Annotated in this window: 58 protein-coding genes (2 of these 58 running past the window's edge); 40 read left to right on the forward strand and 18 right to left on the reverse strand. The window is 59.4% G+C overall.

Going from position 1 to position 54,809, the window contains the following annotated elements; translation table 11 throughout:
- The 3 genes from acnA to WDZ78_RS16185 all read left to right on the forward strand — a co-directional run.
- Window positions 1-509: the 3' end of an aconitate hydratase AcnA gene (gene acnA, locus WDZ78_RS16175; protein WP_425673584.1), read on the forward strand. 2,185 nt of this gene lie to the left of the window's left edge; 509 of the gene's 2,694 nt are visible here — the last part of the coding sequence; the start codon falls outside the window, past its left edge; it ends in the stop codon at window positions 507-509.
- 189 nt (window positions 510-698) lie between these two features.
- Window positions 699-1,439 carry a DUF1223 domain-containing protein gene (locus WDZ78_RS16180; protein ID WP_020010841.1) on the forward strand — a complete coding sequence of 247 codons (741 nt, stop codon included), beginning with the start codon at window positions 699-701 and terminating at the stop codon, window positions 1,437-1,439.
- A gap of 400 nt (window positions 1,440-1,839) precedes the next feature.
- Entirely contained in the window at window positions 1,840-2,232 is a 393-nt protein-coding gene (locus tag WDZ78_RS16185; protein WP_003523170.1) for a DUF2794 domain-containing protein, read from the forward strand.
- 113 nt (window positions 2,233-2,345) lie between these two features.
- Here the strand turns inward: WDZ78_RS16185 and WDZ78_RS16190 are convergent, their stop codons facing one another.
- The 3 genes from WDZ78_RS16190 to WDZ78_RS16200 all read right to left on the reverse strand — a co-directional run bounded on the left by WDZ78_RS16190 (window position 2,346) and on the right by WDZ78_RS16200 (window position 6,615).
- Window positions 2,346-3,128: a Bax inhibitor-1/YccA family protein gene (locus WDZ78_RS16190; protein WP_020010842.1), complete on the reverse strand. Its 783-nt coding sequence runs from the start codon at window positions 3,126-3,128 to the stop codon at window positions 2,346-2,348.
- A gap of 218 nt (window positions 3,129-3,346) precedes the next feature.
- On the reverse strand, window positions 3,347-5,908 hold the full coding sequence (locus WDZ78_RS16195; protein WP_425673585.1) for an ABC transporter permease: 2,562 nt from the start codon (window positions 5,906-5,908) through the stop codon (window positions 3,347-3,349).
- Window positions 5,905-6,615 carry an ABC transporter ATP-binding protein gene (locus WDZ78_RS16200; protein ID WP_020010844.1) on the reverse strand — a complete coding sequence of 237 codons (711 nt, stop codon included), beginning with the start codon at window positions 6,613-6,615 and terminating at the stop codon, window positions 5,905-5,907. Before WDZ78_RS16200 ends, WDZ78_RS16195 begins: the two co-directional genes overlap by 4 nt.
- A 91-nt stretch (window positions 6,616-6,706) precedes the next feature.
- On the opposite strand from WDZ78_RS16200, the gene WDZ78_RS16205 reads away from it, so the two are divergent.
- Both WDZ78_RS16205 and thpR read left to right on the forward strand, forming a co-directional pair.
- Window positions 6,707-7,357, forward strand: coding sequence for an arylesterase (locus tag WDZ78_RS16205; protein WP_425673586.1), 651 nt, complete (start codon window positions 6,707-6,709; stop codon window positions 7,355-7,357).
- 68 nt (window positions 7,358-7,425) lie between these two features.
- A complete protein-coding gene (gene thpR, locus WDZ78_RS16210; protein ID WP_003505049.1) occupies window positions 7,426-8,019 on the forward strand; it encodes an RNA 2',3'-cyclic phosphodiesterase in 594 nt (197 codons plus the stop codon).
- Here thpR and WDZ78_RS16215 read toward each other — a convergent pair.
- On the reverse strand, window positions 7,953-8,432 hold the full coding sequence (locus WDZ78_RS16215; protein ID WP_425673587.1) for a low molecular weight protein-tyrosine-phosphatase: 480 nt from the start codon (window positions 8,430-8,432) through the stop codon (window positions 7,953-7,955). The two genes, thpR and WDZ78_RS16215, sit on opposite strands and share 67 nt — an antisense overlap.
- A gap of 58 nt (window positions 8,433-8,490) precedes the next feature.
- Between WDZ78_RS16215 and WDZ78_RS16220 the strand changes: the two genes are divergently transcribed.
- From WDZ78_RS16220 to WDZ78_RS16250, 7 genes are all read left to right on the forward strand, one after another.
- A complete protein-coding gene (locus WDZ78_RS16220; protein WP_003505045.1) occupies window positions 8,491-8,796 on the forward strand; it encodes a 4a-hydroxytetrahydrobiopterin dehydratase in 306 nt (101 codons plus the stop codon).
- A gap of 51 nt (window positions 8,797-8,847) precedes the next feature.
- The gene (locus tag WDZ78_RS16225; protein ID WP_003505043.1) at window positions 8,848-9,228 is read left to right on the forward strand and encodes a YkvA family protein; all 381 of its coding nucleotides are present in this window, start codon (window positions 8,848-8,850) and stop codon (window positions 9,226-9,228) included.
- Window positions 9,229-9,525: 297 nt separating this feature from the next.
- Window positions 9,526-10,029, forward strand: coding sequence for an invasion associated locus B family protein (locus tag WDZ78_RS16230; RefSeq protein ID WP_003523183.1), 504 nt, complete (start codon window positions 9,526-9,528; stop codon window positions 10,027-10,029).
- 266 nt (window positions 10,030-10,295) lie between these two features.
- On the forward strand, window positions 10,296-11,468 hold the full coding sequence (rlmN, locus tag WDZ78_RS16235; protein WP_425673660.1) for a 23S rRNA (adenine(2503)-C(2))-methyltransferase RlmN: 1,173 nt from the start codon (window positions 10,296-10,298) through the stop codon (window positions 11,466-11,468).
- Between the two features lie 108 nt (window positions 11,469-11,576).
- Complete coding sequence (locus tag WDZ78_RS16240) at window positions 11,577-12,530, forward strand: ABC transporter substrate-binding protein (RefSeq protein ID WP_020010848.1); 954 nt, start codon at window positions 11,577-11,579, stop codon at window positions 12,528-12,530.
- Between the two features lie 106 nt (window positions 12,531-12,636).
- The gene (locus WDZ78_RS16245) at window positions 12,637-13,518 is read left to right on the forward strand and encodes an ABC transporter permease (RefSeq protein ID WP_003505036.1); all 882 of its coding nucleotides are present in this window, start codon (window positions 12,637-12,639) and stop codon (window positions 13,516-13,518) included.
- Window positions 13,515-14,309 (forward strand): ABC transporter ATP-binding protein, encoded by a 795-nt coding sequence (locus tag WDZ78_RS16250; RefSeq protein WP_425673588.1) that lies wholly within the window; start codon window positions 13,515-13,517, stop codon window positions 14,307-14,309. The genes WDZ78_RS16245 and WDZ78_RS16250 overlap by 4 nt, the downstream gene beginning before the upstream one ends.
- A gap of 39 nt (window positions 14,310-14,348) precedes the next feature.
- On the opposite strand, the gene WDZ78_RS16255 is transcribed toward WDZ78_RS16250, so the two are convergent.
- On the reverse strand, window positions 14,349-14,996 hold the full coding sequence (locus WDZ78_RS16255) for a LysE family translocator (protein WP_003505033.1): 648 nt from the start codon (window positions 14,994-14,996) through the stop codon (window positions 14,349-14,351).
- A 130-nt stretch (window positions 14,997-15,126) separates the two neighbouring features.
- A complete protein-coding gene (locus WDZ78_RS16260) occupies window positions 15,127-15,981 on the reverse strand; it encodes an SDR family NAD(P)-dependent oxidoreductase (protein WP_060725388.1) in 855 nt (284 codons plus the stop codon).
- Between the two features lie 315 nt (window positions 15,982-16,296).
- On the opposite strand from WDZ78_RS16260, the gene WDZ78_RS16265 reads away from it, so the two are divergent.
- Window positions 16,297-17,520 carry an argininosuccinate synthase gene (locus WDZ78_RS16265; RefSeq protein WP_425673589.1) on the forward strand — a complete coding sequence of 408 codons (1,224 nt, stop codon included), beginning with the start codon at window positions 16,297-16,299 and terminating at the stop codon, window positions 17,518-17,520.
- Between the two features lie 55 nt (window positions 17,521-17,575).
- On the opposite strand, the gene WDZ78_RS16270 is transcribed toward WDZ78_RS16265, so the two are convergent.
- Together WDZ78_RS16270 and WDZ78_RS16275 are read right to left on the reverse strand one after the other, a co-directional pair.
- Complete coding sequence (locus WDZ78_RS16270) at window positions 17,576-18,772, reverse strand: multidrug effflux MFS transporter (protein ID WP_425673590.1); 1,197 nt, start codon at window positions 18,770-18,772, stop codon at window positions 17,576-17,578.
- Window positions 18,773-18,777: 5 nt separating this feature from the next.
- Entirely contained in the window at window positions 18,778-19,236 is a 459-nt protein-coding gene (locus WDZ78_RS16275; protein WP_425673591.1) for a MarR family winged helix-turn-helix transcriptional regulator, read from the reverse strand.
- Between the two features lie 263 nt (window positions 19,237-19,499).
- Here WDZ78_RS16275 and WDZ78_RS16280 point away from each other — a divergent pair, with 263 nt between their 5' ends.
- From WDZ78_RS16280 to ppa, 4 genes are all read left to right on the forward strand, one after another.
- Window positions 19,500-21,560 (forward strand): M3 family metallopeptidase, encoded by a 2,061-nt coding sequence (locus tag WDZ78_RS16280; protein ID WP_425673592.1) that lies wholly within the window; start codon window positions 19,500-19,502, stop codon window positions 21,558-21,560.
- Window positions 21,561-21,723: 163 nt separating this feature from the next.
- The gene (typA, locus tag WDZ78_RS16285) at window positions 21,724-23,544 is read left to right on the forward strand and encodes a translational GTPase TypA (RefSeq protein WP_003492424.1); all 1,821 of its coding nucleotides are present in this window, start codon (window positions 21,724-21,726) and stop codon (window positions 23,542-23,544) included.
- 213 nt (window positions 23,545-23,757) lie between these two features.
- Window positions 23,758-24,264: a GNAT family N-acetyltransferase gene (locus WDZ78_RS16290; RefSeq protein WP_020010856.1), complete on the forward strand. Its 507-nt coding sequence runs from the start codon at window positions 23,758-23,760 to the stop codon at window positions 24,262-24,264.
- Between the two features lie 157 nt (window positions 24,265-24,421).
- A complete protein-coding gene (ppa, locus tag WDZ78_RS16295) occupies window positions 24,422-24,955 on the forward strand; it encodes an inorganic diphosphatase (protein WP_003505020.1) in 534 nt (177 codons plus the stop codon).
- 5 nt (window positions 24,956-24,960) lie between these two features.
- Here the strand turns inward: ppa and WDZ78_RS16300 are convergent, their stop codons facing one another.
- Window positions 24,961-25,272 (reverse strand): DUF167 domain-containing protein, encoded by a 312-nt coding sequence (locus tag WDZ78_RS16300; RefSeq protein WP_425673593.1) that lies wholly within the window; start codon window positions 25,270-25,272, stop codon window positions 24,961-24,963.
- Window positions 25,269-25,559, reverse strand: a complete 291-nt coding sequence (locus WDZ78_RS16305) for a YggT family protein (RefSeq protein WP_003492418.1) — start codon at window positions 25,557-25,559, stop codon at window positions 25,269-25,271. The genes WDZ78_RS16300 and WDZ78_RS16305 overlap by 4 nt, the downstream gene beginning before the upstream one ends.
- A gap of 226 nt (window positions 25,560-25,785) precedes the next feature.
- On the opposite strand from WDZ78_RS16305, the gene WDZ78_RS16310 reads away from it, so the two are divergent.
- Window positions 25,786-27,018 carry an MFS transporter gene (locus WDZ78_RS16310; RefSeq protein WP_425673594.1) on the forward strand — a complete coding sequence of 411 codons (1,233 nt, stop codon included), beginning with the start codon at window positions 25,786-25,788 and terminating at the stop codon, window positions 27,016-27,018.
- 12 nt (window positions 27,019-27,030) lie between these two features.
- Here the strand turns inward: WDZ78_RS16310 and WDZ78_RS16315 are convergent, their stop codons facing one another.
- The 6 genes from WDZ78_RS16315 to hemC form a co-directional block, all read right to left on the reverse strand.
- Window positions 27,031-27,762 (reverse strand): glutamine amidotransferase, encoded by a 732-nt coding sequence (locus WDZ78_RS16315; protein WP_003505016.1) that lies wholly within the window; start codon window positions 27,760-27,762, stop codon window positions 27,031-27,033.
- On the reverse strand, window positions 27,752-28,240 hold the full coding sequence (locus WDZ78_RS16320; RefSeq protein WP_003505013.1) for a TerB family tellurite resistance protein: 489 nt from the start codon (window positions 28,238-28,240) through the stop codon (window positions 27,752-27,754). The genes WDZ78_RS16315 and WDZ78_RS16320 overlap by 11 nt, the downstream gene beginning before the upstream one ends.
- 14 nt (window positions 28,241-28,254) lie before the next feature.
- Window positions 28,255-29,871, reverse strand: a complete 1,617-nt coding sequence (locus WDZ78_RS16325) for a heme biosynthesis protein HemY (protein WP_425673595.1) — start codon at window positions 29,869-29,871, stop codon at window positions 28,255-28,257.
- A 4-nt stretch (window positions 29,872-29,875) separates the two neighbouring features.
- Window positions 29,876-31,327 carry a COG4223 family protein gene (locus WDZ78_RS16330; RefSeq protein WP_425673596.1) on the reverse strand — a complete coding sequence of 484 codons (1,452 nt, stop codon included), beginning with the start codon at window positions 31,325-31,327 and terminating at the stop codon, window positions 29,876-29,878.
- A gap of 73 nt (window positions 31,328-31,400) precedes the next feature.
- Window positions 31,401-32,141, reverse strand: a complete 741-nt coding sequence (locus WDZ78_RS16335) for a uroporphyrinogen-III synthase (protein ID WP_425673597.1) — start codon at window positions 32,139-32,141, stop codon at window positions 31,401-31,403.
- Between the two features lie 4 nt (window positions 32,142-32,145).
- Window positions 32,146-33,075 carry a hydroxymethylbilane synthase gene (gene hemC, locus WDZ78_RS16340; RefSeq protein WP_425673598.1) on the reverse strand — a complete coding sequence of 310 codons (930 nt, stop codon included), beginning with the start codon at window positions 33,073-33,075 and terminating at the stop codon, window positions 32,146-32,148.
- A 73-nt stretch (window positions 33,076-33,148) separates the two neighbouring features.
- On the opposite strand from hemC, the gene tsaD reads away from it, so the two are divergent.
- The 5 genes from tsaD to WDZ78_RS16365 all read left to right on the forward strand — a co-directional run bounded on the left by tsaD (window position 33,149) and on the right by WDZ78_RS16365 (window position 36,714).
- Window positions 33,149-34,246 carry a tRNA (adenosine(37)-N6)-threonylcarbamoyltransferase complex transferase subunit TsaD gene (gene tsaD / locus WDZ78_RS16345; protein ID WP_425673599.1) on the forward strand — a complete coding sequence of 366 codons (1,098 nt, stop codon included), beginning with the start codon at window positions 33,149-33,151 and terminating at the stop codon, window positions 34,244-34,246.
- Window positions 34,246-35,229, forward strand: coding sequence for an NAD(P)H-dependent glycerol-3-phosphate dehydrogenase (locus tag WDZ78_RS16350; protein WP_425673600.1), 984 nt, complete (start codon window positions 34,246-34,248; stop codon window positions 35,227-35,229). Before tsaD ends, WDZ78_RS16350 begins: the two co-directional genes overlap by 1 nt.
- A gap of 89 nt (window positions 35,230-35,318) precedes the next feature.
- Window positions 35,319-35,612, forward strand: a complete 294-nt coding sequence (locus WDZ78_RS16355; protein WP_003504994.1) for a YciI-like protein — start codon at window positions 35,319-35,321, stop codon at window positions 35,610-35,612.
- A 6-nt stretch (window positions 35,613-35,618) separates the two neighbouring features.
- The gene (locus WDZ78_RS16360) at window positions 35,619-36,062 is read left to right on the forward strand and encodes an EVE domain-containing protein (RefSeq protein WP_003504993.1); all 444 of its coding nucleotides are present in this window, start codon (window positions 35,619-35,621) and stop codon (window positions 36,060-36,062) included.
- Between the two features lie 7 nt (window positions 36,063-36,069).
- Window positions 36,070-36,714 carry a class I SAM-dependent methyltransferase gene (locus tag WDZ78_RS16365; RefSeq protein ID WP_425673601.1) on the forward strand — a complete coding sequence of 215 codons (645 nt, stop codon included), beginning with the start codon at window positions 36,070-36,072 and terminating at the stop codon, window positions 36,712-36,714.
- 54 nt (window positions 36,715-36,768) lie between these two features.
- On the opposite strand, the gene WDZ78_RS16370 is transcribed toward WDZ78_RS16365, so the two are convergent.
- Window positions 36,769-37,149 (reverse strand): hypothetical protein, encoded by a 381-nt coding sequence (locus tag WDZ78_RS16370; RefSeq protein WP_425673602.1) that lies wholly within the window; start codon window positions 37,147-37,149, stop codon window positions 36,769-36,771.
- 306 nt (window positions 37,150-37,455) lie between these two features.
- Between WDZ78_RS16370 and sdhC the strand changes: the two genes are divergently transcribed.
- From sdhC to WDZ78_RS16455, 17 genes are all read left to right on the forward strand, one after another.
- Window positions 37,456-37,848 carry a succinate dehydrogenase, cytochrome b556 subunit gene (gene sdhC / locus WDZ78_RS16375; RefSeq protein WP_020010868.1) on the forward strand — a complete coding sequence of 131 codons (393 nt, stop codon included), beginning with the start codon at window positions 37,456-37,458 and terminating at the stop codon, window positions 37,846-37,848.
- 11 nt (window positions 37,849-37,859) lie between these two features.
- Window positions 37,860-38,240, forward strand: a complete 381-nt coding sequence (gene sdhD, locus WDZ78_RS16380; RefSeq protein ID WP_020010869.1) for a succinate dehydrogenase, hydrophobic membrane anchor protein — start codon at window positions 37,860-37,862, stop codon at window positions 38,238-38,240.
- 7 nt (window positions 38,241-38,247) lie between these two features.
- Window positions 38,248-40,089, forward strand: coding sequence for a succinate dehydrogenase flavoprotein subunit (gene sdhA, locus WDZ78_RS16385; protein ID WP_425673603.1), 1,842 nt, complete (start codon window positions 38,248-38,250; stop codon window positions 40,087-40,089).
- A gap of 2 nt (window positions 40,090-40,091) precedes the next feature.
- Window positions 40,092-40,427 (forward strand): succinate dehydrogenase, encoded by a 336-nt coding sequence (locus WDZ78_RS16390; RefSeq protein WP_080853028.1) that lies wholly within the window; start codon window positions 40,092-40,094, stop codon window positions 40,425-40,427.
- Window positions 40,428-40,436: 9 nt separating this feature from the next.
- Window positions 40,437-41,216, forward strand: a complete 780-nt coding sequence (locus tag WDZ78_RS16395; RefSeq protein ID WP_003523509.1) for a succinate dehydrogenase iron-sulfur subunit — start codon at window positions 40,437-40,439, stop codon at window positions 41,214-41,216.
- 205 nt (window positions 41,217-41,421) lie between these two features.
- Window positions 41,422-41,964: a protease inhibitor Inh/omp19 family protein gene (locus WDZ78_RS16400; protein ID WP_003504986.1), complete on the forward strand. Its 543-nt coding sequence runs from the start codon at window positions 41,422-41,424 to the stop codon at window positions 41,962-41,964.
- A 92-nt stretch (window positions 41,965-42,056) separates the two neighbouring features.
- Complete coding sequence (zapE, locus tag WDZ78_RS16405; protein WP_020010871.1) at window positions 42,057-43,220, forward strand: cell division protein ZapE; 1,164 nt, start codon at window positions 42,057-42,059, stop codon at window positions 43,218-43,220.
- A 178-nt stretch (window positions 43,221-43,398) separates the two neighbouring features.
- Complete coding sequence (mdh, locus tag WDZ78_RS16410; RefSeq protein WP_003504984.1) at window positions 43,399-44,361, forward strand: malate dehydrogenase; 963 nt, start codon at window positions 43,399-43,401, stop codon at window positions 44,359-44,361.
- Window positions 44,362-44,392: 31 nt separating this feature from the next.
- The gene (sucC, locus tag WDZ78_RS16415) at window positions 44,393-45,586 is read left to right on the forward strand and encodes an ADP-forming succinate--CoA ligase subunit beta (RefSeq protein WP_020010873.1); all 1,194 of its coding nucleotides are present in this window, start codon (window positions 44,393-44,395) and stop codon (window positions 45,584-45,586) included.
- Window positions 45,587-45,604: 18 nt separating this feature from the next.
- Window positions 45,605-46,507 carry a succinate--CoA ligase subunit alpha gene (sucD, locus tag WDZ78_RS16420; RefSeq protein ID WP_003504982.1) on the forward strand — a complete coding sequence of 301 codons (903 nt, stop codon included), beginning with the start codon at window positions 45,605-45,607 and terminating at the stop codon, window positions 46,505-46,507.
- A gap of 175 nt (window positions 46,508-46,682) precedes the next feature.
- A complete protein-coding gene (locus WDZ78_RS16425) occupies window positions 46,683-49,679 on the forward strand; it encodes a 2-oxoglutarate dehydrogenase E1 component (protein WP_020010874.1) in 2,997 nt (998 codons plus the stop codon).
- Window positions 49,680-49,732: 53 nt separating this feature from the next.
- Window positions 49,733-50,965, forward strand: coding sequence for a 2-oxoglutarate dehydrogenase complex dihydrolipoyllysine-residue succinyltransferase (gene odhB, locus WDZ78_RS16430; RefSeq protein ID WP_425673604.1), 1,233 nt, complete (start codon window positions 49,733-49,735; stop codon window positions 50,963-50,965).
- A 69-nt stretch (window positions 50,966-51,034) separates the two neighbouring features.
- Entirely contained in the window at window positions 51,035-51,448 is a 414-nt protein-coding gene (locus WDZ78_RS16435; RefSeq protein WP_020010876.1) for an MAPEG family protein, read from the forward strand.
- Between the two features lie 14 nt (window positions 51,449-51,462).
- Entirely contained in the window at window positions 51,463-52,107 is a 645-nt protein-coding gene (locus tag WDZ78_RS16440) for a LysE family translocator (protein ID WP_020010877.1), read from the forward strand.
- 64 nt (window positions 52,108-52,171) lie between these two features.
- The gene (lpdA, locus tag WDZ78_RS16445) at window positions 52,172-53,578 is read left to right on the forward strand and encodes a dihydrolipoyl dehydrogenase (RefSeq protein WP_425673605.1); all 1,407 of its coding nucleotides are present in this window, start codon (window positions 52,172-52,174) and stop codon (window positions 53,576-53,578) included.
- Window positions 53,579-53,705: 127 nt separating this feature from the next.
- Window positions 53,706-54,206: a cytochrome b gene (locus WDZ78_RS16450; protein ID WP_425673606.1), complete on the forward strand. Its 501-nt coding sequence runs from the start codon at window positions 53,706-53,708 to the stop codon at window positions 54,204-54,206.
- Window positions 54,207-54,285: 79 nt separating this feature from the next.
- The gene (locus WDZ78_RS16455) at window positions 54,286-54,774 is read left to right on the forward strand and encodes a DUF2867 domain-containing protein (RefSeq protein WP_425673607.1); all 489 of its coding nucleotides are present in this window, start codon (window positions 54,286-54,288) and stop codon (window positions 54,772-54,774) included.
- Here the strand turns inward: WDZ78_RS16455 and WDZ78_RS16460 are convergent.
- A protein-coding gene (locus tag WDZ78_RS16460) for a TraB/GumN family protein (RefSeq protein ID WP_425673608.1) crosses the window boundary here: on the reverse strand, window positions 54,758-54,809 show its 3' end. Its footprint extends 1,049 nt past the window's final position; the window shows 52 of its 1,101 coding nt (coding positions 1,050-1,101); its start codon lies beyond the right edge, outside the window — the gene reads right to left on this strand; the stop codon is at window positions 54,758-54,760. The genes WDZ78_RS16455 and WDZ78_RS16460 overlap by 17 nt on opposite strands.

Consider the following 54,809-nt stretch of genomic DNA (forward strand, 5'->3'; position numbering starts at 1 on the left):
TCCGCAACCACATGCTCGGCCCGAACGGCAAGGAAGGTGGTTACACCATCCACTATCCGTCCAAGGAAGAGATGTCGATCTATGACGCCGCGATGAAATACAAGGCGGAAGGCGTTCCGCTCGTTATCTTCGCCGGTGTCGAATATGGTAACGGCTCGTCCCGCGACTGGGCGGCGAAGGGGACCAACCTGCTCGGCGTCAAGGCTGTCATCGCGCAATCCTTCGAACGTATCCACCGTTCGAACCTCGTGGGTATGGGTGTCGTGCCCTTCGTCTTCGAGGAAGGCACGACCTGGGCGAGCCTCGATCTCAAGGGTGACGAAATCGTTGAGATCGATGGTCTCGAAGGTGAAATCAAGCCGCGTGAAAAGAAGATCGCCAAGATTACCTACAGCGACGGTACAGTGAAGGACGTTCCGCTTCTCTGCCGCATCGATACGCTTGATGAGGTGATCTACATGAATAATGGCGGCATTCTGCAGACCGTACTTCGCGATCTGGCCGCGTAAAGCTTTGACAATCGAAGGCGCCGGGAGGAATCCCGGCGTCTTTCCGTTTCAACTCTCTTTTTTTGTGATTGTCGCTCACCCCTTCGTGACTTTCTATTGAAGGGCAATAGACGTTATTTTCCGGTTTGCATCCCGGCAGGATTGATCGCATCAATTCGTCTGGATCTCTTCCGGACAAAGGTTTTTGTAATGCCGCTTAAATTCCCCCTGTCGATATGTCTTCTCGGCACGTTTCTCGTCACCTCCGCGCAGGCGCAGGAGGCCGTGAAGGGCGTCGTCGAATTGTTCACATCGCAGGGATGTGCCTCATGCCCGCCGGCGGATGAAGCTTTGCGCAAGATGATCCAGAAGGGTGATGTCGTCGGTCTTTCCTACCATGTCGATTACTGGAACTATCTGGGCTGGACGGATTCGCTGGCATCGAAGGAAAATACTGATCGGCAATATGGCTATATGCGCGCACTCGGTCGCAACGGGGTCTATACGCCGCAGGCCATTCTGAACGGCCGCGACCACGTCAAGGGAGCGGATGTGCGCGGTATCTATGACAGGCTTGATGCATTCAAGCGCGAGGGCAAAGGCCTGAATGTGCCGGTCTCGTCGAAATTTGCCGGTGACGAGGTGGAAATCGATATTGGCGCCGGCAGCGGCAAGGCCGACGTCGTCGTGGCGTATTTCACCCGCGAGCAGACCGTCGATGTGCAGAAGGGCGAAAACCAGGGGAAAAAAATGTCCTACTGGCACAGCGTCTATGATGTGCAGACCGTCGGCATGTGGGATGGGTCACCGATGACGGTGAAGCTTCCGGCGAGTGTGGTGGCAAAGGTGAAAAAGGGCGGCTGCGCTGTGCTTTTGCAGACGGCTAATGCCGGCGGTGATCCTGCGGCAATCGTGGGTGCAAGTATTCTGCTTGGAAATGAAACCCCCTGATCGCCTGTCGGGCGATGGAAGATCCGGTCCGGGCATTGGGGGCTGGGGGTAAAGGGTCAATGCACCGGACCGGGTCATCTTGGTGCCTAGGCATCAATTGACAATAGGACTATTCCATCCAATTCGGGCCATGGTTTGACCGAAATACGGCAGGCCATGTGAAAATGGCTGCCTAAATGGTTACCATTTTTAACCTCTGCTTTTGCCGTCGGCAGTCACTCCAGAGGGATGGATCGGGCGCCATTCCGTGCTGGAGCCTTCTGGATCGGCTGCAGTTCGAGGCCTGTGAAACCTTTCCCGGAATTGCCGGTCCTGTGCGTCACGATAGTGCAAAGACTTGCAATTTCGCCCCCTCAGGCTCACACTACATGGATGATTTGGGTGGAGTCGGAGGTATTGGATGACCGATCAACCGGATGTGCAGCAGGTGCAGACCGCTTCACGTGACAATTCCACCGTTATCGATCTCCGGGAATATAAGAAGAACAAGGACCCTTTGCCTGTCACCTTTCACCGGCGCGAGCTGGATGCGATCCTGCGCATCTATGGCCGCATGGTGGGAGAGGGCGAGTGGCGTGACTACGCCATTGATCACCTGAAGGAAAAGGCGGTGTTTTCCGTCTTCAAGCGGTCAGGTGAAATGCCGCTTTTCAGGATCGAGAAAAACCCTAAGCTGGCGGCCAAGCAGGGGGCCTATTGCGTGGTGAATACGGATGGCCGCATTCTGAAACGTGGCCATGAATTGCCGCAGGTTCTGAAGGTTTTCGACAAGGTTCTGAAACTCATCGAATGACCTTTCGCAGAAGCGGACTGCATGCCTCTGGCGGATAAGGGTGACAAATCTTTGCAAATAAAAAGGCGGCCGAAGGGCCGCCTTTCGCATGTCTGGCAATCGAATCCCTAACCTTAGTCGTTGCGATTTCCGAGGAACTGCAGGAGGAAGGTGAAGAGGTTGATGAAGTCGAGGTAGAGCGTCAGTGCGCCCATGATGGCCTTGCGGCCGGCGACGGCGACATCGTCAGCATCGAAATACATTTCCTTGATCTTCTGGGTGTCGTAGGCGGTGAGGCCTGCGAAGATCAGCACGCCGATCGCGGAGATCGCGAACTGCAGGGCGCCGGAACCAAGGAAGATATTGACGATGGAGGCAATGATCAGGCCGAACAGACCCATGATCAGGAATGAACCGAAACCGGAAAGATCCTTCTTCGTCGTATAACCGTAGAGCGAGAGCGCGCCGAACGAGGCGGCGGTCACGAAGAACGTCTGCACGATGCTTCCTTCAGTATATCGCAGGAAGATCGACGACAGCGACACGCCCATCAGAGCAGCGTAAACCCAGAAGGTCGTCTGAGCGGCGGAAACGCTCATGTTCTGAATACGGAAGCTAAGGAAGAAAACCAGTCCGAGCGGAGCCAGCATGACGACCCAGCGCAGCGGCGACGCATAAACAAGCGCGCCCAGCGAGGTCAGCATCTTGCCATTCGGCAGCGTTGCAACCGCTGCTGCGGGATCAGTCGTCGTGGCAAGCATTGCGAAGCCGAACGCTGCAACACCGGTGATGACCAGAGCCAGCGCCATAAGGTTGTAAACCTTGAGCATGTAGGCGCGAAGACCTTCATCGATCATCGCACCAGTCTGTGCACGGTTCTGCGCCATGCGGTTCTGGTAATTATTGAAGTCAGCCATTGTTTCCTCTTTTGAGCTCCGTAATTGCTACGGTGTCGGGATACCTCCCGGGCGCCGCTGCGGAGCTTCAGCAAGCCTGCCCAAGAATATGATGGCAGAACGTGTTCGATACAAGGCCTTTTCCAGTCGAAAAGACACCATATGCGCGAAAAGCACTCACGTTTTGGCGATCATTACAAAGAATTAATCGTTAAAGTTAAGCCGTACACAACCGACGATCATTCACCCGCCTGCCTGAGAACCGGAGCTGCCTTCTGCCCGAGAATCCGCCATGTGCCGATGAGCCCGATGCCGACAGTCATGACGAGGGCGACGACGAGGGTTCCGATCGCCACATCCGGCAGGAAGCTGGAGGGCAGCTTCATGATGCGGGCGATCACGAACCATGCGGAGACGCCGCCGGCGAAAAGCGCGAAGACGGCGGTGGCGAGACCGAGCATCATATATTCGTAGGAGAAGGCGCGGATGAGCAGATTTCGTGTACCGCCCAGCGTTTTCAGGATGACCGCATCGTGGGTTCGCGCGCGGTTGCCGGCCGCAAGAGCGCCGGCGAGAACGAGGACGGAGGCTATCAGGGCGACCGCGGCAGCGGCGCGAATGGCGGTGGCAAGCTGACCGACAAGGCGGTTGACGACGTCGAGCGCATCCTTCACGCGCACACTGGTGATCGTCGGATAGGCGTTGGTGACAGCGCGCAATATGCGGCCTTCATCGGCGGCGGAAGCGGAAGGGTCGGCAAGTGTTGCCAGCCACGCATGCGGTGCGCCGCGGAAGGTGTTTGGTGAAAACACCATGACGAAATTGATCGACAGCGATTCCCATTCGACATTGCGCAGATTGGCAATCCTGGCCGTTATGCTGCGTCCGAGCACGTTGACGGTGACCGTGTCGCCGATCTTGAGGCCCAGATCCCCCGCCTCTTTCGCTGCGAAGGAGACCAGCGGCTCGCCGCTATAATCCGGCCCCCACCATGTTCCCTCCGTCAGTGTCGCGTTTTCAGGCATTTCCTGGGAATAGGTGATGCCCCGGTCACCGCGCAGCACCCAGCGTCCGGAAGATGGCACGTCCATTTTTGTCACGTCCTCGCCGTTAAGCGCCAGAATGCGGCCGCGCAGCATCGGTACTTCGGTCAGGGCTCCGTCCGGTGCTTCCCGCTTCACAAGATCGCGGAAGCCCTGAACTTCGCTGCCCTGAATATCCACGAAGAAGAAATTCGGTGCCTTTTCCGGCAGGCTGTCCGTCAGTTCGCGACGCAGATTGCCGTCGATCAGCGTGAGCGTTACGAGGAGCGTCAGCCCGAGGCCAAGGGAAAGAACGACCGAGGGGGTGAGTGCGCCCGGCCGGTGAATATTGCCGATCGCCAGCCTCAGCGCCGCCGAATGAACGCGCGGGCTGCGCTTGGCGATGGCCTTTACGCCCGCAGCCACCAGTCGCAGCACCACGAAGGCAAAAGCGATGGCCGCAAGGAAGATCGAGGCGATGAAGCGGTCTTCCGCCGAAAAGATGGCGAGGGCGGCAAGCGCCGCCAGCAGCAGGCCGGTTGCTGCCAGATAGGGCCAGGATGGCCAGCTTCCTTCTTCGAAGCCCTGTTCGCGGAAAAGCGCGGTTGCCGGGACCTCACGCGCCTGACCAAGGGGAACGATGGCGAAGGCGAACGTGGTCAGGAGGCCGAACAGGGCGGCGAGACCGAGAGCGCCGGGGTAAAAGGCGAGCTCTTCCGGTACAGGCAATACGCCTTCCAGAAACCGCATGGCGATGAGTGGCGCGACGGCGCCGACCACAAGGCCGATGACGATGCCGACGGCGGCAATGAAGGCGATCTGGAAGAGATAGGTCATGGTGACCACGGAGGCCGGTGCGCCCAGGCATTTCAGCGAGGCGATCGTGGTGCGTTTGGAATCCAGAAACGCGCGGACGGCATTGGCGACGCCGACACCGCCGACGATGAGGGCGGTGAGGCCTACCAGCGTCAGGAATTGCGAGAAGCGGTTGACGTTTTCGGTGAGCGAGGGTGCCGCCCGGTCGCTGGTGCGGATGGACCAGCCGGCATCGGGAAAGGCCTTGTTGGCCGCGTCGTTCATCGTCGCCCGCGTCGAAGGATCGTTCAGCCTGATCTTGTAGGCGTGTTCGACCAGACTTCCGGTCTGAACGAGGCCGGAGGCAAAAAGGGCATCGCGACTGACCATCAGCCTTGGCGCAAAACCGAAGCCGTCAGACAGCGCATCCGGTTCGTCGACCACGGTGCCTGTCAGTTTCAGCTTCACATTGCCGAGCAGGATTTCATCGCCGACCTTAATGCCGAGCCGTTCCAGCAGAAGCGGTGCGGCGATGGCGCCATAGGTATCGCCGGCGCCAGCCAGAAGCTCGCTTAACGGCCGGTCGGGTTCGGCGACGAAGGCGCCAAAGAGCGGATAGGAGCCGTCTACGGCTTTCACCTCAGTCAACGTCTGTTCGGAGCCGTCGGCAAGGCGCGCCATGGAGCGCAGCCCGGTGGAAACCGCGACGGTGCCTAGCTCATCGAGATAGGACCGTTCTTCCTGCGTTGCTTCCCTGTTGCGCAGTTCAAAACGTACGTCACCTGCCAGTATGGACTGACCTTCCGTGGCAATGGCGCTGGTGACCGCCCGCGAGACGGAATTGACGGCGGCGATTGCGCCGGTTCCAAGCGCGATACAGGCAAGGAAAATGTAAAAACCTCGAAGGCCGCCGCGAATTTCGCGCCGTGCGAGCCTCGCTGCGTTTCTGATATTGGCAAAAGACGGGAGAATGGGTCCGGTCATGCGGATACCGCCCGCGCCATCTGGGAGGTGGCGCTGTCACCTTCTATCTCGCCGGAGCGCACCTTGATCTGCCGTGAGCAACGGGCGGCAAGCGACGGATCATGGGTGACGAGGATCATCGTCATGCCGCGCTCGGCCTGTTTGGCAAAAAGAAGATCGGCGATCTGCCTGCCGGTATCGGTATCCAGATTGCCCGTCGGTTCGTCAGCAATCAGTACGGCCGGTGAGGGGGCAAGTGCACGGGCGATGGCGACACGCTGCTGTTCGCCGCCCGATAACTGGCCGGGGTAGTGGTTGAGACGTTCCCCGAGGCCGACGGCGACGAGCTCGCGTCTGGCGATCTCGAAGGGGTTCGGGGTGTTTGCCAGTTCGAGTGGAACGGCGACATTTTCCAGCGCTGTCATGTTGGCGATGAGGTGGAAGGACTGGAAAACAATGCCGATATTCCGGCCGCGGAAATCCGCGAGTGCGTCCTCGCCGAGCTTGTGCAATTTCGTATCGGCGATGATGATTTCACCGCTATCGAGCCTCTCAAGACCGGCAAGCACCATCAGAAGCGTCGACTTTCCCGATCCGGAAGGGCCGACGATACCAACCGCCTCGCTCTGTCCAATTGAAAGATCGATGTTCTTGAGAACGTGAACGGAGGCGGCGGCATTGCCGAGCGTGAGGTCGGCTTTCTTCAGCTCTATGATGCTTTTCGTCACAATTCTCGTTCCTATATAGAGTGATGAAAACGGTCTGGCGGTCGATGCGGTCAGTATTTCAGACAATGGAAACCAAGTTAGGAAAGCCGTGATGAGATTTAAAGCTGCCCTGTTTCACTTCATCGTCATTTTCGCCACCGCCTTTTCCGCCACTGTTGTCACGGCTCAGGAGCGGACATTGCAACTGGTCGGCCTCGGCGACAGCCTGATGGCTGGCTATCAGCTGCCCCCCACCGACAGCTACACTGCACAGCTTGAGGCTGCATTAAAGAGCAAGGGCGTCAATGTCGCCATCGCCAATGCCGGTGTGTCCGGCGATACCTCCTCCGGTGGTCTGGCGCGGGCGGAATGGTCGGTTCCCGATGGTACTGATGGGGTCATTCTGGAACTTGGCGCCAATGACGCCTTGCGCGGAATTCCCCCGGAACAGACCGAAAAGAACCTCGACACCATCATTTCCGGTTTTCAGAAGCGCAACATAGCCGTGTTGCTGGTCGGCATTATGGCGCCGCCGAATATGGGCGATGACTATGCAAGGCGCTTCAATCCGATCTTTCCGAAGCTTGCCGAAAAATACAACCTGCCGCTTTATCCCTTCTTTCTGGATGGCGTGGTGACGGATGATGCGCTGAAGCTGGATGACAAGATGCACCCCAATACCAGGGGCGTGGCGATGATGGTTGAAAAATCTTTGCCGGCTGTTGAAAGCTTCATCAAGACAATCGGTGCGCAAAAAAAATAAGCACTTGCGCCCATCTGCATTGCGTGATTCGCTATGCTTGTTCTGCCAAGAGATTCGGGGAGCTCGCCATGCCGAGACTGTTTACCGCCCTCGAAATTCCGCGCAATGCGGCTATGAGCCTCTCATTGTTGCGCGGTGGTCTGCCGGGAGCCCGGTGGATCGATGTGGAGAATTATCACATAACCCTGCGTTTTATCGGTGACATCGACGGGCGGACCGCCGATGAGGTCGTGGACAGGCTGGACCGGATCGAAAGGCCGGAATTCCAGCTCAATCTCACCGGTATGGGGTCCTTCGGTTCCAAGAAACCGCATTCCATCTGGGCCGGGGTTTCTCCCTCTCCGGAAATGCATGCGCTGCAGGCGGAGGTCGAAAGAATCTGCCAGAGGATTGGTCTCCCGCCCGATCCGCGCAAGTTCATGCCGCATGTCACGCTGGCGCGGCTGCGCTCCTCGCGGCTGGACGATGTCGTTCATTATCTTTCCGGACGCGGCAACTTCCGCACCTCGCCCTTCACGGTCGGCCGTTTTGTGCTGATGTCGTCGAAGGAATCGGTGGGCGGCGGGCCCTATATCGTTGAAGAGGCGTTCCCGCTTCACGAGGCCCGGTCGAGCTCCATCTTTTCGAGCAACGATTTGCATCCTGCCAAGAGCATGTTGTAGACGCCAAGGAACCCGTCCTCGGCTCCGTAATAGGGATCGGGGACGTTCTCACGACGGCCAACGGCATAGTCCATGAAGAGATGGATTTTGTGCCGGTGTTCTTCCGGGCTCGATTGCAGCAGGTTCGCCAGATTGTTTTCGTCCATGGCGAATATCAGGTCGAAGGTTTCGAAATCCGTCCGGGTGACCTGCCTTGCCCGTTGCCGGGAAATATCGATGCCGTGCCGCTGCGCAATGGCGATGGACCGGGGATCGGGCGCATCACCCGCATGCCAGCCGCCGGTGCCGGCAGAGCCGATGCTGAGATGATTGGACATGGCCGCGTCATCGGCAAGATTTCTCAAAACGCCTTCGGCAAGTGGTGAACGGCAGATATTGCCCATGCAGACAAAAAGAATAGCTGTATGTTTCATGGAATATGCGTCGATCCCGTCGTTGAAGCGTTAAAGGGTCTCAAGCGGAGGCAAGTTCATGAAATATCCCAGACTCGAGCCGGACGCCATCCGGCAGGCTCTGTCGAAACTCGAGGGCTGGTCCCTGCGAGAAGACGGGGCGGCTATCGTCCGTTCCTTCAAGTTTTCGAGTTTTGCAGAGGCTTTTGGTTTCATGGCCGAATCCGCACTTGTTGCGGAAAGGCTCAATCATCACCCAGAATGGTCCAATGTCTATTCACGCGTCAAGGTTTGCCTCACCACGCATGATTCACAGGGTGTGACGGAGCGGGATTTTCTTCTGGCCGAAGCCATGCAGAAGGCGGCCGCGGGCCGAAGCAATTGAACCGCGGACCTTAAATCCCATATAATGGTCGTGACCGGAGGACCGTCGATCATGGATGATGTGAAAATCGGTGAAATTCTTCTGCCGGGTGAAACCGACAGGCAGCAGGAGCGTGAGAATGCGGTGCGGGCGAAATTCTGGCCCAAGCTGAAGCGTGTGATGTCAAAAGTGCCCTTCGCGCGCGATGCGGCGGCCGCGTATTATTGCGCGATCGACCGTGACACGCCGCTGCGCGCAAAGGGTATCATCCTGGCGGCGCTCGCCTATTTCATCATGCCGATGGATGCCGTGCCTGACGTGCTGGCCGTCATCGGTTTTACCGATGATATTGCCGTCATCACGGCAGCGCTTGCCATGATCCGTGCTCATATCAAGATGGAGCATTATGAGGCGGCTGACGCCATGCTGAAGCGACAGCAGGAAGCCGGGTAACGTCTCTGTGATGTGCCCGTCCGACAGAGCCCGGCGGGTGACAAATTCTTGCCTGAATTTATGTGTCTTACACACGAGGGAAGGGCGTGCCACGCCGTTCTCCTCAGGGCGTCGGGAAGTCGCCAATCTGTAACACCGCAAGACGTTTCCGGCATTTTATGCGTGTTGTTGACGGTTTGGTAACCGCTTTCCGACCACAATGAGAAAAGACGATCCGCACCTGAACGTGGCCGATCCAGAAACTGGGCTCGCCGCTGCTTCGGGCCAATGGAAGACAATAACCCGGCAGGAAATTCTATGTTTGTAAGAAGTGTAGCAACCGCAGCGGCCATTTTGCTGACCAGCGTCGGCGTAGCATCTGCACAGTCGCCCACGCGCATCCAGCAGTTCAATGCATGGGGTGCCTATTCGTACAAATCGGGCAACAGCACCGTCTGCTACGTTCTTTCCATTCCGACCGCCAAGGAACCGGCGAGCGTCGATCACGGCGATATTTTCTTCATCGTGTCGCAGCGCCCCGGCCAGAACATCTCCTACGAGCCGCAGGCCATGGTGGGTTATCCGCTGAAGCAGGGCTCGAAGGTCAATGTGACGATCGACAACAAGAACTTCGTCATGTTCACCAAGGACAAGGCTGCCTGGGTTGAGAACGCCGCTGAAGAACCGGCTCTCGTTGCTGCCATGAAGGGCGGCAAGTCGATGACCGTCAAGGCAGTCTCAGGCCGCGGCACCGCGACATCCTATTCCTATTCGCTGTCGGGTATTTCGGCAGCTCTCAAGCAGATCGAGAGCTGCAAGTAATCCTGGCGCTTCATCGCATCTGAAAATGGCCGGTCATTGACCGGCCATTTGCGTTTTTGCCAGTTTGATGCTAAAGGCGCGGCAACATTGACAGGCGGATGCGCGAAAAGTGCTCCGCCTTTGATTTTCTCGACATGCAGACGATTTTCCGCCTATCCGACAGGTCGGTCGTGCGATGCATGGAATGATGGGATAGCGTGATGTCCGTAATGCAAGCCCCTGCCGGCCTGGCAGTCAAAACCCCGCTGATCGCCAATAGCGATCTCATGTCCGGCAAGCCGTCGCTGATCGGCCTGACGAGTGAGGAAATGGGCGCGGCGCTGGCCGAGATCGGCGTGCCGCAGAAGCAGGTGAAGATGCGCGTCAGCCAGTTGTGGAACTGGCTTTATGTGCGCGGCGTCTCCGATTTCGACAATATGACCAATGTCGCCAAGGAGCTTCGCGAGAAGCTGAAGGCTGCCTTCACCATTGCCCGTCCGGAAATCGTCGAGGAGCAGATCTCCAATGACGGCACCCGCAAATGGCTGATGCGCTTTCCACCGCGTGGTGCGGGACGTCCTGTCGAGATCGAGACGGTCTATATTCCCGAAGAAGGGCGCGGCACGCTGTGCATCTCGAGCCAGGTCGGCTGTTCGCTGACCTGTTCCTTCTGTCACACCGGTACGCAGCGCCTGGTGCGCAACCTGACGGCTGAGGAAATTCTCGCCCAGCTGCTGCTGGCTCGTGATCGGCTTGGCGATTTTCCCGATGGTTCGACGCCGGTCGGCGCCTATGTGCCGAGCGAGGGCCGCAAGGTGTCCAACATCGTGATGATGGGCATGGGCGAGCCGCTCTATAATTTCGAGCATGTGAAGACCGCGCTCCTGATTGCGACCGATGGTGATGGCCTGTCGCTCTCCAAGCGCCGCGTCACGCTCTCCACCTCCGGCGTCGTGCCGGAAATTTTCCGCACCGGCGATGAGATCGGCGTCATGCTGGCGATTTCGCTGCATGCGGTGCGCGATGACCTGCGCGACATGCTGGTGCCGATCAACAAGAAATATCCGCTGAAAGAGCTGATCGAGGCCTGCCGTAATTATCCGGGTCTCTCCAACGCCCGCCGCATCACCTTCGAATATGTGATGCTGAAGGATGTGAACGACAGCCTGGAAGACGCCAAGATGCTGGTGCAGCTTCTGAAGGGCGTTCCGGCCAAGATCAACCTCATTCCGTTCAATCCATGGCCAGGTACGAATTACCAGTGCTCCGAATGGGCGCAGATCGAGAAGTTTGCCGATTTCATCAATCAGGCGGGTTATGCCTCGCCCATCCGCACGCCGCGCGGCCGCGATATCCTCGCCGCCTGCGGTCAGCTGAAGTCGGAATCCGAGCGCATGCGCAAGACCGAAAGGCTGGCTTTCGAGGCGATGATGATCGCAAACCACGGCGCGGATGACTGAATCAGCCGCAATTGCGCCATAAAGCTTGATTTGCTGCGGTTCTCTGATTGATTTCAGACTGTCTTGTTCCTAAGAAGACGAAAACAGGGAACCAACAGGAGGATATCCATGCGCGCATTCATTCTGGCTCTCGCTGCCGCGAGCGCCATCGTTCTGCCGGCCAAGGCTGAAAACGTCACCGTCGCCGTCACCGCCATCGTCGAACATCCGGCGCTTGATGCCGCCCGCGATGGTGTGAAGGCCGCCCTTGCCGAAGCCGGTTACAAGGAAGGCGAGAACCTCAAGTTCCTGTACGAGTCCGCGCAGGGCAACCCCGGTACCGCAGCGCAGATCGCGCGCCAGTTCGTGGGCGACGCCCCCAATGTCATCGTGCCGATCTCCACGCCGTCCGCCCAGGCCGTCGTTGCCGCCACGCGCGACATTCCGGTCGTCTTCACCGCGGTTTCCGATCCGGTCGGCGCGCAGCTCATCAAGAGCATGGAAAAGCCCGGCCGCAACGTGACCGGCCTTTCCGACATGCTGCCGGTTGGTGAACATCTGGCGCTCATCAAGGAAATCTCGCCGAACGCCAAGTCCATCGGTTTCATCTACAACTCGGCCGAAGCCAACTCCGCCTCGACGCTCGCTTTGCTGAAGGCCGAAGCTGAAAAGGCCGGCCTCAAGATCGTCGAATCCGTCGCCACCAAGTCCGCCGAAGTGCAGGGCGCAACGCGCGCGCTGGTCGGCAAGGCCGACGTGATCTATGTTCCGACCGACAACACCATCGTTTCCGCTTTCGAGGCGGCAGCCGGCGTTGCTTCCGAAGCCAAGATTCCGCTCTACGCCGCCGATACGGATTCCGTCGCCCGCGGTGCGGTTGCTGCCCTCGGCTTCAACTATTTCGATGTTGGCAAGCAGACAGGCGCAGTCGTCGTCCGCATCCTCAAGGGTGAAAAGCCGGGCGATATTCCGGCAACCGTTGCTGTCGGTACAGATCTGGTGATCAACAAGAAGGCCGCTGAAAAAGCCGGCGTCACCTTCCCCGAAAGCGTCACGAAGCGCGCCACCAAGGTCATCGACTGAACCGAAACCAGACTGAATTGCGGGCGGCGGCATTTCGCCGCCCGTTTTACGTGGCACGAGACGGTGCCCGTATCCGCCTGATGGCGGCAATAACAAGGACATTACCGTGAGCCAAATCGCCTTCTGGGGTGCCGTGGAGCTGGGACTGGTCTTCGCTTTCGTGGCGATCGGCGTCTACCTCGCTTTCCGCGTGCTTGATTTTCCTGACCTGACCGTAGACGGTTCTTTTCCGCTTGGCGCCGCTGTGGCTGCCGTGCTGATTATCGCCGGTCTGAATGCCTGGGTCGCGACGGCGATTGCAATGGTTGCCGGTGCTGCCGCCGGGATCGTGACCGCAACGCTTAACGTCCGTTTCAAGATTCTCAACCTGCTTGCCTCGATCCTGACGATGATCGCCCTGTTTTCCGTCAATCTGCGGGTGATGGGAAAGCCGAATGTGGCGCTGCTCAATCAGGACACGATGATCTCACCGTTTTACGGCCTCGGCCTGTCGGAATATCTGGTGCGGCCGCTCTTCGTCGGCGCGCTGGTGCTGATCGCGGTCATTCTCGTCTGGCGTTTTCTTGAAAGCGATGCCGGCCTCGCCATGCGGGCCACCGGTGCAAATGCGCGGATGGCGCGGGCGCAGGGCGTGAAGACCGGTAACCAGATCTATCTCGGCATGGCTCTTTCGAATGCGCTGGTCGCCCTTGGCGGCGCACTCTTTGCGCAGACCAACGGTTTTGCTGATGTGACCTCGGGTGTCGGCACCATCGTTGTCGGGCTTGCCGCCGTCATCATCGGCGAGACGCTGTTCGGTGCGCGCGGCATTCTGATTGCCCTTATCGGGTGCGTCTTCGGCTCCATCGCCTATCGTCTCGCCATCCAGCTCGCTTTGTCGAGCGATGTGCTGGGTCTCAAGGCGTCCGATCTCAATTTCGTAACGGCGGTATTGGTGGCCATCGCGTTGATCTTGCCCCGACTGCGCCGTGGGGGAGCAACATCGTGATTTCCCTTTCCGATATCCAGGTCGTTTTCGGGCGCGGCACGCCGCTGCAGAAGCAGGCGTTGTCCAAGATCGACCTCACCATCGAGAATGGTTCCTTCGTCACCGTCATTGGCTCCAACGGCGCAGGTAAATCAACCTTGCTCGGTGTCTTGGCCGGCGATGTCCTCCCGACGGCGGGCAAGGTTGTGATCGGCGGCGCCGATGTTACCCGCAAGTCGACCGCCAGCCGGGCGGGACGGGTGGCGCGCGTATTTCAGGACCCGCTGGCGGGCAGCTGCGGTGCGCTCACCATCGAGGAAAATCTGGCGCTTGCGGCATCGCGTGGTGAACGCCGCGGCCTTCTGCCGGCGCTTGGGCGCGGCCGGCGGGATTTTTTCAAGGAGCGTATCGCCTCGCTCAATCTTGGCTTGGAAAACCGCCTGAAGGACCGCATGGATCTTCTGTCGGGCGGCCAGAGGCAGGCCGTCTCGCTTGTCATGGCGACGCTATCCGGCTCGGACGTGTTGCTGCTCGATGAACACACGGCCGCACTTGATCCCGGCATGGCGGAATTCGTGATGGAGCTGACCCGCAAGGTGGTGTCGGAGCGCAAGCTGACGACGCTGATGGTCACCCATTCCATGCGTCAGGCGCTGGATTATGGCACCCGCACGATCATGCTGCATGCCGGTGAAATCGTGCTCGACGTCTCCGGTGACAGCCGCAAGGATCTCGAGGTCGAAGACCTGATCGACATGTTCCGCAAGATACGCGGCCAGAAGCTTGATGATGACGAGTTGCTCATCGGTTGATCGCAAAAAGGCGCCTTCCGGCGCCTTTTTTGTTTGCCCTCAGCGCGTTTGCGTGAAGAAAATCTTGACCGCGAAAATCGAGAAGACGCCGGCGATCGTGTAATCCAATCCACGCAGAACCTTCCGGTTGCGTTGCAGCCAGGCGGAGAGAACATCGGCGGCGACAACGATGCCGATGCCGATCGGCAGTGCGACGATGATCGACCAGATGCCGAGGAAGATCAGCTTGCCGGTCACATGCGGATCGGAGGCGCTGACGAATTGCGGCAGGAAGGTCATGAAAAAGATGATGACCTTGGGGTTGAGCAGATTGACCCAGATGCCGTTCAGCAAGGCCGATTTCAGGGAGGCCTGCGCCCTTTCGCCGGTGCTTTTCACCATCACGAAATCCGAACCCTTGCGGATCGCCTGAATGGCGAGCCAGACCAGATAGGCGGCGCCCCCTGTTTTCAGGATCATGAAGGCGGTCGGTGAGGCGACGATGAGGGCGGCGACGCCAAAAGCGACCAGCATCGTATGCACGGTGATGCCGATGTTTGTTCCCACCAGCGTCATGAAGCCCGCCGCCCGGCCTTCGCGCAGGGAGCGGCTGATCCAGAGCGTCATATCAGGACCCGGCGTCACCGCCAGAAGCAGAATGGCGATGGTGAAGGCGATCAGTGTTGGCAGGCTTGGAACGAAATCCATCGCGGCACCCGTAAATTCTGGAGATTGCCGTTGCTTAACGCGGTTTCGTGCTTCTGCCAATGTTTTTGAGTGGCGATGCGCCTGCGGGAGAGAATAGCCGCCGCACCTTTCAGGCACGGCGGCTGAAAGTTCAGTTTTTCAAAAAGCTGGTGAAGGCGGCGGAATATTCCGTGTGCCAGCGCGACAGCGGCGGGCGGTTCTGGACGATGTCATAGGCCGCCCAGAGAATGCGCTTTTCATCCGTCGGGCGGTCCACCTCGCCATCCGGGCAGAGAATGTAGAAATCGCCCCTGCCAATGCTTTCGACCATGAAATCGACGGTCTGTTCACCGGTCCATGCGCCTTCAGGCTTTTCCGTCCTGCCATGGGCGGTGAGGCCGGTGAAGACGAAACCGGGGATCAGAAGATGGGCGGAAACCGCGCCGTTCGGAACATTGCGCAATTCGTGCTGAAGCGCCTCCGTGAAGGTTTTGACGCCGGACTTCGAGACATTATAGGCGGGATCACCGGGAGGCGTGGTGATGCCCTGTTTCGAGCCGGTATTGATGATGAGCGCCGGCTCGCCGTGGGCGATCATGCCCTGGCCGAAAACGCGGCTACCGTTCACGACGCCCATCAGATTGACGCCGATAATTTTTTCCCAGTTGGACTGCGGTCCGAAGATGGCGCTGCCCGGCTGGATTCCGGCATTGTTCATGAGGACGTGGACACGCCCGAAACGCTGGATAACGGCGCGTTCGAGCGCCTCCAGCTCATCGAGTTTCGATACGTCGGTCGGGATGGCGACGATCTGCGCTTCACCGTCCTTGGCGACGGTCAGAATATCCGCATGGGCTGCGGCGAGCTTTTCGCCATCGAGATCGACGAGCACGACGCTCATGCCAAAGGTGGCGAATTTGCGGGCGGCGGCAAGTCCGATGCCGGATGCCGCACCTGTTATGACAGCGACATTATCTTCCTTGAATGCGGGGTGGATGGTCGTCATAGGTTTCTCCTTCGCGTCGTTTCTGCTGTTTCCAGCGGTTTGCAACGTTGCCTGAACCTGAGTGGCTTCATTCACGGTCTTCAAGTCGATCGCGCCGCTTTATGATAAAGCGCGAATTTTCTAAATGCATGTGACAATTGCTTCGTTCCCGTCGGCGCGGCCGGTCATCGCCCATCGTCATACGCGCCCATCAATTGTTTTGTCGCTTATCTCACGGAAAAGCGCTTCACACATTTCGGGTTGCACTGTAAAAGTGCCGAAATCCCGAGGAAATGGCGGTGTCCTGATGCCGTCATCATGCAGATGGACATCACTATGGCACTCCCGAAAGACGTTAAGAAAGTCGTTCTCGCCTATTCCGGCGGTCTCGACACCTCGATCATCCTGAAATGGCTTCAGACGGAACTCGGCGCTGAAGTCGTGACCTTCACTGCCGATCTCGGTCAGGGCGAGGAGCTTGAGCCGGCGCGCAAGAAGGCCGAGATGCTGGGCATCAAGGAAATCTTCGTTGAGGACGTCCGCGAAGAGTTCGTGCGTGATTTCGTGTTCCCGATGTTCCGCGCCAACGCCGTCTACGAAGGCGTCTATCTGCTCGGCACTTCGATTGCCCGTCCGCTGATTTCCAAGCATCTGATCGAAATCGCCAAGAAGACCGGCGCCGACGCCATTGCCCATGGCGCCACCGGCAAGGGCAACGACCAGGTTCGTTTCGAGCTTTCGGCCTATGCGCTGAACCCTGACATCAAGATCATCGCGCCCTGGCGTGACTGGACGTTCAAGAGCCGTACCGACCTCCTGAACTTCGCCGAACAGCACCAGATTCCGGTCGCCAAGGACAAGAAGGGCGAAGCGCCTTTCTCCGTCGATGCCAACCTCCTGCATTCCTCTTCCGAAGGCAAGGTTCTGGAAGACCCGGCACAGGAAGCGCCTGAGTACGTGCATATGCGCACCATTTCTCCGGAAGCCGCTCCTAACAAGGCAACCGTCATCAAGGTCGGTTTCCGCAAGGGCGATGCCTGCTCCATCAACGGCGTTGAAATGTCGCCGGCGACGCTTCTCGCAACGCTTAACAATTACGGCCGTGAAAACGGAATCGGCCGCCTCGATCTGGTTGAGAACCGTTTCGTCGGCATGAAGTCGCGCGGCGTTTATGAGACGCCCGGCGGCACCATCCTGCTGGCTGCACACCGCGCCATCGAATCCATCACGCTCGACCGGGGCGCGGCCCACCTCAAGGACGAGCTGATGCCGCGTTACGCCGAGCTGATCTATTACGGCTTCTGGTTCTCGCCGGAGCGCGAAATGCTGCAGGCCCTGATCGACAAGAGCCAGGAACATGTGGAAGGCGAAGTGACGCTGAAGCTCTACAAGGGCAATGTCATGGTAACCGGCCGCGAGAGTGCCAAGTCGCTTTATTCCGACGCGCTGGTGACCTTCGAGGATGACCATGGCGCTTACGATCAGAAGGATGCCGCTGGCTTCATCAAGCTCAACGCGCTTCGCCTGCGCACGCTTGCCAAGCGTAATCTCAGCAAATAATTCTGCTGAAGTGCAAAACAGCAAACCCGCTGGCGGCGACGCTGGCGGGTTTTTTTCATGTCTCTCTTCTGGAGACGATGCGGAAGCCGATATAGCTGGCAACGGCCGTGAATTCCATCACCGGAATGATGATGCCGAAGCCGGTCAAAGGCGAACCGATAAGCGAGGCTGCAACACCGCCCGCAAAACCCGATCCCATCTGAATGAAGCCCATCATTGCCGAGGCCGAGCCGGCAATATGCGGGAATGGAGCGAGAGCCGCCGTCACCATGGATGGCGTCAGCAAGGCGATGCCGACCGTCGCGACCGCCACGGGTCCCATGATCGAGAGAAAGGATGGCGGTATCAGGAACACCGACAGCAGGATAAGGAGACCGCCTGTTCCTGAAAAACAGAGGCCGAGGATGACCGAACGACGGTCACCCAGTCGCGGTGCGATATAACGCAGGGCAATGGAGCCGAAGAAATAAGCGCCGGTCTGCATCAGCATGCCGACACCGAAAGCGGTTGGCGTCATGCCGACCTCGTTTATGAGGATGAAGGTCAGCATGGTGGCCTGCGCATAAAGCGCGCCGATGGACCCGCCAAGCACCAGTGCGGCCAGAAGAAAGCGCGGCGCGCTCAGCAAGGTCTGATAGGCCGACAAAAGGCGACGTGGGCGGATGAGGCTCTTGTCCGGGATCGTCGTCTCGCGCAGAAAAACCACGACGGAGAAGATGGCGATGGCCCCGAGGCCGGCCATGAGGAAAAACACCGATTGCCAGCCGAAAGCCGCGAGCGAAAGTCCGCCGATGGTCGGGCCCATGGCGGGGCCAACGGCCAGCATGATGCCGATGAGGTTCATGATGCTGGAAGCATCAGCCCCGGTGAACTGGTCGCGCACCACGGCGCGCGCCACTGTCATCCCGACGGAGGCCCCGATGCCCTGGATAAGCCGGGCAAAGAGCAGCACTTCGATTGTCGGTGCAAAAATGGCAAGCAATCCGCCGCCCAGAAAGATCGACAGGAAAACGAGACTCGCCTTGCGTCGTCCGAAGGCGTCGGAGGCTGGGCCGGCGAGCAGTTGCGCGATCGCGAAACCGGCAAAATAAAGCGAGAGGCTGAGTTTTACGGCGGATTCGGTTGTGGCGAAAACCCGCGTCAGCTCGGGCATGGCCGGTGTGTAGATGGCCATGGAAATTGGCGCCAGCGCCGTCAGCAGCGCACCGAGCATGGTCGTGCGCTTTCTGGACATGATCGTTTCTGGTGACATCGAGATCAGCAGCTCTGGCCGGGCTGTTCCGGTTGGAGGTTGTTGCGAAGCGTCTGCAGGAAGCTGCGGAAAAGCGCGACCTCTTCTTCGTTCAGACCCTGCGTGGCGTGACGGACGAGTTCATCGATCTCCTGTCGCACGGCCTCCAGCATCTCGGTGGAGTTCTTTGTCAGCACGATGCGCTTGGAGCGCCTGTCCTGTGGGTCCTGCTGGCGCTCGATGAGGTCGAGGGACTGCAGCTTGTCGAGATAGGCGCAGATCGTCATCGGCTCAATGCCTAACCGGGCGGCGATATCCGACTGCTTGCTGCCATCAACGACGGCAACCGTGATCAATGCGCGGGCTTCGCCGGGGGTCAAACCCAGTCCCGCTTCAGAAATTCGGCGCTCAAACGCACTGTTCAGCAGGCGTGCGCTGCTGTTCAGCAAGAATGCCAATGAATCTTTTTCGCGTTTCGTGCCCATGCCTCGCCTTTTCGTAAGTCAGCCTTACTAAATTCCGGGCGATAATCAATGGTACACAAATCATATTGTCTAAAATCGAGTAAAGTATGCGTCAGTTCGGTTGTCGAATGGCCCGCAATATAGTCGCCGATTGTTACGCTGAAGCAAAAAAAGATCGGACTCCCCGTTTTTTCACACGGCCTGTCATCTCCGCCGGGCATATTGAATTGGCGGTGGAGGCGTGCCCATATGGGCTTGAACCGGAATTATACAAGGAAGACGAAATGCCATCCAAGACGACGCTTTATCCCGCCCTCGTGACCTGGGATGGTCACAACGGTTTGCCCAAATTTGATGCGGTCAAGGATGAGGATTTTGCTCCGGCTTTCGAGGCAGCGCTTCTCTCCCATGAACAGGAAATCGATGGGATTGCGGGCAATGCTCAGGCGCCGAGCTTTGAAAACACCGTGACCGCGCTTGAAATCGCCGGCGATGAGCTTTCGCGCATTTCGGCGCTGTTCTGGAACAGGGCGGGCGCCAATACCAATGGCGTGATCCAGGCGCTGGAGCGGGAGATTGCGCCGAAAATGTCGCGGCACTATTCGAAGATTGGTATGAACGAAGCGCTGTTCAAGCGCATCGACACATTGTGGGAAAAGCGCGAGACGCTTGGGCTGACGGGCGAAGAAAGCCGTGTTCTCGAGCGACATTGGAAGGGTTTCGTACGCTCCGGCGCGAAGTTGCCGAAAGAGCGGCAGGAACGGCTGGCGGCGATCAATGAGGAGCTTGCCGGTCTCGGTGCCAAATTCGGGCAGAATGTGCTCGCGGATGAAAAGAACTGGAAGCTCCTGCTTTCCACCGAAGAGGAACTTGCCGGCATTCCCGGCTTTCTGCGCGACGCCATGGCGGGTGCGGCCCGCGAGCATGGCGAGGACGGCAAATTTGCCGTTACCCTTTCCCGTTCCATCATCGAGCCTTTCCTCACCTTTTCCGAACGCCGCGATCTGCGCGAGCAGGCCTTCAAGGCCTGGGTGGCGCGCGGTGAAAACGGTGGCGAGACCGACAATCGCGAGACCGTTCACCGCACGCTAGAACTGCGCGAGGAGAAGGCCAAGCTTCTCGGTTACGGGAATTTTGCCGCTTACAAGCTTGATGACACGATGGCGAAGACGCCGGATGCCGTGAACGGCCTTCTGGGTCAGGTCTGGGAAAAGGCCGTGCGCCGCGCGGGCGAGGAAGAGGCCGAACTTGCCGCCATCATCGCCGAAGAGGGCAGAAATCACGAGGTGCTGCCCTGGGACTGGCGGCACTATGCAGAAAAGTTGCGCGCGCGGAAATTCAGCTTCTCCGAGACGGAATTGAAGCCCTATCTGCAGCTCGAAAAGATTATTGAGGCCTGCTTCGATGTAGCGGAGCGGCTGTTTGGGATTCGTGCCGTCGAGGTGAAGGGCGTTGCCGCCTATCATCCGGATGTGCGGGTTTTCGAGATTCGCGACGACAGGGGCGATCTGAAGGCCATGTTCCTCGGTGATTATTTCGCTCGCCCCTCCAAGCGATCCGGCGCATGGATGAGTTCGTTCCAGTCGCAGCACAAGCTGCCGCTGAAGAGCGGAACGGTCGGTGAAATTCCGATCATCTACAATGTCTGCAATTTCGCGAAACCGGCTGAGGGTAAGCCCGCGCTGCTTTCGCTTGATGATGCGCGCACGCTGTTCCATGAATTTGGCCATGCGCTGCATGGCATGTTGTCCGATGTGACCTACCCTTCCGTTTCCGGGACGGGCGTCTCGCGCGATTTCGTCGAATTGCCGTCGCAGCTTTACGAACATTGGCTGACGGTGCCGGAAATTCTGGAAAAATACGCGCTCCACTACGAGACCGGCGCGCCGATGCCGAAAGCGCTACTGGACAAGGTTCTGGCCGCTCAGACTTTCAATGCCGGTTTCAGCACGGTGGAGTTCACCTCTTCGGCTATCGTCGACATGGCGTTCCACACCCGCGACAGCGTGAGCGATCCCATGGTCGTCCAAGACGAGGTGCTCTCCGCCCTCAACATGCCGAAGTCCATCGTCATGCGGCATGCGACGCCGCATTTCCAGCACGTCTTCTCGGGCGATGGCTATTCCGCCGGCTATTATTCCTACATGTGGTCGGAAGTGCTGGATGCCGATGCGTTTTCGGCGTTTGAGGAAACCGGCAATCCCTTCGATGGCGAGATGGCGCGCAGGCTGAAGGACAATATCTATTCTGTCGGCGGTTCCATCGATCCGGAGGAGGCCTATCTCGCATTTCGCGGCAAGATGCCGAGCCCGGACGCCATGCTGCTGAAGCGCGGCCTGGTGTAAGAGCACGTTATAAAAGACCGTCATATTTCTGAGCTAGAACCGGAGCGCAGGGGGCTTATGACAAGGCCCCCCCTTTCGCATTTGCAAAAAAAAGGTTATGAGCGCGCCAAACTAAATTGGCGCATCTCACGATAGTGGCGCCCAACCTCAGAGATTTTGAACAATGGCACTTCGCAACATCGCGATCATCGCGCACGTTGACCATGGAAAAACGACGCTCGTGGACGAGCTTCTGAAGCAGTCCGGCTCGTTCCGCGACAACCAGCGTGTCGCCGAGCGCGTCATGGATAGCAACGACCTCGAAAAGGAACGTGGCATCACCATTCTCGCCAAGGCGACCTCGGTGGAGTGGAAGGGTGTTCGCATCAACATCGTCGACACTCCCGGCCACGCCGACTTCGGCGGTGAAGTCGAGCGTATCCTGTCGATGGTGGATGGCGCGATCGTTCTGGTCGATAGTTCCGAAGGCCCGATGCCGCAGACGAAGTTCGTCGTCAGCAAGGCGCTGAAGGTTGGTCTTCGTCCGATCGTCGCGATCAACAAGATCGACCGTCCGGACGGCCGTCACGAAGAAGTCATCAACGAAGTTTTTGACCTCTTCGCGAACCTCGACGCTACCGATGAGCAGCTCGACTTCCCCATCCTCTACGGTTCTGGCCGTGACGGCTGGATGAACGTCAACCCGGAAGGTCCGAAGGATCAGGGTCTTGCGCCGCTGCTCGATCTGGTTCTCGAACATGTTCCGGAGCCCACGGTTGAAGAAGGCCCGTTCCGTCTGATCGGCACGATCCTTGAAGCCAACCCCTTCCTCGGCCGTATCATCACCGGCCGCATCGCCTCCGGTTCGATCAAGCCGAACCAGGCCGTGAAGGTGCTTGGCCAGGATGGCAAGACGATCGAGACCGGTCGTATTTCCAAGATCCTCGCCTTCCGCGGCATCGAGCGCACTGCGATTGACGAAGCCCATGCGGGCGACATCGTCGCCATCGCCGGTCTGTCCAAGGGCACTGTCGCCGATACCTTCTGTGACCCCTCGGTCACTGAGGCGATGACCGCACAGCCGATCGATCCGCCGACCGTCACCATGTCCTTCATCGTCAACGACAGCCCGCTCGCCGGCACCGAAGGCGACAAGGTAACGTCGCGCGTCATCCGCGACCGTTTGTTCAAGGAAGCCGAAGGCAACGTCGCGCTGAAGATCGAAGAGGCCGAAGGCAAGGATTCGTTCTTCGTTTCCGGCCGTGGCGAATTGCAGCTGGCGGTTCTGATCGAAACCATGCGTCGCGAAGGCTTCGAGCTTGCCGTTTCGCGTCCGCGCGTCGTCATGCACAAGGATGAGAACGGCACCCTCTTGGAGCCGATCGAAGAAGTTGTGATCGACGTCGATGAAGAACATTCCGGCGTCGTCGTCCAGAAGATGTCCGAGCGCAAGGCTGAAATGGCCGAGCTTCGTCCTTCCGGCGGCAATCGCGTTCGTCTGAAGTTCTATGCCCCGACCCGCGGCCTGATCGGCTACCAGTCGGAACTTTTGACCGACACGCGCGGCACGGCGATCATGAACCGTCTGTTCCACGACTATCAGCCCTTCAAGGGCCAGATCGCCGGTCGCGTCAACGGCGTTCTGCTGTCGAACGGTTCGGGCGAAGCCGTCGCCTACGCCATGTTCAACCTGGAAGATCGCGGCCCGATGATCATCGAGCCGGGTGAAAAGGTCTATGCGGGCATGATCATCGGCATTCACACGCGCGATAACGATCTCGAAGTGAACGTGCTGAAGGGCAAGCAGCTGACCAACATCCGCGCCGCCGGCAAGGATGAAGCCGTGAAGCTGACGCCGCCGATCCGCATGACGCTCGACCGCGCTCTTTCCTGGATCCAGGAAGACGAGCTGATGGAAGTGACGCCGAAGTCCATCCGCCTGCGCAAGATGTTCCTGGACGCCAACGACCGCAAGCGTTTCGAAAAGGCAAAGCTCGCTGTCTGATTGGCTCTACGCCACGAATTTCAAAGAACCCGGCCTCGCGCCGGGTTTTTTTATGCATTCGTTTTTATGTGTGCATGAGTCGAAAGGCGCTTTGCCAAAGGTTAAGGATGCGTTAATTTTTTCTGGTCGTCCACATGAATAGGCTGTGGGTAAGCTTGCCGGCGTTAACCTTTATGACTGGTAAGTTTCCGTGGCCGGGGCCAGAATCGCGTTATGAAAACGTTATCCATCGATGTTCGCCGTGCTGAACCGCATGATGCGCGCGCCATCTCAGAGGCGCACCGTCTGTCGTGGCAACAGGCCTATGCGGGGCTTATCCCGCACAGGCCGTTGACGCAGATGCTGGAGCGCCGTGGCGAAGTCTGGTGGAAAAAGGCGACCAAGGGCTCCGCAACCATGCTGGTGGTGGAAGTGGCCGGTGTGGTTGCCGGATATGCGACGCTGGGCTTAAGCCGGGCGCGTGGGCTGCCGCAGGACGGCGAGATTTACGAACTTTATCTGCGGCCGGAATATCAGGGTATCGGCCTCGGCTCGCTGCTGTTCACGGAAGCGCGCAGATTGCTGACCTCGCTTGGCTGTAACGGCATCGTTGTCTGGTGCCTGGAGGATAGCGACGTCGCCAATCGGTTTTTCCGCTCGCATGGCGGCCGGGATATTGCCGAAGGCGTGGAAGATTTCGACGGCAAGTCGCTTCGCAAGGTCGGTTTCGTCTGGAACTGATAGAGGAATTTCGCGCCGTTTTCATTTTGCGGCGGCGATGCTTCGTCGCGACGACCTCAAATCGCTCATTCTGCCTTATCCGCCCAAAGCCATGTTGCAATGCGGCGACTTTCCCAGTATCGAAAACCAAATCCAACCCGCCGAATGAGGGAAGCGAATGCGTATTGATGCAATTTCCATAGGCAAGAATCCGCCGGAAGACGTAAATGTTATCGTTGAAGTGCCGGTTGGCGGCCAGCCGATCAAGTACGAGATGGACAAGGACGCCGGTGCGTTGATCGTCGATCGCTTCCTCTACACGCCAATGACCTATCCGGGTAACTATGGCTTCGTGCCGCACACCCTGTCCGACGATGGCGACCCGATCGACGTTCTCATCTGCAACACCCGCCCGCTGGTTCCCGGCTGCGTGATCAACGTGCGCCCCATCGGCGTGATGATCATGGAAGATGATGGCGGCAAGGACGAGAAGATCCTCGCCGTGCCGGTTCCGAAGCTGACGCGCCGTTACGACAAGGTCCACAACTACACCGACTTGCCGGAAATCACGCTGAAGCAGATCGAGCACTTCTTCGAGCACTACAAGGATCTGGAGCCCGGCAAGTGGGTGAAGATGGGCGGCTGGCAGGATGTCGATGTCGCCAAGAAGCTGATCGTCGAAGCCATCGAGCGCTACAAGGCGCAGGGCTGATAGGCCTAACCCGCCAGCTTTTTAAAGAGCTTTTCGAAATCCTCCGGGTCGGTATCGATCCGGAGGATTTTTTTGCGCGCTGTTTCGCTTGAAATGAAGGTGATGGAGGATTTGGGCAGGCCGAGTTTTTTCGCCAGCAAAACAATCAGGGCCTTGTTCGCCTTGCCGCCTTCCGGCACGGCGCTGACGCGGGCCTTCAGATGCGCGTTTCCGTCCGCATCCTGCTCCACGCCGTCAATCGCATCCCGCCCGCCATTCGGTGTGAGGCGAACGGACAGGCGGACATGATCATCGTGCTTTTTCCAGAGACTGCTCAAACGGTCATCGGATAAAGCGTGTTCCACATGAAGGAGCGGATGAAGAAGATGATCAGCAGCAGGATGATCGGCGAAATGTCGATGCCGCCGAGATTGGGCAGAATGCGGCGGATGGGGCGCAGGGCCGGTTCCGTGACATTGACCAGGAAACTCCCGATGGCGTTCACGAACTGGTTGCGGGAATTGATGACGTTGAAGGCGTAAAGCCAGGAAAAAATGGCGCTGGCGATCAGCACCCACGTGTAGAGGTTCAAGGCCAGATCGATGGTCTGAAACAGGGCAAGCATCAATATCTCCGTATCTTGGTTGCAAGACATTTAGACATTGACGCGTGAACCGGCAAGTGTTGCGCCGGATCGTAATGATCTTTGGTCTGATCGGCTGCGGTCATCGCGGGATTTCAGACGAATACCGCTCACACTTTTCGCCGTCCCGCTGAAGAGGAGGGCTGGCGATTCCTGTGATATCGCTCTATTGCAGTCATCTCCATATTGTCTCGCGAGCACTCAGCCGATGTCCCTCCCTTCCGCCGAAAACCGTTTCGGTGCTTTCCGGCATAGTTCCTATCGCCGTTTTTTCAGCGCCCGGTTTTTCTCGGCCTTCGCCATTCAGATCGTCAGCGTCTCCGTGGGCTGGCAGATGTATGAGGTTACCGGCAACGCCTTTTATCTCGGCCTGATCGGTCTCTTCCAGTTTCTGCCGTCTCTGCTTTTGATCCTTGTTACGGGAACGGTCGCCGACCGGCATAATCGCCGGCGTATCATGGCCATATGTCTTCTGGTCGCGGCGCTGTGTGCTGTGGCTCTTCTGGGTCTTACGCTGACACACAGCTTTTCTCCCTGGCCGGTCTTTGCCATTCTCGTTGTCTTCGGCATAGAGCGGGCCTTCATGGGGCCGGCAGTCCAGTCGCTGGCGCCCAATCTCGTGCCAGTTGAGGATTTGCCGAACGCCATCGCCTGGAATTCCTCTTCCTGGCAGATGGCGTCCATTCTGGGGCCTGTTGCCGGCGGCCTGCTTTATGGTCTCGGCGCTTCCGTCGCCTATAGCGTGGCGCTCGTACTTTTCATCGTGTCCGCAGCGCTTGCGGTGACGATCCGCAAGCCGGAACAGCGCGGTCCGGCAAAAGCCGTCACCCTCGAAACAATGCTGGCCGGCTTCAAATTCATCTCCCAGGAAAAAATCGTTCTCGGCGCCATCTCGCTCGATCTTTTCGCGGTGCTGCTGGGCGGCGCCGTCGCTCTGATGCCGATTTTCGCGAAGGAGGTGCTGACCCTCGGGCCTTGGGGCCTCGGGCTCTTGCGCGCAGCACCCGGCATCGGTGCCATCACCGTTGCGGTCATTCTGGCGTTCAGACCCATCCGCCACCGTGCCGGTCTTCTGATGTTTATCGGCGTCGGTCTCTTCGGCGTTTCCACCGTGGTGTTCGGACTTTCGCAAACCGCGTGGCTGTCCATCGCCGCGCTGGTCGTCATGGGCGCATCGGACATGGTGTCGGTTTATGTGCGCGAGACCCTGATCGCGCTCTGGACACCGGATGAGGTGCGCGGGCGCGTGAATGCGGTGAATATGGTTTTCGTTGGAGCCTCCAACGAATTGGGTGAGTTCCGCGCCGGCACCATGGCCCATGTCGTGGGTGCCGTGCCAGCCGTTGTCATCGGCGGGGCGGGCACGCTTGCTGTCGCGGTCATCTGGGCGCTTGGTTTTTCCAAGCTGCGCAAGATCGACAATCTGGACGCGCCACGCTAACCGAGATGGGCCTCAGCGCTGTGCCTTGCCCTCGAAAACCAGATCGAGGAAATTGCTGAGCCATGCCCTGAGCGGCGTGTCGAACAACATGCGGCCTTCGAGGTGCTGGCTGCCGACCTGCGCATTCGGCATACCGAAACGCTGCGCGCCGCGCACCACCCAGCTGTGCATCATGGCGCGGGTCAGTTCGGCGTGAAACTGCAGGCCCCAGGCATTTTTTCCATAGCGGTAGGCCTGATTGGGATAGGTCTCGCCTGAGGCCAGAAGCTCGGCCCCCCGCGGCAGCTCGAAGCCTTCGCGGTGGAAATGATAGACCATCTTGGGCCAATGCGGCATCAGAAGCCGCCCGTGTTCGGTGGCGTGAAGCGGATACCAGCCGATTTCCACCTTGCCGTCCCTGTCCGCCTCGACCTTGCCGCCCAGATGTTTGGACAGCATCTGTGCGCCGAGACAGATGCCGAGAAAGGGCTTGTTTTCCTTCAGCGGCACCTTCAGCCAGTCGATTTCGGCTTTGACATAATCATGCGGATCATTGGCGCTCATCGGGCCGCCGAAGATGATGGCGCCCGCATGTTTTTCCAGCGTCTGCGGCAGGTCGTCGCCGAGCGCGGGCCGCCTTATATCGAGGCGATAACCCTTTTCCACCAGGATCTGGCCGACGCGGCCGGGCGTGGAACGTTCCTGATGCAGGACGATGAGCAGCGAAGGTTGTTGTTCCTGTTGCCTGGAAGGGTCAAACAGCATCGTCTTCGTTTTCGCTTTCTTCAGCGGGCCCGGACCTCGTGGCGGCCTGCTGACGTTGCAGAACCCTGTCGCGCACGGAAACACCGAGCAGATCGGCGACTCGCCAGATCACATGGTCTTCCATTTCGCTTCGTTCGCCGTCAGCGTAAACAATATCCCATAATATGCCAATAAGCTCCACGCGCTGATCCTCATCAAGGTGGCGGCGGATATCGGCGGTGAAGCGGTAATAATCGACGGCTTCCTTGCCGGCCTCCTGGCCGGCAGCAAGAAGGGCATCAAGCTTGCCACCGTCGAGATGGTAGTATTCGTGAAGAATCTGGCGCAGGCGATCACGCTCGCTTTTCGAGACGGTGCCATCCGCTTCCATCACCTGGAAACAGAGGGCGGCTACCGCCACCCTCAGATCATCAGGGCTGAAATCACCCGCCTGCGGGCCGACGAGGTTCTGAATAAACGACTGTATTTGCTGGAACATCGATAGCCTGCTGGTCAGAAGAGTTTGAGCCGGGTCTTGGGTTCGGCTTCCGCGCCTGGTTTCTTGACGCCCGGATCATCCGGGGCGCCGCCAAAAAAGGGCACGGCTTCCGCCTTGTCATCCGCCACTTCGCTTTCCACCGGCGCTTCGATTGTGACCGGCTTTTTCTCCTTCGGGGCTGAAACAGTCGGCTTTACCTCGATCGGCGCGGCAGGGGCGGGTTTTGGCTCCGCACGGGTCTCGGGCGCGGCTTCGACGACGATCGTCTTCGCAACCGGTTCGGCTCTTGCGGGTGCCGCGGCAATCGCATTTTCGATCGCCAGATCTTCAACAGGGCCTTCGAGCTGGCCGAAGGGCGCTTTCCATTCGAAGGCGTCGAGACGGCCGGTGACAGGGGAGACCGGAAGCCATTTTTCCGAAACGACACCATCCGCCACCCATGCCGGGTCACGCGGTGCGCGCAGCGCCTGCGCCATCCAGTAGCGCACACGGCCCTGATCGCCGGTTTCCGCTTCTTCGATGTCGGCCATCAGCAGGAAGATGCTTTCGCGCGGCTCAATGCGGGCGGCGGCTTCGGCCTTGGCCCGTGCCTTGGCGAACTCCTTGGCGTCGAGCGCTGCCTGCGCCACGGCAAACAGGGATTCGATGTTGTTGGGCTTCAGGCTCTCAAGTCGCTCTGCCCGTTTCAGCCGGTCGATGGCGGTGTCGCCGCTGCGGGCGCGGACATAAAGCTCGGCGATCTGCGGATGCGGATCGTTCTTCCAGACGGGTTCCAGAACCGTGGCGGCTTTGCGCAGATTGTCTTCGCGCAGATAGGACTTCGCCGCTATCAGTGCTGCCGGAACGAGGCCTTTTGCGAGCTTGAGAGCGTGCTTGGCATCCTCGCGCGCGCCGACCGGGTCGCTTTCCAGCTTCTCGCCGGCCTTGGCGGTGAGAAGCACGGCTTTCAGCCGCTCCGCCTCACCGCGTTCGATGACGCTGGCCGCCTTCTGCTGGTCGAGCAGCCGAATGGCATCGTCCCATTGTCCATTGCGGCAGCGGTTTTCCAGTGTCGCCTGTGCCGCCCATGGCAGATAAGGGGCTTTTTCCGCCGCGTCCTCGGCATATTGCTGGGCGGCTTCATAGGCGCCCTGCCGGCGTGCCTCGATATAAAGGCCGCGAAGGCCGAGTTCTCGGGTTTCAGGGTCACGGGCCATCGCCTCGAACTTGCGGCGCGCCTCATCATATTTGCCTTCGATGAGATCGGCCTGCGCATCGAGCAGATGGATCAGCGGTTCCTGGTCGGCGCTGAGCAGCCCCTGCGTGCGGGCCGTCATCTTGCGGGCGAGGATGGCGTTGCCAGCGCCGGCAGCGATGAGGCCGGTGGACAGCGCCTGATAACCTCGGTCGCGCTTGCGGGCGCGGAAATACCGGCGGGCGGCATTGGGCGAGGTCCAGATGGCGTTGACGACCCACCAGACCAGCATGACGGCGGCAACCAGCGCCGCAATGATGGAGGCAGCGACCATCAGGCTCATTTCGATCAACTGGCCCTGCCAGACGATGGAAAGCACGCCCGGCCTGTCGGCCAGCCAGGAGAAACCGAAACCGAGAGCCAGAACGATAACGGCGAAAGTCAGAATTCTGGTCATGCGCTCACCCCTGCCTGCCTGTGCTGGTGATGGCGCGGTTCAACGTGCCGCCCACCAGATTTTCGACCTCAATGCGCGCATCCAGAGATTTTTTATAATCAGCGGATACCGTCCTGGCGGCATCGGGAAGGCCGTTCCACTCCAGTGCTGCGCCCTGCAGATCGCCATTGCGTAGCTTGTTTTCCATGCGCGCGATCATGGCCTCGGGGGTCTCGCCCTCAATGTTGCCGACCGGGCGCACCTTCACCAGCGAAAAGGCGCTTTCGGTCAAGCGCTCCATGATGCCCTGATTGGGATCAGGCTGGTTGATGGCTGACAGCATCGCATTGGCGACATCCGGGAATTTCTGCATCAGTTCCGAACGCGATGGTACGCCGGTGGCGGCGAAGGATTGCAGCGATGCGATCGCCGGATCGTCTGATGTGACCCTGGAGAGCGTATCGAGTTCGGTGAGGAACGGCCCGCCGCGATCGATCGCTGCTTTCAGCGCGGCCGAGGCAATGGCGCGGGCGACTTCGATATCGTCGCGTGGCTCGTTGATCTTGGCTTCCGCATCCGCAAGACGGCGTGTCAGTTCGGCGGTCGCCGTGGCCTGTGCGGATCGCTCCGCCTGAAGGGCAGATTCCAGTGCGGTGATTTTTTCAGAAAGCCCATCCACCTGCGGGGCTTCACCCTTTGCGCCTTCGAGGGTTGCGATGCGCTGTTCCAGTGCCGAGGTGTCTGCCGCTGGAGCATTGGCAAGCTGCTGCCGAAGATTGCCCAGGTCGGTTTTCAGCGCGGCGATCTCCTCGCCTCCGGCCCTGCCTGCATTAACGGAGGGCAGGATACCGGCATATTGCATGCTGCCGGCGGCGGTGAGCGCCACAAGGCCGCCGACGATACCCGCCGCGATCAGGCCGGAGGTCGCCGCCTGTTTGCGTTCCGCCTGCTGTGGTGTGGATGGCCTGGATGGTCCTGAAGATGCGGTCGTGGCCGATGGTTTTGCAGCGGTTGCCCCGCCAGATGCGCTGGAGGACGTCGAGGAGCCAAAGGCCGGCTTTGCCGCAGCTGCGGCAGCCGCGGTGGCGCTCGTTCCGGAGGCGCCCATCATTGGTGTTTCATCGGCCTTGGGCGGAACAGGGGACGGCGAGACTGGGCCTTTCTGCTTGTCTTCTGGGCTCTCAGCCTTCGGAGCCGTAGCTACGGATTCCGTTTTGCCGACATTGGGTTCTGGCTCTATGGGGGTTTTCTTAGGCTGGTCCCAGACGGGGGCGGGGTTGCCCGTTGTGGCTGCTTCCGGCTTTGTTTCCGAAACACCCGGCGTTGCGGTGGCCGCAGGCGTTTTATCACCGGGCTTTTCGTCCGTCTTGGCAGCGTCCACGTCGGCGGAAATTGCTTTCACGTCTTTGGCGTCCAGGTCGATGGTGACCGGTTCGGCTTTGGACTTGGAGTGGCGTGGCGGCTTTCCCGATACCATGACAACCTCATTTCTGCCTGCAGTAATCTAAACCTAGTCAGTGACGGCGGCAAAGGAAAGAGGCGAGCTCGAATTAGGTTCCAGAGTTAGGGTGCAGAAGTTCGAACATCGCTGCCTCGCTCGGTTCTCTGGCGGCGATGGCGTCTGCTCGAAAGATTTCCGGAACCAGAGAAAGCACCTTTTGGCTGATGCAGATGAATTGTGTCCCAGCCAGCGCTGCCGCGTATCTATGCTTTGATGCATGGCTGAAAAAGGCCCGCGCCGCTTCCGAGGAGTAGAGCAGGACCACATCGGCAGTGTTTTCGACAAGCGCCGTCTGGAGCATGCTTTCGGAAATATTCGAGGGCAGCATCTCGTAGCAGTCGATCACCCTGAAGGGAATGCCTGCAATGGCAAGGCCCTCCTCGAAGACGGAGCCACGGGGCCTGCCGGCGAGATAGAGCAGGGGGTGTGCTTCGGAAAGGAGTGCGCGGTGCTCCGTTACCAGAGCAATCAGACCCAGGGCGTCTCCAGAGGCGATGAATATTTGCGTGAAGCCGGCTTTTTTTGCCGCTTCCGCCGTTGTTGCGCCGACGGCGAAAAGCGGTTTTGACAGATGAGGGGCCAGCCGGCCCCGTGATGTTTCCAGTGCCCGCAATGCCTCGGCACTGGTCACCGCAATCGCCGCCAGCGGGCCGGACAGCGCCGAGATGGCGCGCTCGCCATGATGGGCTGGATGAAACAGCGGCAGAAGCACCGGCTCGTGGCCGAGCGCTTCAAGTTTTGCGGCCGTCCTTTCGCCCGAACGTTGCGGCCGGGTGACGACGATCCGCATTGGCTCAGTTCCAGCCTTCGAAGAAATTGCTGCCCGCCTTGGCGCGCACCTCTTCGCCGGCCTGTCGGCCAAGCTTTGCCGCATCTTTGCGGTTGCCTGACATTTCTATGTTGTGGCTCGTCTGGCCATCCGGGGTGAGGATCAAGCCGGAAAAATAGAGTTCTTCGCCCTTGCAGGTGGCGTAACCGGCAATCGGCGTGCGACAGGAGCCGTCGAGTGCGGCCAGGAAGGCGCGCTCGCAGGTCACCGCATCATAAGTGGGCCTGTCGTTTATGGGGGCAAGCAGCTCGTCCATGCGGGTGTCACCGATGCGGCTCTCCACACCGATTGCGCCCTGCGCCGGAGCAGGGGGGAACTCCTTCGGGTCGAGAATCTCCGTCGGAACATTGTCCTTGCCGAGCCGCTTCAGGCCGGCAAAGGCAAGCAGCGTCGCATCCGCCTGGCCTTCTTCGAGCTTGCGCAGACGCGTATCGACCTGACCGCGAAAGATGATGACGCTCAAATCCGGTCGCAGGCGGCGGATCAGCGCCTGGCGGCGCAGGGATGCGGAGCCGACCACGGCGCCCTGCGGCAGCTCCAGCAGCTTCGGCGCGGTGCGGCCGATGAAGGCATCACGCACGTCTTCCCGCGGCAGGAAGGCGGACAGATAGAGGCCTTCGGGTAAAAGGGTCGGCATGTCCTTGGAGGAATGCACGGCCATATCGAGTTCGCCGGACAGAAGCTGGCTTTCCAGCTCCTCGGTAAACAGGCCCTTACCGCCGATTTCCGACAAAGCGCGATCAGTTATCCGGTCGCCCTTGGTGGATAGCACGACGATTTCGAACATGTCTTCCGGCAGACCATGCGCCGCCATCAGCCGGTTGCGCGTCTCGTAAGCCTGCGCGAGCGCCAGCGGGCTGCCGCGCGTGCCGATTCGGAAAGGTTTTGTTTGCATCCGCGTCTATCCATTGTTACCGGAGTTGTCTTAGACCAACTCAGCGCATGATCGCAATGAACGAACAGATTTGATGACCCCCTTTCTTCGTATCCTCGGCATAGAGACAAGCTGTGACGAAACCGCTGCATCCATTGTGGTTCGGCATGCGGACGGGCGCGGCGAGATCGTGTCCGATGTCGTTTTGTCGCAGCTGGAGGAACACAGCGCCTATGGCGGCGTGGTGCCGGAAATTGCCGCGCGCGCCCATGTCGAGGCGCTTGATACGCTGGTGGAGGAAGCGCTGGAGCAGGCAGGCGTGACCCTTGCCGATGTCGACGCCATCGCCGCCACCTCCGGTCCCGGCCTGATCGGTGGTCTGCTGGTGGGGCTGATGACGGGCAAGGCCATCGCCAAGGCGGCCGGCAAGCCGCTTTACGCCATCAACCATCTGGAGGGCCACGCGCTGACGGCGCGCCTCACCGACGGTTTGTCTTTTCCCTATCTGATGCTGCTGGTTTCCGGCGGCCATACACAGCTGGTGCTGGTGCGTGGCGTTGGCGAATATGAGCGCTGGGGCACCACCATCGATGACGCGCTGGGTGAAGCCTTTGACAAGACCGCGAAACTTCTGGGCCTGCCCTATCCCGGCGGTCCTGCGGTCGAGAAGGCGGCGGCGAAGGGCGATCCGAACCGCTTTCCGCTTCCACGTCCGATGGTTGGCGAGACCAGGCTCGATTTTTCCTTTTCCGGCCTGAAGACGGCGGTGCGGCAGGCGGCGACCGCCATCGCGCCGCTTTCGGAGCAGGATATTGCCGATATCTGCGCCTCCTTCCAGAATGCGGTGTCGCGCACTCTCAAGGATCGCATCGGCCGTGGCCTTGCGCGTTTCCGGCAGGAGTTTCCACAGCTTGAGACCCAGCCTGCGCTGGTTGTGGCTGGCGGTGTCGCCGCCAACAAGGAAATCCGCCAGACCCTGCAGTCGCTTTGCGATATCAATGGCTTTCGCTTTGTCGCGCCGCCGCACCGGCTCTGCACTGACAATGCTGCGATGATCGCCTGGGCCGGACTGGAGCGAATGGCGGACGGCCGAGCATCCGATCCGCTGGAAATTCCGCCGCGCTCGCGCTGGCCGCTGGATGGCAGCGCGGAGACATTGATCGGTTTCGGTAAGAGGGGAGCCAAGGCCTGATGCAGCGGGAAAAAATCGTCGTCATCGGCGCCGGCGCCTTCGGAACCGCGCTAGCCGTCGTCATTGCGCTGGAGAACCGACATGATGTGACCCTGCTCGGCCGCGATCCGTCCCTGATGGCTGATCTCAGGAGTGATCGCGTGCACGAGGCGGCCCTGCCGGGTGTCGACCTGCCGGATGCGCTTGAATTTTCTGCCGAGCCCGATGTGCTTGTCGGTGCCAGCATTGTGCTCTTTGCCATGCCGTCTCAGGCCCATGCCGATGCGGCCCGCCACTATGGTCCTTATCTGGCTAATGACTCTATCATTGTCACCTGCGCCAAGGGCATCGACCGCAGTTCTGGCCGTTTGCTGACGGAACTTCTGGAAGCGGAATTGCCGCATCATCCGATTGCGGTTCTGTCCGGTCCGGGCTTCGCGGCCGATATTGCTCGCGGCTTGCCGACGGCCATGGCGATTGCGGCGGAAGATGCTGCCGTCGCCGAACGGCTGGCGACCACGATTTCCGGTAGAACCTTCCGGCTTTATGCCTCCACCGACCGCATCGGCGTGCAGCTTGGCGGGGCGCTGAAGAACGTTCTTGCCATTGCCGCCGGCATCGTCGAAGGCGCGGGCCTTGGCGATTCCGCCCGGGCGGCTCTGATTTCGCGCGGGCTTGCTGAAATGTCGCGTCTCATCGTCGCCATGGGCGGCAAGGCGGATACGGTGCGCGGCCTCTCGGGCCTCGGCGATCTGGTGCTGACCGCCACAAGCCATCAGTCGCGGAACCTGCGTTTCGGTATCGCGCTCGGCCGAGGCGAGGGCAAGGATATGTCCGGCGGGCTGGTGGAGGGCGCTTTTGCGGCTGCCGTCGCCGCCCGGCTGGGAGAAAGTCACGCTGTCGACATGCCGGTTACCGAAGCGGTGGCCGCCATCATTGACGGCAATCTGGATGTGGCGAGCGCCATGCAACAATTGATGACACGGCCGATCACCACCGAATGAGGGTGGGGCGGTCGACTAATATTTTACGCATGTCCTGGTCCCAAAACCGCTGACACTTTTGGGAGACATGCTCCAGCGAGGAGACGAAAATGCTGTTTGCCTTTATCTGCAAGGACAAGCCCGGCCATCTGAATGTGCGCATGGAGACGCGCCCGGCGCATCTGGAACATCTGAACAGGCTGAATGCCGAGGGCACGTTGAAGATCGCCGGTCCGTTTCTCGATGCCGAAGGCAAGCCGAATGGCAGCCTCGTCATCGTGGAAGCTGCCGATATCGATGCGGCCAAAGCGCTTGCCGATGCCGATCCCTATGCCAAGGCCGGCCTGTTCGAAAGCGTTGATGTGAAGCCCTATAATTGGGTCTTCAACAATCCGGGAGCGTGACCGGACATGGCGAATTACTGGCTTTATAAGTCCGAGCCGTTCAAATGGTCCTGGGAAATGCAGAAGGCCAAAGGCGAGGCCGGCGAAGAATGGACCGGCGTGCGCAACTATCAGGCCCGCAACAATATGCGGGCCATGAAGATCGGCGACAAGGGTTTCTTCTACCACTCCAATGAAGGGCTGGATGTCGTCGGCATTGTCGAAGTCTGTGCGCTGTCGCATCCGGACTCGACCGCTGAAGGCGATCTGAAGTGGGATTGCGTGGATATCCGCGCCGTTTGCGATATGCCGCAGCCGGTTTCGCTGAAGGATGTGAAGGCCAATCCCAAGCTGGAAAAGATGTCTCTCGTCACCTCCATGCGGCTTTCCGTGCAGCCGGTGACGGAGGAGGAATATCTTGAGGTTTGCCGCATGGGCAACCTCGCCAATCCACCGAAATCACCGGACTGATGCTTCGGTGAGGACCGATCCCGAACGCTTCATTCTCGACAACACCGGCATCATGCGCCCGCCGCATGTGCCGGAATTGCGTCTTCATCTTGCCACGGAGGCTCATGAGCTGTGGCTGAAGACGGAGGAGGAGCTGGAAGCGATCGGCCTGCCCCCGCCCTTCTGGGCTTTCGCCTGGGCCGGCGGGCAGGGGCTTGCCCGCTATGTTCTCGATCATCCCGACAGCGTCTCCGGTAGGCGCGTGCTGGATTTCGCCAGCGGTTCCGGCCTGGTCGCCATCGCTGCGGCAAAGGCGGGCGCCAGCGCGGTTCTGGCGGCCGATATCGATCCGTGGACAGAGACGGCCATTCGGCTGAATGCGGCTCTCAATGAGGTGGACGTTGCCTTCACCGGACTTGATCTGGTCGGGAAGCCGGTCGCTGCGGATGTTTTGCTGGCCGGCGACGTGTTTTACGATCGCGCCTTTGCCGATCTTCTCGTGCCGTGGTTTCTGGAACTGACGGAAAAGGGCGTGAGCGTGCTCGTCGGCGATCCGGGGCGGGCCTATTTGCCCAAAGAGCGGCTCCGCGCGGAGGCGACCTATCAGGTGCCGGTGACGCGGGCGCTGGAAGACAGCGAAGTGAAGAAGACCACCGTCTGGCGTTTTATCTGATCAGCGCAGCGCAAATTTGCAGTAAAACCGCTTCATGCTTTTGCCGGAAATGCTTTAGGGCCGGATGATGCAGACGCCATGTTCATAGGCGCAGGCGTCATCAGCGGTTTCAGCGCGGACATTGATGATTTTCGCCTTTGGCGCAAGCTGCGAGCCTCTTGTGAGCGTTGCGCCTTTCCGTGAAAGCCCGCCGCCAATCGCGAAATAATTGCCATTGCCGCGAACGCGTAGCGCCGATATCGCGCCCACATAAGTGCCACCTGAGAGAGTGGACGGCAGCCCGTCCGTTGAGAAGCTCACCTGCGATTGACGATGTTGATAGTGATGCTGATAATCACGGTGGCCATAATAATCGTCTGCCGCCGCCGGAGGCATTACTGTGAAAATGACGCCTGCGACCATCATGGTCAAAGCGGCGATTCGGCGCTGTAACATGAGCCTCATTCTCCGGATTTTCCTCATTAACAAAAGGTAAATTACACGATTCCCGAATTACGTAAAGGTAAATATTTTGAGGGCGTAAATCTTGGAAACGCTCGATTTTTTATTTTGACGCAAAAAAATTCCAAAAAAAATTCGTGAACCAATCGATTAAATTGAAATCGGCCATGAAATGTGCTTGTGGTGATGCTCCCATGTGATTAAACGTCGCGGTTGGTGCAATGCACATTCTTTCGTCATGTGCTGTTGCTTGGGGGCGTCCTGTCTGGTGGGCGCACGGGAAAACGCCGCGAGGTTCTGATGGCGAATGCGACTAATAACCGGCCTCTGTCGCCGCATCTTCAAATTTACAAGCCGATTCCGACGATGGTTGCTTCCATCGTGCACCGCATCACGGGCGGCGCGCTTTATTTCGGAACGCTTCTGGTCGCCTGGTGGCTGATCGCAATCGCCTCGGGTCCGGCCTATTACGACTGGGTCAACTGGGCGATGGGCACGATCATCGGCAGGCTCATCCTGATCGGATATACCTGGGCTCTTGTCCACCACATGCTGGGCGGCCTTCGCCACTTCATGTGGGATCTGGGCTACGGCTTCGAAAAGCACTTTACCACCAAGCTGGCGAAGGCCTCTTGGGTGGCGTCGATCTGTCTGACCGCGCTGATCTGGGTCATCGCCCTGATCGTGCGCTGAGGAGATTTTTCATGGATATGCGTACACCTCTCGGAAAGGTCCGCGGCCTCGGCTCCGCCAAGGAAGGCACCGACCATTTCTGGCGTCAGCGCGTGACTGCGGTCGCCAACGTTCCGCTGCTCCTCTTCTTTGTGGTCTTTCTCATTAAATATGCCGGCGCGCCCTATCCGGAAGTCGTCGCGGCGCTGTCGAACCCGCTCGTCGCGGTCATCATGGCTCTGGTGCTGGTCTCCGGCCTCATTCACATGAAGCTCGGCATGCAGGTCATCATCGAAGACTACGTTCACGCCGAGGTTTCGAAGCTCGTTCTTCTGATGCTCAATATGTTTTTCGCGATTTTGATTGGCGGTCTTTCCATCTTCGCCATTCTGAAAATCGCATTCGCAGGATAAGTCCGCCATGGCATCGATCAGTTCACCTTCCCAGAATGGCAAGGCCTACACCTATGTCGATCACTCCTATGACGTGATCGTGGTGGGCGCCGGTGGCGCGGGTCTGCGCGCAACGCTCGGCATGGCGGAACAGGGTTTCCGCACGGCCTGCATCACCAAGGTTTTCCCGACGCGCTCCCACACGGTTGCCGCGCAGGGCGGCATCGCCGCCTCGCTCACCAACATGACGCCCGACTGTTGGCAGTGGCACCTTTACGACACCGTAAAGGGCTCCGACTGGCTGGGTGACGTTGATGCGATGCAATATCTCGCCATGGAAGCGCCGAAGGCGGTCTATGAGCTTGAGCATTACGGCGTGCCTTTCTCGCGTAACGAAGAAGGCAAGATCTACCAGCGCCCCTTCGGTGGCCATATGCAGAATTACGGTGAAGGCCCGCCGGTGCAGCGCACCTGCGCCGCTGCTGACCGTACCGGCCACGCCATTCTGCACACGCTTTACGGTCAGTCGCTGCGCAACAATGCGGAATTCTTCATCGAATATTTCGCGCTCGACCTCATCATGTCTCCGGATGGCCGCTGCACCGGCGTTGTCGCCTGGAACCTCGATGACGGCACGATCCATCGCTTTGCCGCCAAGATGGTGGTTCTGGCGACCGGTGGTTACGGCCGCGCCTATTTCTCGGCGACATCCGCCCACACCTGCACCGGCGACGGCGGCGGCATGATTGCCCGTGCCGGCCTGCCGCTTCAGGACATGGAATTCGTGCAGTTCCACCCCACCGGCATTTATGGCGCAGGCTGCCTCATTACCGAAGGCGCGCGCGGCGAAGGCGGTTATCTCGTCAACTCCGAAGGCGAGCGCTTCATGGAGCGTTATGCGCCTTCGGCAAAAGACCTTGCCTCGCGTGACGTTGTCTCGCGCTGCATGACGATGGAAATCCGTGAAGGCCGCGGCGTCGGCAAGAACAAGGATCACATCTTCCTGCATCTCGACCACCTCGATCCGGCGATCCTGCACGAGCGTCTTCCGGGCATTTCCGAAAGCGCCAAGATTTTCGCCGGCGTCGATGTGACGCGCGAGCCGATCCCGGTTCTGCCGACCGTTCACTACAATATGGGCGGCATTCCGACCAACTATTGGGGTGAAGTGCTGAACGCCAACGCCGACAACCCGGAACGCATCGCGCCCGGCCTGATGGCTGTCGGCGAAGCCGGCTGCGCCTCGGTTCACGGCGCCAACCGCCTCGGCTCCAACTCTCTGATCGACCTCGTGGTCTTCGGCCGCGCCGCCGCGATCCGCGCCGCTCAGGTCATCAATCGTGGCGAGGCTGTTCCCGCTCTCGATACGGCTGCCTGCGACAAGATCATGGAGCGCTTCAACGGCCTGCGTTATGCCAATGGCTCGACGCCGACGGCGGTGCTGCGCGACAAGATGCAGCGCGCCATGCAGGACGACGCGGCCGTGTTCCGCACGCAGGAGTCGCTGGAAAGCGGTTGCCAGCGTCTTTCCGCCATCTGGAAGGAACTGCCTGACGTCAAGGTCACCGACCGTTCGATGGTCTGGAACTCCGATCTGGTCGAGACGCTCGAGCTGCACAACCTCATGGCCAATGCGATCACCACGGTCTATGGCGCGGAAGCGCGCAAGGAAAGCCGCGGTTCGCACGCCCGCGAGGATTTCGTCGACGGTCCGTTCGCCGGTCGCGACGACGTGAACTGGCGCAAGCACACGCTTGCCTGGGTCAGCCCGGAAGGTGACGTCAAGCTCGACTATCGCCCTGTTCACACCGACCTCATCGCTGACGGCATCGATCCCAAAAAGATCGAGCCGAAGGCGCGAGTATATTGATCATGGGAAAGCGCATCGGTCTTGTTTTTTTGATTGGTGTTCTAGCGGCTGCCGCACCTGCGGTGGCTGCTGAGCGCTACAAGTTGCGTGCTCCCGGTGGGAATACTGCTGCGGTTTTCAACGACGTCGGCGTCTGGAAAACCGCCAAAGCAGCGATGAATGCCCGTATCTCGGTTGGTAATCCGGTTACGGCGCAGAATTTGGAATGCGTCGCCAGACCTGGCACAAAAGCCGAGGTCATAAAGCGCGAAGGCTCGGTCGCTTATGTGCGAGCCAGCGACGCGCTGTTCGGTGGTTGCAAGGGTTATGTGAAGTCCGAATTCCTGTCGGCATACTAGGATTTTATCATGGTTGAACTCGCTCTCCCCAAGAATTCCCAGATCAGCGAAGGCAAGGTCTGGCCGAAGCCGGACGGGGCCAAGAATGTGCGCGAATACCGCATCTATCGCTGGAACCCGGATGACGGCCAGAACCCGCGCATCGACACCTATTATATCGATGTCGACGATTGCGGGCCGATGGTTCTCGATGCGCTTCTCTACATCAAGAACAACATCGACCCGACGCTGACGCTGCGCCGCTCCTGCCGCGAAGGCATCTGCGGCTCCTGCGCGATGAACATCGATGGCACCAATACGCTCGCCTGCACCAAGGGCATGGAAGAGATTAACGGCACGGTGAAGGTTTATCCGCTGCCGCACATGCCTGTCGTGAAGGACCTCGTTCCCGATCTGTCGAACTTCTACGCCCAGCATCGCTCCATCGAGCCCTGGCTGAAGACGGTTTCGCCGACGCCCGCCAAGGAGTGGAAGCAGAGCCATGAGGACCGCCTGAAGCTGGACGGTCTTTATGAGTGCATTCTCTGCGCCTGCTGCTCCACTTCCTGTCCCAGCTACTGGTGGAATGGCGACCGTTATCTTGGTCCGGCCGTTCTGCTGCAGGCCTATCGCTGGTTGATCGACAGCCGTGATGAGGCAACCGGCGAGCGTCTGGACAATCTCGAGGATCCGTTCCGCCTTTACCGCTGCCACACCATCATGAACTGCGCGCAGGCCTGCCCGAAGGGCTTGAACCCGGCCAAGGCGATCGCGGAAATCAAGAAGATGATGGTCGAGCGCCGCGTTTAAAGGCGATTCGCTGACGACAGAAAATCTAGCGGGCCGCGGTCTCGACCGTGGCCCTTTTTACAACCCGGCGTGGGAAAATTCGGTAAAAATCGACCGAAATGGTAATTATCCCGGCCATCGCTTGCGCAAGATAAGGCTTTGGTAATAATTCAGCCTTCTTGTTTGATCATGATCTTTCCGGAAGCGAGAGAATCGGGAGCTTGATATGCAATTCAGATATGTGGTGACGGGCCTTGCGGTTGTGATGACTCTCGCCGGTTGCCAACGTACCTCCTACGATTACAACAACAACACCAGCAACAATCCCGGTTATACGCCGCCTTTGCAGGCGCAGCCGGTGCCCTCCGTCCAGTCCGGCGCCCTGCCGCCGCCCGGTGGCGCCACCGGCAGCCAGTTCCCTTCGGCACCGGCCTCGGCGGCCCCTGGCGGAACCAATGTTGCTTCCGCCGCCCCGCCGGCAGCCGCACTTGACGTTACCAAGGAATCCATGGTCGGCAACTGGCGCGTTTCCAATGGCGGCGCCAATTGCGACATGTTCCTGACGCTCACCAATCTCGGCAGCGGCTCGCGTGGCGGCACGCGCGGTTGTGCGGGCGAGTTGACGGCGATGGGGTCCTGGGAAGTGTCCGGCAAGATGGTTCTCTTCAAGAACCGTTCGGGTGACACGATCGGCCGCGTCTACAAGAGCGCCGATGCGCGCTTTGACGGCACGACCAATAGCGGCCAGCCGCTCAGCCTCAGCCGATGAGTTTTTCCGGTGAAGCCGGAACGCTCTTTTCGCTCTAAGCCTGTTCATTCGTCGCGGGTGCCTTTGTGCGCCCGCGTCCGAGGCGTTTGTCCATGAAGCCTTTGCCTGATTACAATCATAGTGTCGTTGAACAGCTCAACGCATTGACGGCAGCTGGCACCTTGCAGGCCGATGCCGCCCAGCTAGGCGTGGCGGCGCATCTTGACCGTATTCTTGCCGATCTGAAGGCACGTAAGCCCGCCAAGAAAAAGAGCGCGCTCGGCTGGATGTTTGCGCGCAAGTCCGGGCCTACCGCCTCCGTCAAGGGATTGTATGTCTATGGCAGCGTCGGCCGTGGCAAGACGATGCTGATGGACATGTTCTACGAGATGGCGCCCGTCTCTTCCAAACGGCGGTGCCATTTTCATGAATTCATGGCGGATGTGCATAATCGTGTGCACGCGCATCGGCAGAAGCTGAAGAATGGCGAAACCAAACAGGCCGATCCCATTCCCCCCGTCGCGGCGGAGCTTCTGGCGGAAGCGGAGCTTTTATGCTTCGATGAATTCACAGTCACGGATATTGCCGATGCGATGATCCTCGCCCGGCTGTTCAGCGAACTCTTCGCCAATGGCTGCACATTGGTGACGACCTCGAACGTCGTGCCCGACAACCTCTACAAGGATGGTCTCAATCGGGGCCTTTTCCTGCCCTTCGTCGATCTGCTGAAGAAATATGTTGACGTGGTGACGCTGGACAGCCCCACCGACTACCGGATGGAGAAGCTGGAAAGCCTGCCGGTCTACGTTACGCCGCTTGATGGCTCGGCGGATCAGGCGATGGACATGGCCTGGCGGCATATGACCGGCGGTCATCTCGTTGCCCCAACGGAAATACCCATGAAGGGCCGCTCCATTCTGGTGCCGCGCGCCAGCGGCCGCGTGGCGCGCTTTTCCTTCTCGGACCTTTGCGAAAAGCCGCTTGGCGCTTCTGATTTTCTCGCCATAGCCAATCGTTTCGATACGGTCTTCATCGACCATATCCCGCTTCTCAATGCCGACAAGCGGAACGAAACCAAGCGTTTTATCATTCTCATAGATGCGCTGTACGATCACAGCGTCCGCCTTTTCGCCTCGGCTGCGGCCATGCCGGAAGACCTGCTCGGTAAACGCAAGGGAACCGAAGGTTTCGAGTTCGATCGTACCGCCTCGCGCCTGTTCGAGATGCGCAGTGCGGATTATCTGGCGCTTCATCACGAAAAGCGGCAGAAAGTTTGACACTTTCGTGACGTATTTTCTTACGTTTACGTAAGAAAATAATGATCTAAACGATTGAAAACATTCAGCACAAAAGAATCTGTTGCCAATTTTGGCTAATGGGGCTAATCGAAGTCCGACAATTTGGCTGCCGGTTTGGCGCGGTGAAATTGAATTGAAGCTCAAGAGGAAGCATTCGATGGCTCGCAAAAAGATTGCACTTATTGGTTCTGGCATGATCGGCGGCACGCTGGCGCATCTCGCCAGCCTGAAGGAACTGGGCGATATCGTCCTCTTCGACATTGCTGACGGCATCCCGCAGGGCAAGGGTCTGGATATTGCCCAGTCCGGCCCGGTTGAAGGCTTCAATGCAAAGCTCACCGGCGCTTCCGATTACGCCGCCATCGAAGGTGCTGACGTCTGCATCGTCACCGCCGGTGTTGCCCGCAAGCCCGGCATGAGCCGCGACGATCTTCTCGGCATCAACCTCAAGGTGATGGAACAGGTCGGCGCCGGCATCAAGAAATATGCCCCGAACGCTTTCGTCATCTGCATCACCAACCCGCTCGACGCCATGGTCTGGGCGCTGCAGAAGTTCTCCGGCCTGCCGAAGAACAAGGTCGTCGGCATGGCCGGCGTTCTCGACAGCGCCCGTTTCCGCCTGTTCCTCGCTGAAGAATTCAACGTTTCGGTCCAGGACGTCACCGCTTTCGTTCTCGGCGGTCACGGCGATACGATGGTGCCGCTCGCCCGTTATTCCACGGTTGGCGGCATTCCGCTGACCGATCTTGTCAAGATGGGCTGGCTGACGGCTGAGCGTCTTGAGCAGATCATCCAGCGCACCCGTGACGGCGGCGCGGAGATCGTCGGCCTCCTGAAGACCGGTTCGGCCTATTACGCGCCGGCTGCTTCGGCAATCGAAATGGCTGAATCCTACCTCAAGGACAAGAAGCGCGTCCTGCCCGCCGCTGCCCACCTCTCGGGTCAGTATGGCGTTGATGACATGTATGTCGGCGTTCCCACCATCATCGGCGCCGGCGGTATCGAGCGCATCATCGAGATCGAACTGAACAAGGAAGAAGAAGCCGCCTTCCAGAAATCCGTCGGCGCCGTCGCTGGTCTTTGCGAAGCCTGCGTCAACATCGCTCCGTCGCTGAAGTAATAGCCTAGCGGCTCCAAACAGGGATTATTCCATGAATATTCACGAATATCAGGCCAAGGCTCTTCTGAAGGGCTACGGCGCGCCGGTTGCTGAAGGCGTCGCCATTCTCAAGGTCGAAGAAGCCGAAGCTGCCGCAAAGCAGCTTCCCGGCCCGCTTTACGTCGTCAAGAGCCAGATTCACGCCGGCGGTCGCGGCAAGGGCAAGTTCAAGGAACTTGGCCCCGACGCCAAGGGCGGCGTTCGCCTGGCAAAGTCGATCGACGAAGTCGTTTCCCACGCCAAGGACATGCTCGGCAACACGCTGGTAACGGCGCAGACGGGCGACGCCGGCAAGCAGGTCAACCGCCTCTACATTGAAGACGGTGCGGACATTGCCCGCGAGCTTTACTGCTCTCTGCTGGTTGACCGTTCCGTCGGTCAGGTCGCTTTCGTGGTTTCCACCGAAGGCGGCATGGATATCGAGGCTGTCGCCCACGACACGCCCGAGAAGATCCACACCATCGCCATCAACCCGGAAAAGGGTGTGAGCGACGCCGATGTTGCCGCGATCTCCACGGCTCTCGAGCTTGATGGTGTTGCAGCCGAAGACGCCAAGGCGCTGTTCCCGATCCTCTACAAGGCCTTCAACGAGAAGGACATGGCTCTCCTCGAGGTCAACCCGCTGATCGTCATGGAAAATGGCCATCTGCGCGTTCTCGACGCCAAGATGTCCTTCGATGGCAACGCGCTGTTCCGCCATGACGACGTCAAGGCGCTGCGCGACGAGACCGAAGAAGACGCCAAGGAAATCGAAGCCTCCAAGTGGGACCTCGCTTACGTTGCGCTCGATGGCAACATCGGCTGCATGGTCAATGGTGCCGGTCTCGCCATGGCGACGATGGACATCATCAAGCTTTACGGCAAGGAGCCGGCAAACTTCTGTGACGTCGGCGGCGGCGCCGGCAAGGAGAAGGTTGCTGCAGCCTTCAAGATCATCACGGCTGACCCGAAGGTCGAGGGCATCCTCGTCAACATCTTCGGCGGCATCATGAAGTGCGACGTCATCGCCGAAGGCGTGATCGCAGCCGTCAAGGAAGTCGGTCTCAAGGTTCCGCTCGTCGTGCGCCTCGAAGGCACGAATGTCGAGCTTGGCAAGAAGATCCTCAACGAGTCCGGCCTTGCGATCACCGCGGCTGACGATCTCGACGATGCGGCGAAGAAGATCGTCGCAGCGGTGAACGGCTAATTTGAAGGACCGGATATAATGTCGATTCTCGTCAATAAAGACACCAAGGTCCTCGTACAGGGCCTGACCGGCAAGACCGGCACCTTCCACACCGAACAGGCGCTTGCCTATTACGGCACGCAGATGGTCGGTGGTATTCACCCGAAGAAGGGTGGCGAAACCTGGACCGGTTCCAAGGGCGAAAGCCTGCCGATCTTTGCAACAGTTGCCGAAGCCAAGGAAAAGACCGGTGCAGACGCATCCGTGATCTACGTTCCGCCGGCAGGTGCTGCGGACGCCATCATCGAAGCCATCGAGGCCGAGATCCCGTTCATCACCTGCATCACCGAAGGTATTCCGGTGATGGACATGGTGCGCGTCAAGGCTCGCCTCGACCGTTCCAAGTCGCGCCTGCTCGGCCCGAACTGCCCGGGTATCCTAACGCCGGAAGAATGCAAGATCGGCATCATGCCGGGCTCCATCTTCCGCAAGGGTTCGGTCGGTATCGTTTCGCGTTCGGGCACGCTGACCTATGAGGCCGTGTTCCAGACCTCCAACGAAGGCCTCGGCCAGACCACGGCTGTCGGCATCGGCGGTGACCCGGTCAAGGGCACCGAGTTCATCGACGTGCTGGAAATGTTCCTCGCTGACGAAGCCACCCAGTCGATCATCATGATCGGCGAAATCGGCGGCTCGGCTGAAGAAGATGCGGCACAGTTCCTGATCGACGAAGCCAAGAAGGGCCGCAAGAAGCCGATGGCCGGCTTCATCGCAGGCCGTACGGCTCCGAAGGGCCGCACCATGGGCCACGCCGGCGCTGTTGTTTCCGGCGGCAAGGGCGATGCGGAATCCAAGATCGCGGCCATGGAAGCGGCTGGCATCAAGGTTTCGCCTTCCCCGGCGCGCCTCGGCAAGACGCTGGTTGAAGTCCTCAAGGGCTGAGACCACATGACATCGGTGCGGGCGGCGCGGCTTTGATGCCTCGCTGCCCGATGCCGCAAGAAGACAGACAGACGGCATACCGCCCCCGGCGGCAGACAGCAGTAATCAAAGCGGCAGGCCGGCGAACGGCCCTAACGGCATCGAGGAGGCGGACGGATAAGTCCGCAAGAACACAATGGCAAGGCAAGAAGCGAACGAGCAGTTTCAGATCACGTCGTTTCTGGACGGCGCGAATGCAGCCTATATCGAGCAGCTCTATGCCCGGTACGAAGAGGATCCCTCTTCCGTGTCGCCGGAGTGGCAGAGCTTCTTCAAGGCGTTGTCCGATAATCCGGAAGACGTGAAGAAGGCGGCCAAGGGCGCCTCCTGGAAGCGCGCCAACTGGCCGATCCCGGCCAATGGCGAACTGGTATCCGCACTGGACGGTAACTGGGCCACGGTCGAAAAGGCCATCGAGAAAAAGGTTCAGGCAAAGGCCGAAGCCAAGAGCGCCGACACCGGCAAACCGGTCAGCGAAGCTGAAGTGCTGCAGGCGACCCGTGACAGCGTTCGCGCCATCATGATGATCCGCGCCTATCGCATGCGCGGCCACCTGCATGCCAAGCTCGATCCGCTCGGCATTGCCGTTGCGGTTGAAGATTACAACGAGCTGTCACCGAAGTCCTACGGCTTCGAGGAAAGCGACTACGACCGCAAGATTTTCATCGATAACGTTCTCGGCCTCGAATATGCGACCGTGCGTGAGATGATCGATATTCTGGAGCGCACCTACTGCTCCACCATCGGCGTCGAGTTCATGCACATGTCCAGCCCGGAAGAAAAAGGCTGGATCCAGGAGCGCATCGAAGGGCCGGACAAGGGCGTCGCCTTCACGGCGGAAGGCAAAAAGGCCATTCTGTCGAAGCTGGTTGAAGCCGAAGGTTACGAGCAGTTCCTCGACGTACGTTTCAAGGGCACCAAGCGTTTCGGCCTTGATGGCGGCGAATCGCTGATCCCGGCGCTCGAGCAGATCATCAAGCGCGGCGGCCAGGACGGTCTTGAAGAAGTCGTGCTCGGCATGGCACACCGCGGCCGCCTTAACGTTCTTACCAACGTCATGGGCAAGCCGCACCGCGCCGTGTTCCACGAGTTCAAGGGCGGTTCGTTCAAGCCTGACGACGTCGAAGGTTCCGGTGACGTGAAGTACCACCTTGGCGCTTCCTCGGACCGCGAATTCGACGGCAACAAGGTTCACCTGTCGCTGACGGCCAACCCGTCGCACCTTGAAATCGTCAACCCCGTTGTCATGGGCAAGGCGCGCGCCAAGCAGGACCAGCTGGCCAAGACATGGGACGGCGACATCATTCCGCTTTCCGAACGCGCCAAGGTGCTGCCGCTCCTGCTGCACGGCGATGCCGCTTTTGCGGGTCAGGGCGTAGTTGCCGAAATTCTCGGCCTTTCCGGCCTGCGCGGCCACCGCGTTGCCGGCACCATGCACTTCATCATCAACAACCAGATCGGTTTTACGACGAACCCGGCCTTCTCGCGCTCGTCGCCCTATCCGTCCGACGTCGCCAAGATGATCGAGGCGCCGATCTTCCACGTCAACGGTGACGATCCGGAAGCGGTTACCTATGCGGCCAAGGTCGCGACCGAATACCGCATGAAGTTCCACAAGCCTGTCGTCATCGACATGTTCTGCTACCGCCGCTTTGGCCATAACGAAGGCGATGAGCCGGCGTTCACGCAGCCGAAGATGTACAAGGTCATCCGTGGCCACAAGACAGTCGCGCGCATCTATGCCGACCGCCTGATCGCGGAAGGTCTGATGAACGAAGGCGAATTCGAGAAGATGAAGGCCGACTGGCGCGCTCATCTCGAACAGGAATTCGAGGCAGGCCAGTCCTACAAGCCCAACAAGGCTGACTGGCTGGATGGCCAGTGGTCCGGCCTGCGCGCCGCCGACAATGCCGATGAGCAGCGTCGCGGCAAGACCGGCGTGCCGATGAAGCAGCTGAAGGAAATCGGCAAGAAACTGTCGACCATTCCGGAAGGCTTCAGCGCCCACCGCACGATCCAGCGCTTCATGGAAAACCGGTCGCAGATGATCGAGACTGGCGAAGGCATCGACTGGGCAATGGCGGAAGCGCTTGCGTTCGGTTCGCTCGTTGCCGATGGCCACAAGATCCGTCTTTCCGGTCAGGATTGCGAACGCGGCACCTTCTCGCAGCGTCACTCGGTTCTCTACGATCAGGAAACCGAAGAGCGTTACATTCCGCTTGCCAATCTTTCGCCGACGCAGGCCCGTTACGAAGTCATCAACTCGATGCTTTCGGAAGAAGCCGTTCTCGGTTTCGAATATGGCTACTCGCTTGCTCGCCCGAACGCTCTGACGCTCTGGGAAGCCCAGTTCGGCGACTTCGCCAACGGCGCGCAGGTGGTGTTCGACCAGTTCATCTCTTCGGGTGAACGCAAGTGGCTGCGCATGTCCGGTCTCGTCTGCCTGCTGCCGCATGGTTACGAAGGCCAGGGTCCGGAACACTCTTCCGCCCGTCTGGAGCGCTGGCTGCAGATGTGCGCCGAAGACAACATGCAGGTTGCCAACTGCACGACGCCGGCCAACTACTTCCACATCCTGCGCCGTCAGGTGAAGCGCGACTTCCGCAAGCCGCTGATCCTGATGACGCCGAAGTCGCTGCTGCGTCACAAGCGTGCGACGTCTTCGCTGGCCGAGCTTGCGGGTGAGTCCTCCTTCCACCGTCTCCTGTGGGACGATGCTGAAGTCATCAAGGACGGTCCGATCAAGCTGCAGAAGGATTCGAAGATCCGCCGCGTCGTCATGTGCACGGGCAAGGTCTATTACGATCTTCTCGAAGAGCGTGAAAAGCGCGGTATCGACGACATCTACCTGCTGCGTGTCGAACAGCTCTACCCGTTCCCGGCCAAGGCTCTCATCAACGAGCTTTCCCGTTTCCGCAATGCGGAGATGGTCTGGTGCCAGGAAGAACCGAAGAACATGGGTGCGTGGTCGTTCATCGATCCTTACCTCGAATGGGTTCTGGCGCATATCGACGCCAAGTACCAGAAGGTCCGTTACACGGGCCGTCCGGCTGCCGCCTCTCCGGCGACCGGCCTGATGTCCAAGCACCTGGCGCAGCTTGCTGCGTTCCTGGAAGACGCGCTGGGAGAGTGAGAACTCTCCCGCATCGCCCCGCAAAAAAGACACCCGAATAACGGAACTAGATCATGGCAACTGAAATCCGCGTACCAACCCTCGGCGAATCCGTCAGCGAAGCGACCGTCGGCACCTGGTTCAAGAAGGTCGGCGATACCGTCAAGGCCGACGAACCGCTCGTTGAACTCGAAACCGACAAGGTTACCGTCGAAGTCCCGGCGCCTGCCTCGGGCGTTCTCACCGAAATCGTTGCGCAGAACGGCGAAACCGTCGGCCTCGACGCCCTTCTCGGCCAGATCGCCGAAGGTGCTGCCGGCGCTGCGACCTCCGCACCCGCTGCCGAACCGGCAAAGCCTGCTGCTGCCGCAGCAGCGCCGGCACCTGCCGCCGCTGCTCCGGCTGCCAGCGCCATGCCGCCGGCGCCTGCCGCCGGCAAGCTGCTTGCAGAAAACAACCTGTCTGCCGACCAGGTCGACGGTTCGGGCAAGCGTGGCCAGGTTCTGAAGGGCGACGTTCTCGCTGCCGTCGCCAAGGGTGCTTCGGCGCCTGCCGCCGCTCCGGCTCCGGCCGCTGCACCTCGCCCGGTTTCGGCCGAGCAGGATCAGGTTCGCGAAGAGCGCGTGAAGATGACCCGCCTGCGCCAGACGATCGCCCGTCGCCTGAAGGATGCGCAGAACACGGCCGCCATGCTCACCACCTATAATGAGGTGGACATGAGCGCCGTCATGGACCTGCGCAACCGCTACAAGGACGTGTTCGAGAAGAAGCACGGCGTCAAGCTCGGCTTCATGGGCTTCTTCACCAAGGCCGTGACCCACGCGCTGAAGGAACTGCCCGCCGTCAACGCTGAAATCGACGGCACGGACATCATCTACAAGAACTATTGTCACGTCGGCATGGCTGTCGGCACGGACAAGGGTCTCGTTGTTCCCGTTATCCGCGATGCCGACCAGCTCTCCATCGCGGGCGTTGAAAAGGAACTCGGTCGCCTCGCCAAGGCGGCGCGCGACGGTTCGCTCGGCATGGCCGACATGCAGGGCGGCACCTTCACCATCACCAATGGCGGTGTCTACGGTTCGCTGATGTCTTCGCCGATCCTCAACGCGCCGCAGTCGGGCATCCTCGGCATGCACAAGATCCAGGAGCGTCCGGTCGCCATCGGCGGTCAGGTCGTCATCCGTCCGATGATGTATCTCGCGCTCTCCTACGATCACCGTATCGTTGACGGCAAGGAAGCCGTTACCTTCCTGGTTCGCGTCAAGGAAAGCCTCGAAGATCCGGAACGTCTGGTTCTCGATCTCTGATCGGTCTTGCTTTTCGTTTCGGCGGGGTTTCAATTGAGGCCCCGCTGAAATTCCATCAGGAGAGCGAACGTGCAGCCGACATTTCTTGCCGCTTCACCCTTTTTACCGCTGATCGGTCTCAGCGTCCTGCTGCTTGCGGTGCATATCATGCTGCAGGCCATGACGGCGACGCGGGAATTTGGGATGGACTGGAATGCCGGCCCGCGTGATGCGGAGAGGAAGCCTGAAGGCAGGTTCACCGGTCGGGCAGCCCGCGCATCGGAAAATTTTCGGGAAACCTATCCCGCTTTCATCGCGCTCGCCTTTGGTGTCATCATGGCCGGCGATCCGTCCGGGCTGGCACTCACCGGCGCATGGATCTGGCTGATCTGCCGGGTGGTCTATATTCCACTTTATCTGGCCGGTGTGCCCTATATCCGCTCGCTGGTGTGGCTCGGTTCGATACTCGGCCTTGCGCTGATGCTTTTCGTGTTGATGTTTTAGAGGTTGATTTTCCGATGCATCAGTATCTGATCGAACTTGCATCCCTGATGGCGATCTTCGCTTTCGCAATCGTTTCCCCCGGCGCCGATCTGGCAATGGTCATGCGTCAGGCGATGGTGCATGGGCGCAAGCAGGCCATCATCACCAGCTTCGGTGTCGGCACATCCCTGATGTTCCACGTCACCTATACGATCCTCGGACTTGGTCTCATCATTTCCCAGTCGATCTATCTCTTCAACATCGTCAAGTGGCTGGGCGTCGCCTATCTGATCTATATCGGCATCAAGGCGCTGCGCGCCGGCAAGACAGAATTGCCGACGGCTGAAGGTGAGGGCGGCGTTCGAGCCAAAAGCACACAGACCGGGCTTAAGGCCTTCACACTCGGTTTTGCCGCCAATGCGCTCAATCCCAAGCCGGTGTTTTTCTTCCTGTCGATCTTTTCGACGGTGGTTCATGCGCATACGCCCGTCACCATCAAATTCGGATACGGCCTCGTCATGGCAAGCTGCCTTATCCTGTGGTTCGTCGGGGTAAGCCTGTTCATGACGACGCCCCGCATGCGCGCCGCATTTCAGCGCGCCAGCCAATGGATCGACCGCACCAGCGGTGTGGTGTTCATCGCTCTCGGTATAAAACTCGCAACGGAAAAAGCGGCCTGAGTTTCAGGTCAAACGGAAGCAGGGCGGTTCAAAATCCTGCCCGCAATCAATCAGGAACAGAAACATGGCATATGATGTAGTTGTAATCGGTACGGGTCCCGGCGGTTATGTTTGCGCGGTCAAGGCGGCACAGCTCGGCCTCAAGGTCGCCGTCATCGAAAAGCGCGCGACCTATGGCGGCACCTGCCTCAATGTCGGCTGCATCCCGTCCAAGGCGTTGCTGCATGCATCCGAAACCTTTGCGCATGTTGCCCATGGCGTCGATACGCTCGGTATCGAAGTTGCCGCTCCGAAGCTGAACCTCGACAAGATGATGGGCCACAAGGACGGTGTGGTGAAGGCCAATGTCGATGGCGTTTCCTTCCTGTTCAAGAAGAACAAGATCGATGCCTTCCAGGGCACCGGCAAGGTGGTTTCCGCCGGTAAGGTTTCCGTCACCAACGACAAGGGTGAGACACAGGAAATTGAAGCCAAGAACATCGTCATCGCCACGGGTTCTGATGTTGCCGGCATTCCGGGCGTTCAGGTCGATATCGATGAAAACGTCATCGTTTCCTCCACCGGCGCGATCGCTCTTTCCAAGGTTCCGGAAAAGCTGATCGTTGTCGGCGGCGGCGTCATCGGCCTCGAGCTCGGTTCGGTCTGGTCGCGCCTCGGCGCGAAGGTCACCGTTGTTGAATATCTCGACAATATTCTCGGTGGCATGGATGGCGAAGTTTCCAAGCAGGCGCAGCGTCTGCTCGCCAAGCAGGGTCTCGATTTCAAGCTCGGCGCCAAGGTGACGGCCGTTGAAAAGACGGGCACCGGTGCGAAGGTGGTGTTCGAGCCGGTCAAGGGCGGCGCTGCCGAAACGCTGGAAGCAAACGTCGTGCTGATCTCCACCGGCCGCAAGCCCTACACCGAAGGTCTCGGTCTTGCGGAAGCCGGCGTCGTGCTCGATAGCCGCGGCCGCGTCGAAATCGACGGCCACTACAAGACCAATGTCGATGGCATCTACGCGATCGGCGACGTGGTGAAGGGCCCGATGCTGGCGCACAAGGCGGAAGACGAGGGCGTTGCGCTCGCGGAGATTCTCGCTGGCCAGCGCGGGCATGTGAACTACGACGTCATTCCGGCAGTCGTTTATACGCAGCCCGAAATCGCTTCCGTCGGCAAGACCGAAGAAGAACTGAAGGCCGCTGGCGTCGCTTACAAGGTCGGCAAGTTCCCCTTCACCGCCAATGGCCGCGCCCGCGCCATGCAGGTGACGGATGGTTTCGTGAAGATCCTTGCGGACAAGGAAACCGACCGGGTTCTCGGCGGCCATATCGTCGGTTTCGGCGCTGGCGAAATGATCCACGAGATCACCGTGCTGATGGAATTCGGTGGTTCTTCGGAAGATCTCGGCCGCACTTGCCATGCGCATCCGACCATGTCGGAAGCGGTGAAGGAAGCAGCGCTGGCGACCTTCTTCAAGCCGATCCATATGTGATCGGTTCTGGAACCCTTTGCTCCAACATTAAATTTCAGTTATCTGCCAAACCCCCGCTTGCCATGCAGGCCGGGGTTTTCCATACTTGCGCCATAGCCTGTCTAACCTTTTGATAAAAGGCAATAAAATGGCATTTTCAACTCAAGTTTCCTTTTCGGTTCCACAGCGCCTCATTCATTGGGCGATGGCGCTTCTGATCTTCTTCAACCTGTTGTTTCCCGATGGTATGGAACATGCCTATCGGCTGATGCGGCGGGGCGAGACACTGACGCCGGAGCAGATTTCTTCAGCCAATATCCACGCCTATGTTGGTTTTGCCGTGCTGTTTCTTGCGGTTCTGCGCCTCTGTCTGCGCTTCTTCCAGGGCGTGCCGCCGCATCCCGCCGAAGAACCGCGTCCGTTTCAGATCGCCGCGAAGGTTGCGCATTTCACCTTCTATGCCCTGTTCATCGTCCTGCCTCTGTCCGGTATCGCTGCTTATTATTTCGGTGCTCAGCCGGCCGGACAGTTGCATTCCGGTCCCTTCAAGGCGCTGATGTGGGTGTTGATCGCCGGTCACGTCGGCGCCGTTCTGGTTCACCAGTTCTACTGGCGCACCAATGTCCTGAAACGCATGACGCACGGCTAAGCGGCGGTTTGTCGCGTTCCCGGTTGTGCGGAAAAAGAGGAATGTGACCCTTGCCGCATAGCGCGGCGGGGGTTCAGGAATGCAGGAGATCGAAGACATATTGCCGGGCGCAGACTGGCGGGATCGCTATCAGGGAGAGATGGTGACGCCGGAGCCGTCCTCTCTGCATGTGAGCAGGCTCCTTCTCGATCATCCTCCGGCGTGGATCAGCAGCCTCATGTCGCTTCGAAACCGTGTCGTCTCGTTTTTCGGTTTAAGAACGGTCGAACTGGCCGCTGGCACGTCGGCGGGCGGTTTTCCCGTTCTTTCTTCCACCCGGGAGCGGACAGTGCTTGGCTTCGACGACCGTCATCTCGATTTCCGGATCGTTGTCGATCTAGAAGAGGAGGGGAACCGCCAGCTGGTGACTGTCACCACCATCGTCAGGCGCAAGAACATGTTTGGGCGGCTCTATCTTCTTGTCGTCGGGCCGTTTCACCGCCGCATCGTGCCGGCGACGATGCGGCCGTTCTGTGCCAATGTCCGGCCCGTCAGCATCGGGCGTGAGCGGGTCAGTCAACCCGCGTGAGCGTGAAACCCTGGGTGCGCAGAAGTTCGATAACG

This window comes from Agrobacterium sp. M50-1, assembly GCF_049843495.1.
GTDB lineage: Bacteria > Pseudomonadota > Alphaproteobacteria > Rhizobiales > Rhizobiaceae > Agrobacterium > Agrobacterium radiobacter.

What these genes read in the sequence shown, in the direction of transcription:
- WDZ78_RS16180 (WP_020010841.1), top strand. Translation starts at nt 699, where the DNA reads ATGCCGCTTAAATTCCCCCTGTCGATATGTCTTCTCGGCACGTTTCTC.
- WDZ78_RS16185 (WP_003523170.1), top strand. Translation starts at nt 1,840, where the DNA reads ATGACCGATCAACCGGATGTGCAGCAGGTGCAGACCGCTTCACGTGAC.
- WDZ78_RS16190 (WP_020010842.1), bottom strand. Translation starts at nt 3,128, where the DNA reads ATGGCTGACTTCAATAATTACCAGAACCGCATGGCGCAGAACCGTGCA.
- WDZ78_RS16195 (WP_425673585.1), bottom strand. Translation starts at nt 5,908, where the DNA reads ATGACCGGACCCATTCTCCCGTCTTTTGCCAATATCAGAAACGCAGCG.
- WDZ78_RS16205 (WP_425673586.1), top strand. Translation starts at nt 6,707, where the DNA reads ATGAGATTTAAAGCTGCCCTGTTTCACTTCATCGTCATTTTCGCCACC.
- thpR (WP_003505049.1), top strand. Translation starts at nt 7,426, where the DNA reads ATGCCGAGACTGTTTACCGCCCTCGAAATTCCGCGCAATGCGGCTATG.
- WDZ78_RS16215 (WP_425673587.1), bottom strand. Translation starts at nt 8,432, where the DNA reads ATGAAACATACAGCTATTCTTTTTGTCTGCATGGGCAATATCTGCCGT.
- WDZ78_RS16220 (WP_003505045.1), top strand. Translation starts at nt 8,491, where the DNA reads ATGAAATATCCCAGACTCGAGCCGGACGCCATCCGGCAGGCTCTGTCG.
- WDZ78_RS16225 (WP_003505043.1), top strand. Translation starts at nt 8,848, where the DNA reads ATGGATGATGTGAAAATCGGTGAAATTCTTCTGCCGGGTGAAACCGAC.
- WDZ78_RS16230 (WP_003523183.1), top strand. Translation starts at nt 9,526, where the DNA reads ATGTTTGTAAGAAGTGTAGCAACCGCAGCGGCCATTTTGCTGACCAGC.
- rlmN (WP_425673660.1), top strand. Translation starts at nt 10,296, where the DNA reads ATGTCCGGCAAGCCGTCGCTGATCGGCCTGACGAGTGAGGAAATGGGC.
- WDZ78_RS16240 (WP_020010848.1), top strand. Translation starts at nt 11,577, where the DNA reads ATGCGCGCATTCATTCTGGCTCTCGCTGCCGCGAGCGCCATCGTTCTG.
- WDZ78_RS16255 (WP_003505033.1), bottom strand. Translation starts at nt 14,996, where the DNA reads ATGGATTTCGTTCCAAGCCTGCCAACACTGATCGCCTTCACCATCGCC.
- WDZ78_RS16260 (WP_060725388.1), bottom strand. Translation starts at nt 15,981, where the DNA reads ATGACGACCATCCACCCCGCATTCAAGGAAGATAATGTCGCTGTCATA.
- WDZ78_RS16265 (WP_425673589.1), top strand. Translation starts at nt 16,297, where the DNA reads ATGGCACTCCCGAAAGACGTTAAGAAAGTCGTTCTCGCCTATTCCGGC.
- WDZ78_RS16270 (WP_425673590.1), bottom strand. Translation starts at nt 18,772, where the DNA reads ATGTCACCAGAAACGATCATGTCCAGAAAGCGCACGACCATGCTCGGT.
- WDZ78_RS16275 (WP_425673591.1), bottom strand. Translation starts at nt 19,236, where the DNA reads ATGGGCACGAAACGCGAAAAAGATTCATTGGCATTCTTGCTGAACAGC.
- WDZ78_RS16280 (WP_425673592.1), top strand. Translation starts at nt 19,500, where the DNA reads ATGCCATCCAAGACGACGCTTTATCCCGCCCTCGTGACCTGGGATGGT.
- typA (WP_003492424.1), top strand. Translation starts at nt 21,724, where the DNA reads ATGGCACTTCGCAACATCGCGATCATCGCGCACGTTGACCATGGAAAA.
- WDZ78_RS16290 (WP_020010856.1), top strand. Translation starts at nt 23,758, where the DNA reads ATGAAAACGTTATCCATCGATGTTCGCCGTGCTGAACCGCATGATGCG.
- ppa (WP_003505020.1), top strand. Translation starts at nt 24,422, where the DNA reads ATGCGTATTGATGCAATTTCCATAGGCAAGAATCCGCCGGAAGACGTA.
- WDZ78_RS16305 (WP_003492418.1), bottom strand. Translation starts at nt 25,559, where the DNA reads ATGCTTGCCCTGTTTCAGACCATCGATCTGGCCTTGAACCTCTACACG.
- WDZ78_RS16310 (WP_425673594.1), top strand. Translation starts at nt 25,786, where the DNA reads ATGTCCCTCCCTTCCGCCGAAAACCGTTTCGGTGCTTTCCGGCATAGT.
- WDZ78_RS16315 (WP_003505016.1), bottom strand. Translation starts at nt 27,762, where the DNA reads ATGCTGTTTGACCCTTCCAGGCAACAGGAACAACAACCTTCGCTGCTC.
- WDZ78_RS16320 (WP_003505013.1), bottom strand. Translation starts at nt 28,240, where the DNA reads ATGTTCCAGCAAATACAGTCGTTTATTCAGAACCTCGTCGGCCCGCAG.
- WDZ78_RS16325 (WP_425673595.1), bottom strand. Translation starts at nt 29,871, where the DNA reads ATGACCAGAATTCTGACTTTCGCCGTTATCGTTCTGGCTCTCGGTTTC.
- WDZ78_RS16330 (WP_425673596.1), bottom strand. Translation starts at nt 31,327, where the DNA reads ATGGTATCGGGAAAGCCGCCACGCCACTCCAAGTCCAAAGCCGAACCG.
- WDZ78_RS16335 (WP_425673597.1), bottom strand. Translation starts at nt 32,141, where the DNA reads ATGCGGATCGTCGTCACCCGGCCGCAACGTTCGGGCGAAAGGACGGCC.
- hemC (WP_425673598.1), bottom strand. Translation starts at nt 33,075, where the DNA reads ATGCAAACAAAACCTTTCCGAATCGGCACGCGCGGCAGCCCGCTGGCG.
- tsaD (WP_425673599.1), top strand. Translation starts at nt 33,149, where the DNA reads ATGACCCCCTTTCTTCGTATCCTCGGCATAGAGACAAGCTGTGACGAA.
- WDZ78_RS16350 (WP_425673600.1), top strand. Translation starts at nt 34,246, where the DNA reads ATGCAGCGGGAAAAAATCGTCGTCATCGGCGCCGGCGCCTTCGGAACC.
- WDZ78_RS16355 (WP_003504994.1), top strand. Translation starts at nt 35,319, where the DNA reads ATGCTGTTTGCCTTTATCTGCAAGGACAAGCCCGGCCATCTGAATGTG.
- WDZ78_RS16360 (WP_003504993.1), top strand. Translation starts at nt 35,619, where the DNA reads ATGGCGAATTACTGGCTTTATAAGTCCGAGCCGTTCAAATGGTCCTGG.
- WDZ78_RS16370 (WP_425673602.1), bottom strand. Translation starts at nt 37,149, where the DNA reads ATGTTACAGCGCCGAATCGCCGCTTTGACCATGATGGTCGCAGGCGTC.
- sdhC (WP_020010868.1), top strand. Translation starts at nt 37,456, where the DNA reads ATGGCGAATGCGACTAATAACCGGCCTCTGTCGCCGCATCTTCAAATT.
- sdhD (WP_020010869.1), top strand. Translation starts at nt 37,860, where the DNA reads ATGGATATGCGTACACCTCTCGGAAAGGTCCGCGGCCTCGGCTCCGCC.
- sdhA (WP_425673603.1), top strand. Translation starts at nt 38,248, where the DNA reads ATGGCATCGATCAGTTCACCTTCCCAGAATGGCAAGGCCTACACCTAT.
- WDZ78_RS16390 (WP_080853028.1), top strand. Translation starts at nt 40,092, where the DNA reads ATGGGAAAGCGCATCGGTCTTGTTTTTTTGATTGGTGTTCTAGCGGCT.
- WDZ78_RS16395 (WP_003523509.1), top strand. Translation starts at nt 40,437, where the DNA reads ATGGTTGAACTCGCTCTCCCCAAGAATTCCCAGATCAGCGAAGGCAAG.
- WDZ78_RS16400 (WP_003504986.1), top strand. Translation starts at nt 41,422, where the DNA reads ATGCAATTCAGATATGTGGTGACGGGCCTTGCGGTTGTGATGACTCTC.
- zapE (WP_020010871.1), top strand. Translation starts at nt 42,057, where the DNA reads ATGAAGCCTTTGCCTGATTACAATCATAGTGTCGTTGAACAGCTCAAC.
- mdh (WP_003504984.1), top strand. Translation starts at nt 43,399, where the DNA reads ATGGCTCGCAAAAAGATTGCACTTATTGGTTCTGGCATGATCGGCGGC.
- sucC (WP_020010873.1), top strand. Translation starts at nt 44,393, where the DNA reads ATGAATATTCACGAATATCAGGCCAAGGCTCTTCTGAAGGGCTACGGC.
- sucD (WP_003504982.1), top strand. Translation starts at nt 45,605, where the DNA reads ATGTCGATTCTCGTCAATAAAGACACCAAGGTCCTCGTACAGGGCCTG.
- WDZ78_RS16425 (WP_020010874.1), top strand. Translation starts at nt 46,683, where the DNA reads ATGGCAAGGCAAGAAGCGAACGAGCAGTTTCAGATCACGTCGTTTCTG.
- odhB (WP_425673604.1), top strand. Translation starts at nt 49,733, where the DNA reads ATGGCAACTGAAATCCGCGTACCAACCCTCGGCGAATCCGTCAGCGAA.
- WDZ78_RS16440 (WP_020010877.1), top strand. Translation starts at nt 51,463, where the DNA reads ATGCATCAGTATCTGATCGAACTTGCATCCCTGATGGCGATCTTCGCT.
- lpdA (WP_425673605.1), top strand. Translation starts at nt 52,172, where the DNA reads ATGGCATATGATGTAGTTGTAATCGGTACGGGTCCCGGCGGTTATGTT.
- WDZ78_RS16450 (WP_425673606.1), top strand. Translation starts at nt 53,706, where the DNA reads ATGGCATTTTCAACTCAAGTTTCCTTTTCGGTTCCACAGCGCCTCATT.
- WDZ78_RS16455 (WP_425673607.1), top strand. Translation starts at nt 54,286, where the DNA reads ATGCAGGAGATCGAAGACATATTGCCGGGCGCAGACTGGCGGGATCGC.